Annotated in this window: 45 protein-coding genes and 1 pseudogene; 13 read left to right on the plus strand and 33 right to left on the minus strand. The window is 48.3% G+C overall.

Annotation, left to right across the window (positions count from 1 at the left end):
* The 5 genes from bioD to bioB form a co-directional block, all read right to left on the minus strand.
* The coding region (gene bioD, locus A3750_RS10190; protein WP_068548236.1) for a dethiobiotin synthase at positions 1–464 on the minus strand (464 nt) is incomplete at its 3' end.
* Positions 461–1,312, minus strand: a complete 852-nt coding sequence (gene bioC, locus A3750_RS10195) for a malonyl-ACP O-methyltransferase BioC (protein WP_068452249.1) — start codon at positions 1,310–1,312, stop codon at positions 461–463. The genes bioC and bioD, both read right to left, overlap by 4 nt.
* Complete coding sequence (locus A3750_RS10200) at positions 1,302–2,087, minus strand: alpha/beta fold hydrolase (RefSeq protein WP_068452246.1); 786 nt, start codon at positions 2,085–2,087, stop codon at positions 1,302–1,304. Before A3750_RS10200 ends, bioC begins: the two co-directional genes overlap by 11 nt.
* On the minus strand, positions 2,080–3,306 hold the full coding sequence (bioF, locus tag A3750_RS10205) for an 8-amino-7-oxononanoate synthase (protein ID WP_068548237.1): 1,227 nt from the start codon (positions 3,304–3,306) through the stop codon (positions 2,080–2,082). Before bioF ends, A3750_RS10200 begins: the two co-directional genes overlap by 8 nt.
* 15 nt (positions 3,307–3,321) lie before the next feature.
* Positions 3,322–4,410, minus strand: a complete 1,089-nt coding sequence (gene bioB / locus A3750_RS10210) for a biotin synthase BioB (RefSeq protein ID WP_068548244.1) — start codon at positions 4,408–4,410, stop codon at positions 3,322–3,324.
* A 421-nt stretch (positions 4,411–4,831) separates the two neighbouring features.
* Here bioB and A3750_RS26075 point away from each other — a divergent pair, with 421 nt between their 5' ends.
* A complete protein-coding gene (locus A3750_RS26075; protein WP_068548238.1) occupies positions 4,832–5,326 on the plus strand; it encodes a ComF family protein in 495 nt (164 codons plus the stop codon).
* 39 nt (positions 5,327–5,365) lie between these two features.
* Here A3750_RS26075 and A3750_RS10220 read toward each other — a convergent pair whose 3' ends face one another.
* The gene (locus A3750_RS10220) at positions 5,366–6,496 is read right to left on the minus strand and encodes an NAD(P)/FAD-dependent oxidoreductase (protein ID WP_068548239.1); all 1,131 of its coding nucleotides are present in this window, start codon (positions 6,494–6,496) and stop codon (positions 5,366–5,368) included.
* Between the two features lie 101 nt (positions 6,497–6,597).
* Here A3750_RS10220 and dinB point away from each other — a divergent pair, with 101 nt between their 5' ends.
* From dinB to cmoB, 5 genes are read left to right on the plus strand one after another with little or no spacing between them, the layout of a single operon-like run.
* The gene (gene dinB / locus A3750_RS10225; RefSeq protein ID WP_068548240.1) at positions 6,598–7,698 is read left to right on the plus strand and encodes a DNA polymerase IV; all 1,101 of its coding nucleotides are present in this window, start codon (positions 6,598–6,600) and stop codon (positions 7,696–7,698) included.
* 32 nt (positions 7,699–7,730) lie between these two features.
* On the plus strand, positions 7,731–8,708 hold the full coding sequence (locus A3750_RS10230; RefSeq protein ID WP_068548241.1) for a serine/threonine protein kinase: 978 nt from the start codon (positions 7,731–7,733) through the stop codon (positions 8,706–8,708).
* A 37-nt stretch (positions 8,709–8,745) separates the two neighbouring features.
* The gene (locus A3750_RS10235) at positions 8,746–9,132 is read left to right on the plus strand and encodes a hypothetical protein (protein WP_068454546.1); all 387 of its coding nucleotides are present in this window, start codon (positions 8,746–8,748) and stop codon (positions 9,130–9,132) included.
* Position 9,133: 1 nt separating this feature from the next.
* Complete coding sequence (gene cmoA / locus A3750_RS10240; protein WP_068454543.1) at positions 9,134–9,886, plus strand: carboxy-S-adenosyl-L-methionine synthase CmoA; 753 nt, start codon at positions 9,134–9,136, stop codon at positions 9,884–9,886.
* Positions 9,887–9,889: 3 nt separating this feature from the next.
* Positions 9,890–10,876 carry a tRNA 5-methoxyuridine(34)/uridine 5-oxyacetic acid(34) synthase CmoB gene (gene cmoB, locus A3750_RS10245; RefSeq protein WP_068454540.1) on the plus strand — a complete coding sequence of 329 codons (987 nt, stop codon included), beginning with the start codon at positions 9,890–9,892 and terminating at the stop codon, positions 10,874–10,876.
* Positions 10,877–10,940: 64 nt separating this feature from the next.
* On the opposite strand, the gene A3750_RS10250 is transcribed toward cmoB, so the two are convergent.
* The 11 genes from A3750_RS10250 to tsaE form a co-directional block, all read right to left on the minus strand.
* Positions 10,941–12,239, minus strand: coding sequence for an adenylosuccinate synthase (locus A3750_RS10250; RefSeq protein ID WP_068454537.1), 1,299 nt, complete (start codon positions 12,237–12,239; stop codon positions 10,941–10,943).
* A 55-nt stretch (positions 12,240–12,294) separates the two neighbouring features.
* A complete protein-coding gene (locus tag A3750_RS10255) occupies positions 12,295–13,482 on the minus strand; it encodes an ATP phosphoribosyltransferase regulatory subunit (RefSeq protein ID WP_068454532.1) in 1,188 nt (395 codons plus the stop codon).
* Between the two features lie 80 nt (positions 13,483–13,562).
* Positions 13,563–13,754, minus strand: coding sequence for a DUF2065 domain-containing protein (locus A3750_RS10260; RefSeq protein ID WP_068454529.1), 192 nt, complete (start codon positions 13,752–13,754; stop codon positions 13,563–13,565).
* A gap of 171 nt (positions 13,755–13,925) precedes the next feature.
* A complete protein-coding gene (hflC, locus tag A3750_RS10265; protein WP_068454527.1) occupies positions 13,926–14,798 on the minus strand; it encodes a protease modulator HflC in 873 nt (290 codons plus the stop codon).
* Complete coding sequence (gene hflK / locus A3750_RS10270) at positions 14,798–15,967, minus strand: FtsH protease activity modulator HflK (protein ID WP_068454524.1); 1,170 nt, start codon at positions 15,965–15,967, stop codon at positions 14,798–14,800. The genes hflC and hflK overlap by 1 nt, the downstream gene beginning before the upstream one ends.
* Before the next feature lie 182 nt (positions 15,968–16,149).
* Positions 16,150–17,442, minus strand: coding sequence for a ribosome rescue GTPase HflX (gene hflX / locus A3750_RS10275; RefSeq protein WP_068457073.1), 1,293 nt, complete (start codon positions 17,440–17,442; stop codon positions 16,150–16,152).
* 94 nt (positions 17,443–17,536) lie between these two features.
* Positions 17,537–17,776, minus strand: coding sequence for an RNA chaperone Hfq (hfq, locus tag A3750_RS10280; protein WP_068457070.1), 240 nt, complete (start codon positions 17,774–17,776; stop codon positions 17,537–17,539).
* Positions 17,777–17,838: 62 nt separating this feature from the next.
* Positions 17,839–18,861, minus strand: coding sequence for a tRNA (adenosine(37)-N6)-dimethylallyltransferase MiaA (gene miaA, locus A3750_RS10285; protein ID WP_068457075.1), 1,023 nt, complete (start codon positions 18,859–18,861; stop codon positions 17,839–17,841).
* 53 nt (positions 18,862–18,914) lie between these two features.
* Positions 18,915–20,855 carry a DNA mismatch repair endonuclease MutL gene (gene mutL / locus A3750_RS10290; protein ID WP_068457069.1) on the minus strand — a complete coding sequence of 647 codons (1,941 nt, stop codon included), beginning with the start codon at positions 20,853–20,855 and terminating at the stop codon, positions 18,915–18,917.
* A 123-nt stretch (positions 20,856–20,978) separates the two neighbouring features.
* Positions 20,979–22,307, minus strand: a complete 1,329-nt coding sequence (locus A3750_RS10295; RefSeq protein WP_068457066.1) for an N-acetylmuramoyl-L-alanine amidase — start codon at positions 22,305–22,307, stop codon at positions 20,979–20,981.
* Complete coding sequence (gene tsaE, locus A3750_RS10300; RefSeq protein WP_082863257.1) at positions 22,300–22,794, minus strand: tRNA (adenosine(37)-N6)-threonylcarbamoyltransferase complex ATPase subunit type 1 TsaE; 495 nt, start codon at positions 22,792–22,794, stop codon at positions 22,300–22,302. Before tsaE ends, A3750_RS10295 begins: the two co-directional genes overlap by 8 nt.
* A 147-nt stretch (positions 22,795–22,941) precedes the next feature.
* On the opposite strand from tsaE, the gene queG reads away from it, so the two are divergent.
* Positions 22,942–24,033, plus strand: a complete 1,092-nt coding sequence (gene queG, locus A3750_RS10305; protein WP_068456763.1) for a tRNA epoxyqueuosine(34) reductase QueG — start codon at positions 22,942–22,944, stop codon at positions 24,031–24,033.
* On the opposite strand, the gene A3750_RS10310 is transcribed toward queG, so the two are convergent.
* Positions 24,013–24,723 carry a hypothetical protein gene (locus A3750_RS10310; protein ID WP_156492441.1) on the minus strand — a complete coding sequence of 237 codons (711 nt, stop codon included), beginning with the start codon at positions 24,721–24,723 and terminating at the stop codon, positions 24,013–24,015. The two genes, queG and A3750_RS10310, sit on opposite strands and share 21 nt — an antisense overlap.
* A gap of 61 nt (positions 24,724–24,784) precedes the next feature.
* On the opposite strand from A3750_RS10310, the gene A3750_RS10315 reads away from it, so the two are divergent.
* On the plus strand, positions 24,785–25,378 hold the full coding sequence (locus A3750_RS10315) for a glutathione S-transferase family protein (RefSeq protein WP_068456759.1): 594 nt from the start codon (positions 24,785–24,787) through the stop codon (positions 25,376–25,378).
* A 199-nt stretch (positions 25,379–25,577) separates the two neighbouring features.
* On the opposite strand, the gene A3750_RS10320 is transcribed toward A3750_RS10315, so the two are convergent.
* The 7 genes from A3750_RS10320 to A3750_RS10350 form a co-directional block, all read right to left on the minus strand.
* Positions 25,578–26,468, minus strand: a complete 891-nt coding sequence (locus A3750_RS10320; RefSeq protein ID WP_068456756.1) for an MBL fold metallo-hydrolase — start codon at positions 26,466–26,468, stop codon at positions 25,578–25,580.
* A 225-nt stretch (positions 26,469–26,693) separates the two neighbouring features.
* Positions 26,694–28,742 carry an ATP-binding protein gene (locus A3750_RS10325; protein WP_068465941.1) on the minus strand — a complete coding sequence of 683 codons (2,049 nt, stop codon included), beginning with the start codon at positions 28,740–28,742 and terminating at the stop codon, positions 26,694–26,696.
* A 9-nt stretch (positions 28,743–28,751) separates the two neighbouring features.
* The gene (locus A3750_RS10330) at positions 28,752–29,618 is read right to left on the minus strand and encodes an ethylbenzene dehydrogenase-related protein (RefSeq protein WP_082863057.1); all 867 of its coding nucleotides are present in this window, start codon (positions 29,616–29,618) and stop codon (positions 28,752–28,754) included.
* 151 nt (positions 29,619–29,769) lie between these two features.
* Complete coding sequence (locus tag A3750_RS10335; protein WP_068452770.1) at positions 29,770–31,065, minus strand: NCS2 family permease; 1,296 nt, start codon at positions 31,063–31,065, stop codon at positions 29,770–29,772.
* A gap of 243 nt (positions 31,066–31,308) precedes the next feature.
* The gene (locus A3750_RS10340) at positions 31,309–31,620 is read right to left on the minus strand and encodes a helix-turn-helix transcriptional regulator (protein WP_068458764.1); all 312 of its coding nucleotides are present in this window, start codon (positions 31,618–31,620) and stop codon (positions 31,309–31,311) included.
* 5 nt (positions 31,621–31,625) lie between these two features.
* Entirely contained in the window at positions 31,626–32,057 is a 432-nt protein-coding gene (locus A3750_RS10345; protein ID WP_068458763.1) for a DUF6691 family protein, read from the minus strand.
* 10 nt (positions 32,058–32,067) lie between these two features.
* On the minus strand, positions 32,068–32,496 hold the full coding sequence (locus A3750_RS10350; RefSeq protein ID WP_068458157.1) for a YeeE/YedE family protein: 429 nt from the start codon (positions 32,494–32,496) through the stop codon (positions 32,068–32,070).
* Between the two features lie 187 nt (positions 32,497–32,683).
* Between A3750_RS10350 and A3750_RS10355 the strand changes: the two genes are divergently transcribed.
* From A3750_RS10355 to A3750_RS10365, 3 genes are all read left to right on the plus strand, one after another.
* A complete protein-coding gene (locus A3750_RS10355; protein ID WP_068457265.1) occupies positions 32,684–33,286 on the plus strand; it encodes an N-acetyltransferase in 603 nt (200 codons plus the stop codon).
* A 175-nt stretch (positions 33,287–33,461) separates the two neighbouring features.
* Positions 33,462–34,853, plus strand: coding sequence for a sodium:proline symporter (locus A3750_RS10360; RefSeq protein WP_068465942.1), 1,392 nt, complete (start codon positions 33,462–33,464; stop codon positions 34,851–34,853).
* 23 nt (positions 34,854–34,876) lie between these two features.
* On the plus strand, positions 34,877–35,692 hold the full coding sequence (locus A3750_RS10365) for a metallophosphoesterase (protein ID WP_231871785.1): 816 nt from the start codon (positions 34,877–34,879) through the stop codon (positions 35,690–35,692).
* Positions 35,693–36,084: 392 nt separating this feature from the next.
* Here A3750_RS10365 and A3750_RS10370 read toward each other — a convergent pair whose 3' ends face one another.
* The 4 genes and pseudogenes from A3750_RS10370 to A3750_RS10380 all read right to left on the minus strand — a co-directional run bounded on the left by A3750_RS10370 (position 36,085) and on the right by A3750_RS10380 (position 38,153).
* Positions 36,085–36,339 (minus strand): DUF4404 family protein, encoded by a 255-nt coding sequence (locus tag A3750_RS10370; protein WP_068456958.1) that lies wholly within the window; start codon positions 36,337–36,339, stop codon positions 36,085–36,087.
* Positions 36,340–36,367: 28 nt separating this feature from the next.
* Positions 36,368–37,276, minus strand: coding sequence for a 30S ribosomal protein S6--L-glutamate ligase (gene rimK / locus A3750_RS10375; protein WP_197474993.1), 909 nt, complete (start codon positions 37,274–37,276; stop codon positions 36,368–36,370).
* Positions 37,277–37,354: 78 nt separating this feature from the next.
* A pseudogene (locus A3750_RS26080) lies at positions 37,355–37,753 on the minus strand (ATP-dependent zinc protease); the annotation flags it as partial.
* A 94-nt stretch (positions 37,754–37,847) separates the two neighbouring features.
* Positions 37,848–38,153 (minus strand): DUF3081 family protein, encoded by a 306-nt coding sequence (locus tag A3750_RS10380; RefSeq protein WP_197474991.1) that lies wholly within the window; start codon positions 38,151–38,153, stop codon positions 37,848–37,850.
* Positions 38,154–38,345: 192 nt separating this feature from the next.
* Here A3750_RS10380 and A3750_RS10385 point away from each other — a divergent pair, with 192 nt between their 5' ends.
* Positions 38,346–39,701, plus strand: a complete 1,356-nt coding sequence (locus A3750_RS10385; RefSeq protein WP_068453517.1) for an alanine racemase — start codon at positions 38,346–38,348, stop codon at positions 39,699–39,701.
* Positions 39,698–40,891, plus strand: a complete 1,194-nt coding sequence (locus A3750_RS10390) for a DUF819 family protein (protein ID WP_068453515.1) — start codon at positions 39,698–39,700, stop codon at positions 40,889–40,891. Before A3750_RS10385 ends, A3750_RS10390 begins: the two co-directional genes overlap by 4 nt.
* On the opposite strand, the gene A3750_RS10395 is transcribed toward A3750_RS10390, so the two are convergent.
* From A3750_RS10395 to cobT, 4 genes are all read right to left on the minus strand, one after another.
* The gene (locus A3750_RS10395) at positions 40,863–41,909 is read right to left on the minus strand and encodes a sensor domain-containing diguanylate cyclase (protein ID WP_068453513.1); all 1,047 of its coding nucleotides are present in this window, start codon (positions 41,907–41,909) and stop codon (positions 40,863–40,865) included. The genes A3750_RS10390 and A3750_RS10395 overlap by 29 nt on opposite strands.
* A gap of 116 nt (positions 41,910–42,025) precedes the next feature.
* Positions 42,026–42,676: a 5,6-dimethylbenzimidazole synthase gene (gene bluB / locus A3750_RS10400; protein WP_068453511.1), complete on the minus strand. Its 651-nt coding sequence runs from the start codon at positions 42,674–42,676 to the stop codon at positions 42,026–42,028.
* A 3-nt stretch (positions 42,677–42,679) separates the two neighbouring features.
* Positions 42,680–43,459, minus strand: a complete 780-nt coding sequence (cobS, locus tag A3750_RS10405) for an adenosylcobinamide-GDP ribazoletransferase (protein WP_082863093.1) — start codon at positions 43,457–43,459, stop codon at positions 42,680–42,682.
* 15 nt (positions 43,460–43,474) lie between these two features.
* Positions 43,475–44,391: nicotinate-nucleotide--dimethylbenzimidazole phosphoribosyltransferase (cobT, locus tag A3750_RS10410; protein WP_068548243.1), on the minus strand; the 917-nt coding region annotated here is incomplete at its 5' end.

The raw sequence follows: 44,391 nt of genomic DNA on the forward strand, positions 1-44,391 counted from the left end.
TGATTTATGCATCCGAGTCGCAACCCAACAACAAGTACAACAGGATAATCCAATTCCACTGCCAAGCTTGCCATCGTTTCTCGCGGACTAATCGGAACGCGCCATCCTCCCGCACCCTCTACCAGCGCAAAGTCAACCTTTTGCAATAATGCGCCCCGGCAATAACCCGCGAGTCTTGACGCATTCAAGCTTTTTCCCGCGCGAGTGGCTGCTATGTGCGGTGAGCAAGGATCAGGCAATGCCACAGGGTTAACTTGGGCATAGGGCAACTTGATTGACGAACTATGCATCAAAGCAATTGCATCTTCATTCTTTAGCTCAGCACCATCTAGCTCGCAGCCAGCAGCAACGGGCTTGAGCCCCAAACTACTCATGCCTTGATGGTGAGCGAGCTCGAGTAAACGACAACTAACATAGGTCTTGCCAACTTCCGTATCGGTACCTGCAACGAAAAACTTTCTCATACGTTTTTTGTCTTCCTTAAAATAAAATACCCGACACGGTATGTGGCGGGCACAGAACCATCATCCCTTCTATAGCCTTCGTATGCAGCGAGCACTGAGCTAAGCTTTGACTTACCCATTAAAGACTTTGGGCGCGCGCTTGAAATATTATGGGCACCAATGGCTTTTAAATCCTTCATCAACTGAATTGGCTTATCATACGAGAGGATTACGTCGCTACATTCAGCATTCTCCACTGAATAACCCAGCATATCCGCTATTTGAAGATGATCATCAAACCGCAAAAACTCATTAACGTGGCGCCGATGATCAACAGACGCCCAAGACGTCTTTAGCTCAACCAAAGTCCCATCGAGCAAGGTTGAAAAAGCGAGCACACCATTATCACTCAGTGCACTCATTATTTGCTGGAGTGCACCCTCTAAATCCTGAGCCCACTGTAATGCCAAGCTGGAAAACACCAAATCTACGGAGTTTGGAGCCAGGCTAAGCTTCTCGGCATCAAGCTGAACCCCTGTAACACGCGAGCCAACACTATCCGATTCGAGACCCCAGCCTTGAACTCTAGACAGCGCGCACTGGAGCATCGCTGCGGAAATATCCCCAAAAACGAATTGCTTTGGATTGAATTCCGAAAACAAGCGCTCACCAAAAAAGCCTGTACCACAACCAAGGTCAAGCAGAACTGAGGGGGGGCGCAATCGTACATCCCCCCAAGAGCTGCACACCTTGTCGCACAGTTCTTGGCCAACGATCTTTTGCATATGCGCTGAACGATCATAGCTCTGCGCCGCCCGACCAAAGGAACTTGCTAGATGTACCTTACTATCGACGTTGCTAGCGCTCACAAGTCACCGCCGCACTCGTCCCTAGAGACAAACCTAATAAGGTACTAACCAACTTTAAAATAGGAGCGTTCAACAAATGCCCCTCTCCCTCAACGAGATGGACATGATGGTGAGGATATAGCTGTTCGACTACCTGCGCGGTCATGTTAGGTACAAGCAAATCATCCTCAGCAAACAACAGAATAGCTTGCTGCTGAAGTGCTGAGAGCTCTTTCCTTAGATCGAGCTGCTCCAATAAAGCTAATGTGGCAATTCGATTCTCAGAGCTTTGTAGGGAGCCCCGATAGCGCTGTCTTATCTCAGACAGCAAAGTTCGATTAGCGAGTAGAGTTGTTTCTGATGTCCCGACAACCGATTGTTTAGGACCAAGCATCAGGTACGGAAACGTTTTTACGACAAGCTGATCCGACTCCGCCGCCATTTTAAACTGCGCAAAATCGGACTCGCTCATACCACAACTCCAGCCCTCTCTATTGATAAACGACGGCGAAGCCATCAGCGTCACTAATTTCCGGTAGTCTCGTTGATTCTTTTCTAAAAATGCGGCGAGTCGTATTGCGAGCATGCCGCCAAGCGACCACCCCATAATCACTGTATCTTGATCAATCAAGCTCACTAAGCTGGAAGGCCACGAATCTTCAAAAAATCGTGCATCGACATCAAGAACTTGGTAAGTCACTCCCTCTCCCAGAGCTTGCAGAAGGGGCTCAACAAACGAAGAGTCCAAAGACCAGCCATTCAGAAATAACACCTTGACGGCTCGTGGATCACTCACTCAAGCACCCCAAATCTCTCGCCTTACGCAGCGCTGTCACCAAGCAATCAAGATCGTCCATGGTATGTGTCGCCGTTAAGGTAATACGGAGGCGCGAACTACCTGGTGAGACGGTAGGCGGTCGGATTGCCCCAACTAATAAGCCAGACTCTTCAAGAAACCGTGCGGTTCTCATCACCGATTCGTTTGCGCCAATTACAACGCCTTGTATAGCGGTTCTTGATTGAAGCAACTCAAAACCATCTCCTGCTAACTCTTTATGGAATGCTTCTATAAGGCTTTGGAGATGCGCACGTTGCTCTCCGGCTTGCTCTACAAGGTGCAAACTCGCATTTGTAGCCGCAGCAATAGCGGGCGGCAAGGCTGTCGTATAAATATGGGAGCGCGCTCGTTGCTCAAAAACTTCCATCAACGCTTTTGGTCCTGCCACAAAAGCGCCAAAGGTCCCAAAAGCTTTCCCAAACGTACCGATTAATAACGGGCATTGCTCTTGCGATAACCCGGCCTCGGCCACTGAACCACGCCCTCCCTCGCCTAGAACGCCCAAGCCATGAGCATCGTCGACGGCTAACAAGGCCGAAAATTGATCCGCTAACTTAGCCAATTCACCTAAAGGCGCGACATCGCCATCCATACTAAAGACGCCGTCTGTGATAATCAGCTTTTGACCATAAGTTCCGTTTGTAGAGAACTTCGTTAGATAGGAATCCAAGCTTTCGATGGAAGAATGAAGATAGCGCTGACTTCTCGCGCCAGAAAGCTTTGCGCCATCAATTAACGAAGCATGATTTAGTTTATCCTGAAGGATCAAGCTCTTGGGGTCGCAAAGTGCATCAGAAACAGCTAGATTCGCCATATAGCCTGACGAGAACAACAATGCCTTATCCCTTCCTGTAAACTTGGCGAGCGCTTGCTCAAGCTGGTCGTGAGGCTCAAAATGGCCACAGACAACATCAGAAGATCCACTCCCCAAACCAAACTTATTCAAAGCATCAAGGGCAGCTTCTTTAATCTGCGGATGATCCGCAAACCCTAGGTAATCATTACTTGCAAAATTACGAAAACGTGAGTGGGACGGGGTACGAGCGCCCCGCCCTAGAAAGCCAGATAAACTAACACTCGGGCCTTGAGAAGATGCAATCGTTCTTCGAGATCTTAGCAGGCCCGCGTTCTCAATATCAGAAAGCTTCGACTCCCATTCCAAACGCTCATAGGCCATAAACCAATACTTACCTTAGTGCTTTGCACTCGCCTCGGCTGCGCTACCCGAAGCTTCATAGAACATAGGATTCTTCGCTTCCTGATCCTTAGCAATGGCATTTTCCAAGACTGCTTCTTGGGTTTCATCAGACTCTTCGATACGCTGCTCTGGGCGTAAACCAAGCCGCTTGAACAACTGCATATCTTTGTGTGTTTCCGGGTTTGGCGTCGTGAGCAGGCATTCGCCATAAAAAATAGAGTTCGCGCCAGCCATAAACGTGAGCGCTTGCATTTCATCACTCATCGACTCGCGCCCCGCAGAAAGTCGAACATGACTCTCGGGCATTAAGATGCGCGCAACCGCAATACAGCGAATGAAATCAAAATTATCGATATCTTCGACATTCTCTAAAGGCGTACCCTTTACTTTCACCAGCATGTTGATTGGGACGCTCTCAGGCTGCTGCGGCAGATTTGCTAATTGCACCAAAAGGCCAATACGATCTGAGGCCCGCTCGCCCATGCCAATAATACCACCACTACAAATTTTCATGCCGGCATCACGAACATGTTGAAGCGTATCCAGCCTGTCCTGATAGCTGCGCGTGGTGATGATCTTGTCGTAAAAATCCGGAGAGGTATCAAGGTTGTGGTTATAGTAATCTAAGCCGGCCTCTGAAAGCTCTTGCGCTTGATCATCACGCAACATCCCTAGCGTCATACAGGTTTCTAAACCTAGCTTTTTGACACCTTTCACCATTTCGACGACGTAAGGCATGTCTTTATCGCTGGGGTGCTTCCATGCAGCGCCCATGCAGAACCGACTACTGCCTTTTTCTTTTGCCTGTTTTGCCTTGTCCAAAACAGCCTGTACTTGCATCAATTTTTCTTTCTCGAGGCCGGTGTTGTAATGACCACTTTGAGGGCAATATTTACAATCCTCAGGGCAGGCCCCTGTTTTTATCGACAACAAAGTACTTACTTGAACTTCGTTCGGATCAAAATTTTGTCGGTGCACGGATTGCGCTTGAAACAGCAAATCATTAAACGGCAGATCAAATAACGCCTGCACTTCTTGCTTGGTCCAATCGTGTCGAACGACACCAAGTGACGAATTACTCATTTGTGCTTCAAGCCTCTTTTCTAGAACTGTTATAAAAATGGTATCATGAAGCGGATCGGGTAAAGGGATACCCAACTGCAACACAAGGATAGTGTGCATGATATTCTTCCCCAAAAAGTTGTCAACCCTTGTTGTATTTTTGGTTAACAAGTCAGAAATAATACTACATGCGCTGCAAACCCTCATATCGCTCCGCGCACTCGCAACATTTACAAACGCATACTTCTATTCCACATGCTGCCTTTGTAATGCTAAGGGCACACTCCAGCTGTTAATATGCAATGCTTGCAAAGCGGATTTACTCGTTTCGCTCGACAAACAAAAATGCGTGCAATGCTCCCTCCCCCTGTCGAGCATCAACAGTCACACTCACTGCATAGAGTGCAGAGCTACGCCACCACAGTTTGACAAGGCGTATATCGTGACAAGGTATGAATTCCCCTCCTCAACTCTCGTGCATCGTCTCAAGTATCAAAATCGACGCTTTATTGCGAGATTACTTGGTCAATTGCTTGCAGAGCAAAGAGTTAACGATCGCGAGCCTTTTCCGGATCTTGTTTGTTGTGTACCCATGCATCCCGACAAACTTCGCGACAAGAACTACAATCATGCCCGCGAAATAGCCGCTCAGTGCGCCATGGAACTTTCACTCGTGTTCAACCCGACGTTACTCATAAAAACACAGACAACCGAGTCACAAAGCTCGCTAGGACGAACAGAGCGATTGAAAAACTTAAAGAATAGCATTGTGGTTAGTCCTGGGACGAACTTAAAAGGAAAGCATGTTGCGGTCGTCGATGATGTAATGACGACCGGCGCAACATTTGATTTAGTTGCTGGGCTTCTAAAGGCTCGCGGCGCAGGCAAAGTTGAAGTATGGGCTTTTGCTCGAACAACCAAACAATCGTTTAAATAAATGAATGGCGGTGATGCTAGACGAATAAACCTTGATGCGCTACAACAAGTCTTCTACGAACTCTCCAATGGCCAAAGAAGCCGTTAAACCCGGCGACTCTATTCCAAATAGGTTCACCAAGCCGCTGATACCATGCTCGCTCTCAGACTGAATGCAGAAATCCGGATAGAGTTCACCGTTAAAGCGGATTTTTGGCCGCAAACCGGAATAGTCCGCGTGCAGCTTGCTTTCATCTAGGCTTGGCCAGTAGGACTTGATGCGATCGACAAATTGCGCCTTTTTTGCCTTATCAACCGAGTAATCAAATGCGTTGAGACCTGCATTACCATTAACCTTCAACCATTCAACGTCAGGCCCAAAACGCGCTGCACCGGACAAATCGAGTGTCAAATGCACTCCAAGCCCGCCTTCCTCTGGAACTGGATAGATGAGCTGCTTGAAAGGTACGCGACCAGAGTAACTAAAATAGCTTCCTTTCGCGTATACCGGCTCTGGCAAGCAATGTTTTGGGAAGGTCTCCACCTGAGACAACAATGAACTTGAAAACAGACCCCCTGCATTTACCAGCTCTGAACATTCGAGTAACGCGTTCTGGCCAAGCAACTCCAACTCAAACTTATTAGGTGAGACACTTCGAACCTCGATCTCGGTATTGGGCAAGAAAGTCGCCCCCGACATTTCGGCATCATGAAGCAAAGACTGCATGTAAGCATGGCTATCTACTATGCCAGTAGATGGCGAAAGCAACGCTGAGGTCGCGTTTATTTCAGGCACCTGAGCACGAATCTGAACCATGCCCAACTGCTCTAAGTCTTCCACTTGATTCGCTTTAGCTTGGAGCTTGATCTGAGCCAAACGATCAGCTTGTGAATCATTTGTCGCAACAATGAGCTTTCCGCACCGCGCGAAAGGTAATGAATTATCTTCGAGGTACTGGTAAATCAGATGCTTACCACGTACACATAACCTCGCCTTCAAGGAATCGAGTTGATAGTAAATTCCCGCATGAATGACTTCACTGTTCCGAGAGGAAGTTTGCCTTCCAAAACCCTCTTCTTTATCCAAAATCCAAACACTACGCCCGGACATCGCCAATGCGCGCGCAACAGCCAATCCCACCACGCCGGCACCTATAACAACTGTATCCAGCGTATAACGCTCCTGAGACATCTCTACTGCTTCCTTCTAAAACCGCGAACACATATTAATTTTTAATCACATAGAGCGCCCAAAACAGACGCCCAATCGATATTTCCTTAAACTAACACGCCATGCGCAAAATTATCCACATCGACGCAGATGCGTTCTACGCCTCAGTTGAAGAGCGGGACAATCCCGAGCTCAAACAGCATCCGATTGCGGTCGGAGGCAACCCAAACGGTCGCGGTGTCGTCGCAACGTGCAACTATATTGCTCGAGGTTTCGGTGTGCGCTCGGCGATGGCCTCATCGAAAGCCTTAACGCTTTGCCCATCCCTCATCTTTATTAAGCCAAGATTTGCGGCGTATAGAGAAGCCTCTCAGAAAATGCATGCAATATTTCATCAGTACACAGAACTAGTCGAACCCTTATCGCTTGATGAAGCCTACCTTGATGTTACGGATTCACCGCAATACCAAGGCAGTGCAACGCTGATTGCTAAAGCCATTCAAGCTGAAATTAAAGCGCAACTCAACCTCACGGTGTCGGCCGGCGTCGCGCCAAATAAGTTTCTTGCCAAGATAGCGAGTGACTGGCGAAAGCCTGCCGGGGTATTTGTTATAGAACCAAGCCATGTGGATGCGTTCGTGCAAGCTTTGCCAGTCAAAAAGATTAATGGTGTTGGTCGCGTAACCGCTGAAAAAATGCGAGTTCTTGGTATCGAGACATGCAACGACCTTCGGCAGAGGTCAGAATCCGAGCTGATCTTGCATTTTGGTAAATACGGCTCTCGCTTGGCAACCCTCGCCCATGGAGTCGATGACCGACCTGTAAATACTCAGCGGCAGCGAAAGTCTTTGTCTGTCGAGACAACCATTGACGAGGATCTTGTTTTATCCAACGAGCTGGATTCCCTCCTAAAGAAGCTATTTTTAGAACTGAAAAAACGAAGTGAAAAACTGAAACCGACAGAAAACGTAAGCGGTCGATTCGTGAAGATCAAGTTCAAAGACTTCTCCCAAACTACTTTGGAAGAAGCTATACAGAGCGGCACCGAGCCGTGGGCAGATCAAGATGCGTTTAGAGGTATGATGCGCAAGGCGTGGCAGCGCAAGCAACTTCCCGTTCGTCTCGTTGGGCTTGGGTTACGCATAGGCAACAACAAAAAAGACGAACTTCAGTTAGACTTGTTCTCTGACCCACCATCCGGAAGTATTCAACCCGATACATAAGCCGGTAATTAATCAGCAGCAAGGCGGATATTTTGGAACACCCATACGAACGACTTTTACCGGATATGGTGATCGACGCGGTCGAATCGCTCGATCTACTCAGTGACCAACGAATATTTCCGCTCAATAGCTACGAAAACAGAGTTTATCGAGTTGGACTCGAAGAGAGCGCACCTTGCATTGCAAAATTCTACCGACCTCAACGATGGGACAAAGAGGCTATCCTTGAAGAACATGCCTTCTCTTTTGAGCTTCAGGAGAACGACATCAACGTGGTCGCACCATTGATCATTAACGGGAAGTCTCTTCACGAGTTTGAGGGCTTTCAATTCGCTCTATTTCCTATGCAGGGCGGCTATGCGCCGGAATTAGAGCTACCGGATACGATGTATCGAATAGGTCTAAATATCGGACGCATGCATCAGGTTGGGTCAAGCAAACAGTTCGAGCATCGTCAAACCATGTCGCTTGAACAATGGGCAATAAATAGCAGAGCCTTCTTGCTGGAAAATGACTTCCTCCCAATGAGCTTACAAACCGCATACGATACGCTCACAGACGATCTAGTAAAAACGATGAAGTCGATATTGGCGCACCACAAAGCGAGAGATCAGCGCATTCACGGCGATTGCCACATGGGCAATATCCTTTGGCGTGAAGATCAGGCTTTTTTTGTAGACCTTGATGATTGCGTTATGGGCCCCGCAGTGCAAGACATTTGGTTATTATTATCAGGCGATCGACTTCAGCAAACCAGCCTCTTGAGCGAGTTCCTTGAAGGGTATGAAGAGTTTGCGAGCTTTGACCTAAAAGAGTTAAACCTTATTGAAACACTACGCACCATGCGCATCATGAACTACTCGGCATGGCTGGCAAAACGCTGGAAAGATCCGGCGTTTCCAATGCACTTCCCTTGGTTCAATACCGAGCGCTATTGGTCGGAGCACATCTTGGAGTTAAGAGAACAATTAAGCGCTTTAAACGAACCGCCCTTGCAACTTATGCCCTAAACTCTACAATCAGCACCTTTTAGAACGAGCTTTCATAATGAGACAAGATTCGAGCCAAAAAAGCGCAGACACAGTCAGTGTTCGCGCGCTGGTACTGGCCATCTTCCTGAGTATTGCCGGCACAGTTGGCGTTCTGGAGTGGCAGAATAAAATTCACCATCCCGAGAGCAAAGACCAGTTCGATCTAGCGAGCTATAAGGTCGTATTTGTGCCAACTGAAGACGAAGGCCAATATCGGCTTTCCCCAAAACCCTCATATCAAACTTCGTTTTGCCAAGAAGGCTATCTGTTTATTCGAAATGACAAAGATCATGCAATGCAAGGCCTATTGGTCGATTATAAAAACCGCGGAATTAAGTGCGAGCCACGAGATGTCGACAGCCAGAGCGTAAACGCAAATTCGGAAACCTTAGCGGAGCAATAAAGTGTCGGACAAAACGCCCGAACAAGAAGCAGACCAACTGTACTCATCCCCCCTTGATCAGCAAAACGATTTTAGGTTCGATGAGGCCGTTGCGCGTGTGTTTCCAGACATGATTCAACGCTCCGTGCCTGGATACAAAACGATTATCCCAATGATTAGTCTCATCACCGAGCGTTATGTTCAGAGTGATACTGCCTGCTATGATTTAGGCTGTTCGCTTGGAGCATCAACGCTCGCTATGCGCCACGGAGCCAAAAATAAGGCTACTCGCATCATCGGCATAGACAGCTCTCCCTCAATGATTGAGCGGTGCAAGCACTATATCGAGCTAGATAATGACAGGACGCCGGTTGAGCTGCGTTGCGCTGACATTTTAGACACCCAATTTGAGCCATGTTCTGTCGTCACCATGAACTTTACACTTCAATTTCTGCCGCTAGATAACCGGGCCGCTTTAATACAGAAAATATACCGGGCGCTCGTGCCTGGCGGCGTGCTTATATTGTCGGAAAAGCTCCAGTTTCAATCTATCAAAGAGCAAAACGAGCAACAGGAATTACATTGGTTATTTAAAAAAGCAAACGGGTATAGCGACCTTGAAATCAGTCAAAAGCGTAACGCAATCGAGCAAGTGCTGCTGCCGGAAAGCGAGCATGTCCATATTGCCCGCCTAAAAAATGCCGGTTTTCAAGACGCCTTTTCTTGGTATCAATGCTTTAACTTTTTTTCTTTCTTAGCGATTAAAGCGTCTTAACCCATGAACTATGACGACGTATTTGGCGATCTTGTCGCCTACATGCAATCCGATACACGACTTAAGCGCTGGCTTCCGTCTCTTGAACGTTTACTACACCAGAAACTATACGAAAAACCTCATGGTGATATGCAACGATGGATTGATGCATTAGACGCACTCCCAACGCTTCCTGTGGAAAAAGTCTCTCTTGACACCTCTAAAGTGGGAGCCTCTGGGTCAATCAGCCCCGCCCAGCAAGCGCAACTCGATGATGCACTGAGGAAGCTGATTCCATGGCGCAAAGGACCTTTTGAGCTATTTGACACGCACATTGACACCGAATGGCGATCAGATTGGAAGTGGGATAGAGTCGAACCCCATATCAGCCCACTCAATGGCCGCGCCATCCTCGACGTAGGCTGCGGTTCCGGCTACCACTGCTGGCGAATGCTCGGCGCCGGAGCGCGTCGCGTAATTGGCGTCGACCCCAGCTATCTTTTCTTAATGCAGTTCAATGCCATCAAAAAGTACTGCGGTCTAGGCGAGCCGATTCATTTGCTTCCCATTCGGATGGAAGATCTTGAGCCGCAACTTGAGTACTTCGATACCGCTTTCTCAATGGGCGTTTTGTATCACCGAAAGTCACCGATAGACCATCTCTACGAACTTAAGGGCGCATTGCGAAAAGGCGGAGAGCTTGTGTTAGAAACGCTGGTTGTTGACGGGCCTTTAGGTTATTCACTAATGCCTGAAGACCGCTACGCAATGATGCGAAACGTTTGGTATTTGCCTAGCGTATCCACACTGGAGCTTTGGTTACGACGCGCTGGCTTTAAAGACATACACTGTGTGGACCTCAATCGAACGAGCTGCGATGAACAACGAGTGACCAAATGGATGGAGTTCCAATCCCTCTCGGACTTTCTTAACCCGAATGATCAAAGCAAAACAGTAGAGGGCTACCCGGCTCCACTTCGTGCAACCCTTGTCGCTCGCAAACCAAATTAAAACGTGTTTAATATAAAAAAGGGCCGGGTAGAAATTCTACCAGGCCCTTTTAAACGTAACGCTCTTACGCGTCAAATGGGTGCCGTAACACGATCGTTTCAATACGATCTGGCCCGGTCGATATAATATCGATTGGCGCTTGAACCTTTTGCTCTAAATACTTGATATACGCTCTTGCATTCTCAGGTAACTCATCCAGAGTTTTAGCACCGAGAGTGCTCTCTGACCAACCAGGAAGCTCTTCATAAATCGGCTCAAGGTCATCATAGCCCTCTCCGTCCAGAGGAGGACGCGAAATATTCTCACCCGCTTTCGTCTTATAAGCGACACAAACCTTGATCGTATCGAGGCCATCTAGAACATCTAACTTAGTGAGACAAATGCCTGAAACGCTGTTGATTTGAATAGCATGTCGAAGGCCGACAGCATCAAACCAACCACAACGGCGAGGGCGGCCCGTAGTCGCACCGAACTCATGCCCCTTCTCTGCTAAATGGCGACCGTTATCGTCAAAAAGCTCTGTTGGAAACGGACCTGAGCCAACACGTGTCGTATAGGCCTTAGTAATACCAAGCACGTAATCGAGGTACATCGGACCGAAACCGCTACCCGTTGCTGTCCCGCCGGCTGTGGTATTTGAAGACGTAACAAAAGGATAGGTACCATGATCGATGTCCAACAAAGAACCTTGAGCGCCCTCAAACATGATGTTGTCGCCGCGCTCACGATAGGCATGCAGTTCGTCGGTTACATCTACAGCCAACGGCAACAATTCTTCACCCATTTTCAATGTTTCTTCCAATGTCTTTTCATAAGAAATTGGCTCAACCTTGTAGAAATTCTCTAATACAAAGTTGTGGTAAGTCATGATCTCTTTTAGCTTCTCGGCGAAAGACGCGGGATTCGCTAGGTCGCCAAGACGCAATCCACGACGCGATACTTTATCCTCATAAGCAGGACCAATGCCTCGCCCTGTCGTGCCTATCTTATTTGCACCTTTTGCGATCTCACGCGCTTGGTCAAGCGCTACGTGGTACGGAAGAATCAATGGACAAGCAAGGCTTAACTTCAGGCGTTCACGAACAGGAACGCCTCGACCTTCGAGTTCGCCCATTTCTTTTAGCAAGGCATCAGGTGCGAGCACAACACCATTGCCAATAAGGCAGGTGACGTTGTCACGAAGAATACCTGAAGGGATCAAGTGCAATACCGTTTTTTCACCGTCAATAACCAACGTGTGACCAGCATTGTGTCCACCTTGAAAACGCGCAACCGCGGTAACTTGCTCTGTAAGCAAATCAACGATCTTGCCCTTGCCCTCATCACCCCATTGAGTGCCTAAAATGACAACATTCTTACCCATAAATCTCTTTCTCTAGCGATAATGCTTCAGACTCGGTAACAAAACACCAAGCCACTTAAATTTTAACTTCTACCCACCGGCCATCGACCAACTTAAGCTCACTTGAGCAGCCATGATCATCAATATCGGAATCAGACAAGCGCTGGATAACCCGTTTCTCTTTTCTTAGCAAAGCGATAGCGCTCAACAAGTCGCTATCGTCGCCTGCAGGCGCTAAAACGGAATTTGACGGCGAATTCTGCTCGCCACAACGTGCTTGCAAACGAACGAGTGTCTTCAAGTCGGCGCTGAAGCCGGTTGCGGGTCGCGATGCACCGAAGTCTTCGCCGATGGCATCATAACGACCACCTTTTGCCAAGGCATAACCAAAGTTAGGCGTATACGCGCTGAACATTACTCCCGTATGATAGTCATACCCGCGGAGCTCACAAAAATCATATCCTAGTTCAATATTAGGAAAACGCGCGCTCAACTGAGCCGCAAACACTTTCAGCGCATCAACCGCTCCTAAGGTCTGCTCATCGGCCAATGCATCGATGGCAGATATGCTCTCTCGAACGGCATCCAACGCATCAATACTGCCACTGAGCAGTGCAATTTCGCGCACAATTTTAATCACCGGCTCTTCTGAATCGGCGAACAATGCATCTAGCTCGGGGATAGACTTACGGCTAAGGGCGTCGAAAACGGCTTCTTCCAAACTCGATTCAAGCTGCGCTGAACGCATAAGGCCACGATAGATACCTACATGCGCAAGATCGATATGTACCTTATCGACGTCCGCTAATCGCAGCGTTTCTAGCATCAAAGAGACCACTTCGAGATCCGCACTCGCACCATGCTCACCAAACAACTCACAACCAATCTGGATCGGGCTACGATTCGTCATCATGTGCTCAGGCTTGGTATGCACGACGCTATCTACATAGCAAAGACGTGAGATGGCTTGGTTCTTTAAAACATGCGCATCGATACGAGCAGCTTGTGGCGTGATATCCGATCGAACTCCGAGCAATCTACCAGACAATTGATCTGTTACTTTAAAGGTCTGCAGCTCAAGTTTGCGGCCAGTGCCAGTCAACAGACTTTCAATGAATTCAACTAGCGGAGGCGCCACAAGATCGTAGCCGTAACTTGAGTAGACATCCAGCATCGACCGTCTCATTTTCTCAAGCGCCCATGCATCAGGCGGAAGCAACTCATCGACGCCTTCAGGCAATAACCAACGTTCTGTCAAACTCATAAAGACTTAACTCTTACTCTCGTTATCATCAATCGTTCGCTCTCAAAGATCATTCTAACAAAGCGACAATGAGATGATCTTTAGGCTCTCACCAGCAACAAGCCCAATAGCCCGGCCAACATACATACCAGCGCTAAACTGCGAATGCTGCGATCATCTAATTCTGAAATTTTAGCTAGTGTAGCTTTCCATCCCTTGGGATTTAAGAAAGGCATCATACCCTCGATAACAAGTACGAGACACAATGCGGTCAAAAGGTCATGCCATGCCATACATTTTACCACGCAAGACAAACTTGCCTGTAGACAAAGGGTCGCGATTTTAACGCTTAATGCGAACTAACAAAACCCAAATACGAGAGATGATGACTTTTTAATAGTAAAAAACCAAAAAAAGCACCCAAACGACACGCTTGGATGCTTTTCTTTAGTTAAAAAACGAACTTATTTGCCGCTTTCGCTCTTCTTCATATATTTGAAGAAATCACTATCAGGCTTGAGCAAAAGAACATCTTCTTCATTTGCAAACGTATCTTTGTAAGCCTGCAAGCTTCGAGTGAACGCGTAGAATTCGGGATTCTTGTTGAAGGCTTTGGCATAGGTCGCTGCAGCAATCGCATCACCCTCACCACGAACAACCTCAGATTCACGATAGGCATCCGATTCGATGACGATCTTTTCACGATCCGCATCTGCTTTGATACCCTCAGCAAGCTCTTTACCCTGCGAACGCGTTTCACGAGCTTCTCGCTCACGCTCTGTCGCCATACGGCGGTAGACGTTTTTAGATAAATCTTCTGGAAGATCGATGCCTTTGACGCGCACATCTAAGACTCGAATTCCAAATTCGCTGAGTGTTTGCTCATTCAGCTTAGCGGTAATCTGCTCCATTAACTCGTCACGCTCACCGGAAACTACTTCGGCAAGACTTCGAGCCGCAAACTCATCTCGCAAACCTTTGTTGGTTGAATTAGACAGCAATGTGGTCGCCTGCCAACGATTACCTGCAGTCGCCTTGTAGTAAAGCTTCACATCTTCGATCTTCCACTTCAGGAACGAATCAACAATAAGGAACTTTTTGCCTACGGTTAAGAAACGCTCTGGACGCGAATCCAATGTCAAAACCCGTGCATCAAACTTACGGACGTTTTGAACAAAAGGCATCTTAAAGTGCAGCCCAGGACCAATGTCCGACTCAACAATCTCACCAAACTGCAATTTAATAGCGACTTGTCGCTCATCAACAACATATAGCGAAGAAGATACAAGTGCGATCAATACCAAGACCGCAATTAATGGTAATAGCGACTTAGACATTAGCGTACCTCCCTACCTGTTCGCGCATTTCTAGATCTAATCTCCTCGATCACACGATCCGCCAAGTCAGAGATCTCCGACGAGCTTGCGTCTGAACGAGTACCTGTTACAGAGCTAGCGCTTCGCTCTGAGACAATCTTATCCAAAGGCAAGTACATCATGTTATTGCCACCTTCAACGTCGATTAGAACCTTACTGCTATTTGAGTAAACTTCCGAAATCGCATCAAGGTATAAACGTTCACGTGTTACTTCAGGGGCCTTGGTATATTCAACCAGTAGCGCTTCAAAGCGCTCAGCCTCACCCGTTGCTTTCGCTACAACCTGATCTTTATAAGCGCTTGCCTCTTGCAACATACGTTGCGCCTTACCACGCGCTTCTGGGATGACCGTGTTTTTGTATGCCTCAGCTTCATTAACAAAACGCTCTTTGTCTAGCTTAGCTTTTTGAACATCATCAAAGGCAGCCTGAACCGCAGACGGCGCTCTCGCCTCTTTGATGTTCACGATACTAACGTTGATTCCTGTTTGATAAGCGTCCATGTAGTCCTGCAATCGCTCACGAGTCGAATCTGCAAGTATTGCACGCCCTACACCCAAAATAGGGTCTAGGTTGGTGCTACCCACTTCGTGACGCAAAGCTGACTCGACCGAATGCTGCAAGGAGGCCTCGGGATCTTCAACACGCAAAGCAAACTCCACCGGATCGCTCACGGTGTATTGCACGTTTAGATCAATTTCAACCACGTTCTCATCCTGAGTCAACATCTCTTGTTTTAACTCAGCATTTCGTACATTGGTGACGTTAACTGGAATCACTTGCTCTATCAGCGGGATGACAATGCGCAAACCTGGATCGAGTGTGCGGTTATACTCACCTAGCATCAGCACAACACCTCTCTGCTGCTCATCGATGGTATAAATCGACTTCCAACCTAAAAACAAGACTGCAATAACACCCAAGATCAGAAAAATGCCGCCCAAGCCCGAGGAGTTGTTACTGTTACCGTCTCCGCCGTTACTGCCTTTGCCACCACCAAACAAGCCGTTTAGCTTATCCGTCAGCTGCTTTAGCGCCTCATCAAGATCTGGCGGCCCTTGATTGCCACCGCGATTGTTATTGCCCCATGGGTCTTTACCGTTTGAATTACCCGGCTCATTCCAGGCCATACCTTACCCCGTTTGTTAGTAGGTTTTAGTTAGTTTGAATAGTACGCAATCCTAAAACGCGAAGCACACCTGAGCAAGCGCTAGCGGACAATCAACTATGAAATCTTTTTCAGAAAGCCTATGAGGCTCTTAAAGCTATAAATAATTAACCTTGCTGCAACTTATACGCTTCTCGCGATTTGCTAGATTCGCTTGATCAGTAGTTCAGCATGCGAGACACCACAACGCTTAAGCATTCGTTCAAAATCACTCGCCTGCAAGCGAACCTCAACGACGCACTGCCCTTCATCGTTATAATGCTCATTCAAAACGGCTTTTTCTTCATAGAAAAGCGCCCTAAGTCGAGACTGTTCGTGTCGCAAAGCAATGACAGCATGCACAACTTCTTCAGTAAGTAGCTCAGCTACAGCCTCATGTAGCAGATCGATTCCCGCACCAGTATTCGCAGACACCCAAACACGAACCGGCCTTCCTTCTTCATCCCGATCAATGCGGGGCGATGCATCATCTAGCAAATCAAGTTTGTTATACACCTTGAGCGTTGGAACCTCATCAGCGCCAATTTCGTCGAGCACAGTTTCAACCGCCTCAACATTCTCAAGCCGACGATCATCAGCACAATCGATGACATGTAACAATAGCGTCGCAGCGATGGTTTCCTCAAGCGTCGCTCTAAATGCATCTACAAGCTTGTGCGGCAGGTGCCGAATAAAGCCCACCGTATCTACGAGAATCGCCCGACCAACATCCGGAAAATCAATCTTCCTTAACGTTGGGTCAAGGGTAGCGAAAAGCTGATCAGCAGAATAAACCTCTGATTGGGTTACCCGATTAAATAGCGTCGACTTTCCAGCATTGGTATAGCCCACGAGAGAAATGGTCGGAATTTCTGCTCTAGTTCGAGCCCGCCTACCCTGATCACGCTGCTTTCTAACCTTACCTAATCGCCCCTGCAAAGCCTTGATACGAGCTCGCAAAAGACGCCTATCTGTCTCAAGTTGCGTCTCACCTGGACCACGAAGACCAATACCACCCTTCTGCCGTTCAAGGTGAGTCCAGCCTCGGATCAAGCGAGTAGACATATACTCCAACTGAGCGAGTTCAACCTGCAACTTCCCCTCATGAGTACGCGCGCGCTGGGCAAAAATATCGAGAATGACGCCCGTGCGATCAATCACTCGGCACTCTAGCACACCCTCAAGGTTGCGTTGCTGACTGGGCGATAATGCGTGGTTGAACAGCACAACGTCCGCCTCGCTGGCTTCAAGCTCGGCCTGAAGCTCCTCTAACTTTCCTGAACCAACGAAATAACGGGCGCTCGGCTGGGTGCGCGACCCGGAGACAATCGCTACCGGCTCCACTCCTGCAGAACGAACCAACTCCTTGAATTCGTTTACATCTTCGCGGTCATTTTCATTAGGGAAATCAATATGAACTAAGATTGCGCGTTCACCCGCGTCTGGACGATCAAACACGGTGGCGCTTATGAGCCTTCAAAACGAAAGCGGCTGCGACCAAAAAGGATCGCAGCTCAAAAGAAATTATTGGGAAGAATTGCAAGATACTTACTTATGCTCCAGCTTCTTCATCGCCAGTAGGCATGCGAACATTGCGCGCAGGAACTACTGTTGAGATAGCGTGCTTGTAAACCATTTGGCTAACCGTATTCTTTAAAAGGATCACGAACTGGTCAAACGACTCAATCTGGCCTTGCAATTTAATACCGTTAACAAGAAAAATTGATACGGGAATACGCTCTTTTCGAAGCGCATTGAGGTATGGATCTTGAAGTGAGTGTCCCTTCGACATTCTATTATTCTCCCGACTTTTTTGAGTTATGTTTTCTAAATTATAGTTTGCTTTTCTGCTTGTTACTTAAATGCGGCCACATCAAAACAATTCAATACTGTCGCCAGATTATTTTGATCCCCTGTTTCCAGCCATGTAAGCTCGTCCCAAGAGCGCAACCAAGTTAGCTGACGCTTTGCCAACTGCCTCGTCGCAATGATACCCCTTTCGACCATGAAGTCGTAATCATATTTTCCATCAAGGTATTCCCACATTTGACGGTAACCGACACAGCGCATCGATGGCATCTGTAGCGTCAGATCTCCCCGAGCTCTCAACCGAGCAACCTCGTCCTCAAACCCAGATTCAAGCATTGTACGAAAGCGGGTCGCTATTCGATCATGCAAATCTTTGCGCTCCGCAGGCGCAATCGCAAAGGACTTCAAACGAAAGGGCACAGGTGGTATCGAATCGTCAATGATAGTGTAATCCGCTTCACCCTTATTTCCAGTTCTAACAGAATTATTTTTTATCTCCTGCAGACCTGCGCCAAGCGCATTCGCCTCACCTGAGTTATGAGACCGTTGCATCCGCCAATAATCTGTCAAAGTCCTACCACTTACACGGTAAACTTCGAACGCGCGTTGCAATCGCTGAGTATCTGAAGGCTTAATTCGCTCTGCCGACTCCGGATCAATATCTTTTAGCAAGCTGTGGATGTGCGCCCACCCCTTTTCCTCAGCAAGCCGATTAATCTCTTTTCGAACACCTTCATCCGCTGACGGCATCGCTGCAATTCCGTCACGTAGCACGCGAAAGTACATCATCGTGCCGCCAACCAACAACGGTATCCTGCCTTTTTCGCTGATCTTGCGCATCTCACTCAACGCATCTTCATAAAACCGCGCTACAGAATATGACTCAATTGGGTCGAGAATATCAATCAGCCTGTGTGGCGCCTCAAGCAATTCCTCAGCGGTTGGCTTGGCAGTACCAATATTCATGTCACGATAGATCAGCGCAGAGTCCACACTAACAATATCAACCGGCAAATGTTTGCAAAGCGAAATGGCTAAATCGGTCTTACCAGATGCAGTCGGCCCCATCAGACAAATCGCAGGAGGTAACGATTCTAACGCTACGCCATTGCCAACCAACGCTATCGACCTCGCAAAAAGAGCTTATCAAGCTCAGGCATTGATAACGCAGTCCAAGTAGGTCGTCCGTGATTACACTGCCCGCTTCGCTCTGTCTCCTCCATGTCTCTCAGCAAGGCATTCATCTCAGCTTGCGTCAGCACTCGATTTGCTCTTACCGAACCATGACATGCCATGGTTCCCATCAACTCGTTCGCTTTTGCTTCAAGCTGATCTGAATAGCCACTACCCAACATATCACTGAGCACATCTCTCACCAGCTGGACAACGTCCACCTTTTGCAGAATAACTGGCACCTCTCGAACTATCAGTGCCTCTGGGCCGCTCCGCTCGACTAACAAGCCAAACTTGCGAAGCTCATCTGAGCACTCTTCAGCCACATCAGCCTCCCTAGAGCTCACCGCCAAAGAAATAGGTACTAACAGCGGTTGAGCCTGAATACCGGCACCGTAAAAGTCGGCTTTCATTTGCTCGTAAGTAATACGCTCATGCGCTGCGTGCATATCTACGATGATCAGACCAGAGGCATTTTGCGCAAGGATATAGATACCGTGCAGCTGAGCTACGGCAAACCCCAAAGGATATTCCTCAGCGCCGCCCTGACTTGCCCCGTCCTGCAGAGTATTCTGACCCACAACGGATTGACGGAAGGCGCTACTCTGCGCAACGCCAGAATCTGCATAACCGGCTTCTGCCACCGAATTCGAAGCGGCACTTGCACCACCATAAAGACTTTGCATACCCTGCAACGTTGCGCCCACTTCGGAAGACTGCTGCGAGCCGAATCCATACGGACGAGTGCCGGAAACAGAGTTTACCGGCAATGCCATGCTTGCCTGGCTGTTAAATCCCGGCTGGGCTGCAAGACCAGATTCAGCATGTATCGCCTCACTCTCTGCGACACGCGATTCACTTTGCTCATCTCGCATATACTCATCTGGCCGAACGTCCGCTAGCGCCCGATGCAGACTCCGAAAGATAAAGTCATGCACCAATCGACCATCTCGGAAACGCACCTCATGCTTAGTTGGATGAACATTCACATCAACTAATGCGGGGTCTAGCTCCAAATACAAAACGAAAGCGGGATGACGACCGTGATAAAGAACGTCTCGATATGCCTGCTTAACCGCATGACTAACCAATCGATCGCGTATCACACGACCATTAACAAAAAAATACTGAAGATCGGCCTGACTTCGTGAGAACGTAGGGAGCGCGACCCAGCCCCAAAGCTTTAAGCCCGTTGCTTCAACATCGATCTCTACCGCATTTTCCATGAACGGCTTGCCACATAGACTTGCAACACGCTGCTCTCGGTCCCGCAAGGTCACTGCTGGGCGTAAGCTATGCACCGGCTTACCGTTATGATTAAGGTCAAACCCGACATCAAACCGTCCAAGCGCTTGTCGCTTAACCACCTCTTCAAGATGATTAAACTCGGTCTTCTCAGTACGCATGAATTTTCTGCGCGCAGGCGTATTGAAGAATAAATCTCTAACCTCAACCGTTGTGCCTCGATTGTGGGAGGTAGGGCTAAGTGTTGCATCCATATCTCGACCTTCGGTCTCCACTACCCAGGCCTCTTGCGAACCCTCAGCTTTGGAACTTAGCTGAAGTCGCGATACAGAACTAATACTTGCCAGAGCCTCGCCACGAAACCCAAGCGTCGCGACTGCCTCAAGATCATCGAGAGAGATAATTTTACTCGTAGCGTGACGGCTCAATGCTAGCGGCAAATCATCCTTATCAATACCGTAGCCGTTATCACGTATTGAAATACGCTTGATGCCTCCACCTTCAATACTAATCTGAACGCGGTCACAACCGGCATCTAATGCGTTTTCAAGCAGCTCCTTTACAACAGACGCCGGTCTCTCAACCACTTCACCTGCAGCAATCTGATTCGCCAAACGGGCGGAAAGTTTGTGTATTTTAGACATGACTATTGGGAGAATTGAATGTGCACAAAGTGTAACACGCGCACCAATGTTTTCTAAGCGCCAAGCACCCCAATAAAGCAGCGTATATAGGGTTATTTCAAGCCAAAAAAACGAAAAAACACTCTAAGAGCGCGGTAAAACCAACTGCTGTCCAACCTTAAGAACATCTGAACGTAGCTTATTTAATTGACGCAACTGACTGACACTCACCGCATAGCTTGCGGCGATGTGCGACAGGGTATCGCCACGCTTGACGGTATAAGATGCCGCCCTAGATGAAGCCTGACTTGACGCAAGCCAAGATCCTAAGGGCGGAGTTTCGCGAAAATAACGCTTCACTCCGGTGGAAATCGAAGTCGCGATCTTACGCTGATATTTTTGTGTCTTAAGACGACGAGACTCAGCAGGATTCGAAATAAAACCCGTCTCCACCAAAATAGACGGGATATCAGGCGACTTAAGAACAGCAAAACCCGCCTGCTGCACCTGTGACTTGTGCAATCGCGCGACACCGCCAAGCGAGCTAAGTACCTTGTCGCCGACCGAAAGACTAGCCTTCAGGCTCGCAGTAGAGCTTAGATCAAGCAGCACTGAGGCAAGCATATCGTCATGATCACCTAGCTTTACACCACTACCACCAATTAAATCAGACGCATTCTCTTTCTTTGCTAGCCAGCGAGCCGTCTCACTCGAAGCCCCTCGCAAAGACAAGGCGTAAACAGAGGCACCATTAGCCTGAGCGCGCGTAAATGCATCCGCATGTACAGATACAAACAAATCTGCGTTGCGCTTTCGCGCAATTTCTGTGCGTTTACGAAGCCCAATGTAATAATCGGTCTCCCGTGTTAGGTACGCTTTATACCCTTGTACCGCATTAATCTGGCGCACCAACTCTTTTGAAATCGCCAAAACTACGTCTTTCTCACGCACTTTGCCTGGCCCAATAGCACCCGGATCTTCGCCACCATGCCCTGGATCAACGACCACAACGACATCCCGTCTGCCGTCTACGATATCCAGTTTTTTCACAGGTTTAGACGCGCTCTTTGCACTCTTTGGATACAAATCGATCACCAAACGATTTCCGTACTGGTCGTTGGGTGCTAAAAGAAAACTCTTTGGCTTCACCTGCTGCTTCATGTCCAGAACGATACGAAGATCTGAACCATTACGCACCGCACTGCGAATTGACTTAACCGGAGATGCCGCAAGATCAAGCGTATCAAAACGCGTTTTCTTTTTAGCGCCTTTCAGATCAATCACCACACGCTCTGGATTTTGCAAAGTCATTAGTTTGTGACTGACAGATGACCCAAGATCTAAAACCAAGCGCGAATGATCCGGCGCGTTCCACAGCCGAATTTCCTTTACATCAACCGGCTTTGCCGCAACGGACGAGACCGAAACCAACAATATTGAACATGCAGCGATGAATCTCAGAACACTAGACATGAAACACCTCGTTCTCAAACTCCACAACATCAACACAACTAGAAGCCGCGACCTTGCCATCACAAACGCGCCCTTCACCATCGACAGTCAAACCCAACTCTAGATCGGGTTGTGGCAACAAACCGCGCCCCTTTTCTGGCCACTCAACGAAGCATACAATCCCGTCTAAGGCTTCAAGCTCTGGATTAAGAAAATCACGCATTCCCATAAATTCAAGCTCTTCCGGATCTGCGAGTCGGTACAAATCAAAATGGTAGATTTTTCTACCTAACACTTCATATTCCTCAACCAAGGTATAGGTCGGTGATTTAACGCTGCCTTGATACCCAAAGCCCCGAAGTACCGAGCGCACAAGCGTCGTCTTTCCAGCCCCGAGTTCACCCTGAAGATAGATGACAATCAACGGCAGCGCCTGCGCCGAAAGTGCTTTTGCCAATCTCGCCCCAAATTCCGCGGTGGCGTGTTCGTTTACCAAGGATATTTGCATGTCAAAACAGGCCCGGCGACACATTAATTGCTTCAGTTTGCTAAACTAACGCAAGTTTGTAGAAAACAAATCTAGAAACAGCCTTAACTTAAGCAAGTACTTATTTGTTAAGCTTAGCAAAGCACCCCGGATTCTTCACTTAACATCATGTCACGATCAACAAATAACCTTGCACCTGTTTCACCCGCTCTGTGGAGCGCTATTCAAAACCGAGCAAAAGAGCTTGGCTTCCAACAGTTAGGCGTTACCTCAACCGATTTGGGCCAACATGTTGAGCGCTATAAACAATGGCTTCAAAAAGGTTATCACGCCGATCTTGACTACATGCACACCCATGGCAGCAAGCGCTGGACACCCGATGAATTGATTGAAGGCACGCTTCGAGTCATCTCGGTGCGCATGGACTATTTACCTGAAGAAATGGAAAGCGCAAATCGACAGCTTGCCGACCCTGAAGCGGCGTATGTTAGTCGATACACACTGGGCCGCGACTACCACAAGCTCATACGAAACCGACTCAAGCACCTGATTGGTTTTATCCGAGAGCAAAGCGAAGCTGAATTAGATTTCCGCGCCTTTGTTGACAGCGCGCCCGTCCTCGAACGCGCAATCGCGCAACAGGCGGGCCTCGGCTGGTTCGGCAAGAATACGATGATCATAAACCGCGAGGCCGGCTCGTGGTTTTTTTTGGGCGAGATATACACCAACCTGGAACTACCGTTAACAGGTTCCTATGAGCAAGAGCATTGCGGTCGCTGCACAGCGTGTCTTGATGTATGCCCAACCAATGCGTTCAACGGCCCCTATTCGCTGGACACCCGCAAGTGCATTTCTTACTTGACCATCGAAAACAAAAACGCAATTCCCTTAGAACTCCGAAAACCAATAGGTAATCGTATTTTTGGTTGCGACGATTGCCAACTTGTCTGCCCGTGGAATAAATTTGCAGAACACAGCTCCGAAGATGACTTTTCACCCAGAAACAAACTCGACGAAGCAAAACTCACCGAGCTTTTTTCTTGGACTGAGGAAGAGTTCTTAAAAAACACGGAAGGCTCAGCAATTCGACGCGCCGGCTATGAGGGTTGGCTTAGAAACATCGCCGTTGCATTGGGCAACGCACCAAGCAAGCCGGATGTTATTCAAGCACTTCAAACTCAAGCAGACGCAAGCTCAGCACTCGTGAGAGAGCATGTAGCCTGGGCGCTTGAGCAGCATTCACAAACGATCATCGATTAGCGCCTGCAGCTGGTTCGACAATTGCTCGCTGAGCAATGGCTCACCATGCGATGGCAATAATATACTAGGCGGATGCTCCGCAATAAATTTTGTACACCAGCTTTTGAACGCGGTTCTATCCGACATCAACAAGTATTTAATGACACGACTAAGCTTCAAGCCGGGCGCAGCACCCATTACTCTCTGAATAATGCGCGCAACGGGCTGGTTAGACATCCTCGGATAGTGCAAGAAGCTATCGCACGTCACCCATAACCAGCCATCCCCAGCCGGCATACAGAGCCACGCATCACCACCTCGATGCCCTGGCGGAATCGCCCAAAATGCCCGCCCATCCATATGAGGAATGCCGCGCTGAAGCTCAGAAATATCGAAAAGGCCTTTTTTGTTTAGACGCTTAATGGCTTTTTTTGAAGCAAAAAGCTGTGCATTCGGATAGCGAGATTTCCATGCTTCAACCCCCATGTAATGAAAACTATTGGGCATAACCAAGCGCAACCGTCGACCTTGATCAATATCATGCTCAGGATGCTTCTGGGCAAAACTCTCAAGCAGACTTTCTCCCGGGCTGATCACAGTCATCACCCCCTCCTTTCCTGCCACGCTGATCGTGTTAGAGGCAAAATTCGGAACGATATAACGCGCATATTCGACGCCAGAACAAGTTTCAATTGGATACCACTTAGCCATATATTTCCTTAAACCATCGGTCTTGCTACACTGCCGCTGCTGCGACAACGAAGGATCGAGCATGAAAATATACGGAGATCGTCAATCAGGCAACTGCTATAAATTAATTCTTGCAGGGAGCCTTCTAAATATTCGCTATCAATGGATAGAGATCGACATACTCAAGGGCGACACTCAAGAGCCAGACTTTCTAGCGAAAAATCCAAACGGAAAGATCCCCCTACTCGAACTTGAAAACGGAGACACCCTCAGCGAATCAAATGCAATCCTCAACTACCTCTGCGAAGGCAGCATGTACTACCCTGCAGATATTTGGATAAGAGCAAAAATTCATCAATGGCAGTTCTTTGAGCAATACAGTCACGAGCCCTATATCGCAGTAGCACGCTTTATTAACAAATATCTGGGGCTACCCGATGACCGAAAGCAAGACTACCTCGACAAACAAGAAGGCGGCAACAGAGCATTAGCCGTAATGGAAGAGCAGCTCAATCACACGGTTTTTCTAACTGGCGACTATCCGACAACAGCGGATATAAGCCTATTCGCATATACCCACGTTGCAGAAGAAGGCGGCTTTAACCTCAATAATTACCCGAGCGTCAAAGCGTGGATCAATAAAATGAAAGGCCTTCGTAACTTCGAAGCGATGTGATTACAGCTTTGAAAATAGATCGCTCTCAACCATCGATCGGATACTAGGATTCAGCATCCTACGACACGTTGCCAAACCTGAATTTATGAATGGATCGAGAAACATACACGACGCGCAGAGCAAAACACTCACGCCTCATTCAAAAGGCACAATATCAGAGAGCGCGAATAAAATGGATCTCCGCATCAAGCTCTAAACCTCAGCCAGAAGGAAAAAATACTGGGAATGCAGGCAGGGACTCAAGCACGCGCTCATCATGCGCAGGAACGATAACGATATCGGGCTGATCGACGCTTAATTGATGCACCTTTTCAACCACGCCTGCATTCTGTTCAAAATCCGCATCAACGCCGACGATTGTTTTCACTAGCCAAGGCCTTGAGCTGTTATTGGTCACACCCTCTAATACCCAGGTAGTATCTCCAATAAAGAAATAACGCGCACCACCTTCAAGGTTTAGGAACATCCCCAAATGTCCATGCGCATGTCCCGAGGTATCAACTAGCACAACACTTGAATCACCAAACACGTCCATACTCTGGGCAAATCCCTCATAAGCACCATCCTCTAAAGAAATAAAAGACCAATTAATGCTCGGATCATCGAATTGCGATGCGACGAAGCCAGGAGGCTCACCCTCTTGCGCCTCTTTAAAACTTACCTCTTGAACCCATACCGGAACCGGAGAAAAATCTTCCAAACCACTCACATGATCCCAGTGCATATGACTTGGAATCACCATATCGATCAAAGATAAGTCGAAACCAGCCTCACGCAATTGCTCAACGGCTGGTTTATGGTCAACCACTTTGAACAGCTGCTGATCAAACCAAGAGAATGAGGCCATTTGGTCTTCAAGCTGAGTGCCAAGACCTGTATCCCAAAGCAAAACGCCTTTTGGATGACGCACCAGAACAGCAGGATGCGCTAGCGTGCGCACTTCAAACACATCACCACCTTCGACGACCATCGCCTCGAGCGTTCCTGCAGAGTAACCTGTTGTTATAACACTAAACTGCGGAGCATCGACGCTTTTAAAATCAGAGGCGTTGCTGTCGGAGCGCTTCGTCTCCCCTTCGCTGGAGTGCACACTAACGCTATAAAAAATGAATATTAAGAGAAGGAATAAAATGCGCATCGGCTTGCCCTAGGACTTTGTTTGGTGACCAATACTGTCACTCAAACCAAGAAGACTAGCAAGACGTGTTATTGCAACGCTGTGTTGCACACGCGCCTTCAGCCACGCACTTCTTATTACCAGCTCCTCGACGTAAACCTTACAAAGCCCATTAAAGCACCATTACTTCTATGGAGGCTAACGCTCGCTCCATTCTGATAATTTCGCAGATAGTACCTCTACGTCTATTGGCTTACTGATATAGTCATCCATACCCGCATCAAGGCATTTTTCACGATCACCTTGCATGGCGTTTGCGGTCATAGCGATCACCGGGACCGCCTTATAACTCTCACCGCCCTCTCCGCGACGAATCGCGCCCGCCGCAGTATACCCATCCATGACCGGCATCTGACAATCCATAAAGACCACAACAAACTCTTCTGGGTTGGCGTTAAGAAGATCCAGCGCCTCTTGCCCATCATTTGCTATCTCAACATCAAACCCTTCGGCCTCAATGAGCGCTTGCGCGACCACCTGATTAACCGCATTATCCTCGACCAGAAGCACTCGGCGTTTGGTGCTCTCTGAAGAGGAGATCTCTGGTTTTACATACGGCTCAACAGGGTTTTCCTCCAACCACATTTCAGGAGGATGCTCAGGAACGGTGGTCGGAAACTCAAACCAAAAGCAGCTTCCCTTGCCCTGCTCGCTCTCAACATGTAATCCATCAGCGCCCATCAACACGGCCAACTGATTGCTAATGGTTAAGCCCAAACCCGTTCCACCGTACTTGCGCGTTGTGGAAGCATCTACTTGCGTGAACGAATCAAACAAGCTGGCAAGCTTATCTTGAGGAATGCCGATGCCCGTGTCTCTCACCTCAACACGCACCCAACTTTGTTGGTCGTGCTCAGACAAAACCACCAATAAATCGACTCGCCCTTCGTGGGTGAACTTTAATGCATTGCCAACCAGGTTGGTAAATATCTGCCTTAAGCGAGCAGGGTCGCCATTCACCCAGCCATGCCTATCCATGCCTCTGGCCTCGAAATGCATCGACAAACCGCTTTCTTTCGCGGTGTGGGACATTACGTCTACAAACTCAGTGACAAGCTCAACGATGTCGAAATCGACCTTTTCTAGCGCGAGTTTCCCAGACTCGATCTTAGAGAAATCCAGAATATCATTGATGAGGCTCAAAAGTGATTTAGCAGAAGATTGGGCAAGCTTTAGATAATGTTTTTGCTGGCCCTCCAACTTACTGGTACTCAAAATATCAAGTAGACCAATCACACCATTCATAGGCGTTCGAATCTCGTGGCTCATGCTCGCCAGAAACTCAGACTTCGCTTTTGAAGATTCTTGTGCACGATCCGCCAAATGCTCACTTTCTTGAATTAAATCCACTAAGCGCCATGACATCGACTCTAAAGAACGAGCCAACTCACCGGTAGCATCATTTGAGACCAGCTCTATCGTTTCCTGATAATTACCGGCCTCTACCTGCTGGGCAAATGCCTTGAGAACTGCTAGCCGCCGATGCGTCTCTCTCGAGAAGACTAAAAACAGCGCGATAATAAATCCGAAAAGCAAAATGCATAAGAGTACGAACAAAGTCAGTCCTTTTTGTATATTCTGCTGCTGTTCCTCCCCCTCCCGTTTACTTTGCTCAACCACCAAGTAACCTTGCGCAGCAAGCTTTTCCAAATGGCCTGTTACCGCAGCTAAGACGACCTCAGTATCGGTCAATACCTGCTCGATGATACCTACACTTTCTTCGTAAAGTTGATAGGTATAGTTGGGGTTACGAAGCTCCAACACCTCAAAAGAGATCGCCTCGGAAACAATCAAGTTAGAAATAATTCTTTCTTGCAGATTTGTATCTAAAAGACCTTCAGGCCAATTTTCGCTTAGCACGGTTCTTAGCAATCCTAAACGCTGCGCCAAAATATCAAGATCATCAAACGGCCGCTCGGGATCTAGCGCCAATAACGCCAGCTCTGATGAAAACGAACTCAAGACACTTTGAATCTCAACCAACTCTTTGTTGATTGGGATAAGCGACTGATCAATCTCTCGGGATATATCTAGCGCAGCCTCCGTCTGAGAGATCGTCTTTTCACTGTACCCCTCAAAAAACATATTGAACTGGAGCGCAGCCAACATAATCACGGCAAGCACAACAAAACAGCCGGAGAGCAAAAATAACGAAAGCCTAGATAAGGAAATCCTGTCTAGTTTCATGCGCTCAAACTACCTCTCAAGCCGAAACAAAAGATTATTGCTAATCACGTGGTTCGAATCTCCGCTACGATTAAAAACAGCAATACCACCAGGTATATCATCAGCAAACTGAAACAGAACATCGTCATCGTGATGCGTATTAAGCTTGCGAGTCAGCTCCACGGTCCAAGCACCGTCACGCCATCGCTGCGCGGCCTTTACATCAGCGATGCTGCCAGACGCATTCGCGTTCAGCAGATACTTTGGCATTTGCTTGCTTTCCTTAAGAACATATCGCTTATGTGAATATAATTTGTCGCCGGAATCACTAATCCGGCGAATATAAACTGGCTCTCCATCTACGCCCTCCGCCTTAAATGAACGGATTACTTTTTCTCGGCCTACGATCGTCATTTTGTCATGGGCCAAACCGATAGGCGCAGAACGTGAGGATTTCCAATGCCACATGTCAGCCTTGAATGAGTTTCCGGAAAGCCAATTCACATCGTATTCACCCTCTATTTGAAATTGAATGGCTAAGCGATCTTCTCTCTGCGGACCAACTGTGTAACGTTCTTTTTCGTCACTCCAGATATAGGGTTTGTGTTGGCGGTCCGGGTGTGCGTCGGCCCAACGAAATGCAAAGTAGATAGAGTCATCAAAATGTCCAGCCCACATAGTGAGCTCCGACAGCGCGACGGAGACCCCTGGGTGCGCCTTGTGCAGACGTATGATTTGTGGCTCGATCAGCCAGTCGCCGAGCTGGCCATCAAGTTTGGGAGGCTGGTCGAGTGACGACACCGTGACGACAACAGATTCGGCGTGCACACTCAGCGTCCAAATCAACATGCTGCATAGTGCAACGCCCTTAACCAAATGTGACACACACAAACTCATGAACACTCCCAATCAACGTATGATTGAAGTGTAGCCAAGAAACGAAATATCGGACATAAAAAAACCGCAGTCATGCGTACACATGCTGCGGCCAAACACTCAAGGAGTTAACGAAATATATTGAAGGGCGCCATGGCACGCCCGCTGCGCCTCAGAGAACGCCGAATACGATTCCCGCCACATAAAGCACAGAAACAAGCGCAACAGCCGGACGAATCTCAGCTGTTTTTCCAGTAAGTAACTGCAAGACCGTATGCGCTAAAAAGCCAAGGCCGATACCGTGCGAAATCGAAAAACCAAAAGGCATCATGATTGCACAAATCCAAGCCGGCGCAGCACTGGTCATATCATCCCAGTTGATGTTGCGCATGTCTGCAGTCATCATCAAGCCGACATAGATCAATGCCGGTGCGGTCGCGAACGCTGGAACAAAGTCCAACAACGGCGTAAAGAACAACGCCACAAGAAACAAAGCGCCAACCGTCACCGCGGTTAAACCGGTTTTTCCGCCTGCGGCAATACCCGCACCAGATTCTACGTACGTTGTCACAGACGACACACCTAAAGCTGCACCCGCCGTCGTTGCTGTTGAGTCTGCGAGCATCGCTTTGCCCATGGCGTCAAACTTCCCGTCTTTGTCGGTCAAACCTGCTTTAGACGCCGTCGCCATCAACGTGCCAGAGGTGTCGAACAAGTCGACAAACACAAACGCCAGAACGACGGAGATCATCGTTGCCTCAAGAATACGACTGAAATCCATCGCCAAGAACAGCTCGCTCATTGAGTGAGGCTCCCCCACCAAACCATGGAACTGTGTAATGCCAAGAATCGCGGCGATCACTGAAATAGCAATCATCCCGATAACTATGGAACCTGGCACCTTTCGGTAATCAAACGCGATAATAAGCAACAATCCCAAACCGGCAAGCATTGGGCCCGGAGAAGCGAGGTCACCGAGGGTGAGTAATGTAGCAGGATGATCCGCAATAATTCCGGCATTCTTCAATCCGATAATCGTCAGGAACAGACCAATACCAACGGTAATACCATGGCGAAGACATCCCGGGATTGAGTGTAAAATCCACTCTCGAATTTTGAACGCGGAAAGAAGAAAGAAAATAATACCTGAAACAAAGACCGCGGCGAGCGCCTGCCCCCACGTATAGCCCATTCCGCCAACCACAGCGAAAGCGAAAAAGGCATTCAAGCCCATTCCCGGCGCGAGACCTGCCGGAAAATTAGCCCATAAGCCCATCAAGATACAACCAAGGGCGGCCGCAACCGCAGTCGCGGTAAATACTGCCTCTTTAGGCATGCCGGCTGCCGACATGATGTCGGGGTTTGCAAATAAGATGTACGCCATCGTCAAGAAAGTAGTCAGACCAGCTACTAACTCAACCTTGACGGTCGTTTGGTGCTCTTTAAGCTTAAACAGCTTTTCTAGCATGATGGGATCCTCGTTCGGCGGTATAAAATCGCCCCTCAAAAATAGTCCAAAGAACTAAAACGGGCGAGCTCTTAATAAAACGAGGCTGAAAGCTACAGATATTTAGTCTCGACTTCCATATTAAAAAACCAATAACTTGACCGATTAGTCATTTTTGATACATTTTGTAACAAGCTTACTTTGATACGTCAAATATAATAATGAAGAAGCCATACAATCAAAGCTGACCGGATGGACAGCTATTTACTGACAAAACGTTTGATATAACGCATCCAAAAGACTACTTACCTTATCATCAACAACACGATAGTAAACAACCTGCGCCTCCTTGCGCGTCGCGAGAAACCCAAGTTCACGCATCACAGCGAGATGCTGAGAGAGCGCAGACTGCGACAAATCGATCTGCGCATTGATCTCACCAACAGAGAGCTCTCGATCCATCAAAACACATAGGATCATTAAACGCTTATGATTGCCGATGCCCTTGAGATAACGCTCCGCCTCTAGGGCATTCGCGCGTACCTGTTCCATTTCAGATTGCGGATTCGGTGTCATGTCCGCTAACCCGCATTTTTAACGAGCTTTGGCGACGTTAAGACATTTGCCACCAACATGCCAACCGACATCGCCCCAACAAAGAACAAAGTTGACGCGTCACCATATGCGATTGAAGAAATCGCAGGCCCAGGGCAGTAACCATACAACCCCCATCCGATACCGAACAATACCGCGCCACCAATCAATTTTTGATCGATCAGACTTGTACCTGGGAGATGAAACTCACTATCAAACAATGGCCGCGACTTGTTCTTATAAAATTGATACACGGGCACAGTCACCAACAGACCGCCCCCCATGACAAACATTAAAGTAATATCCCAATCGCCAAACAAATCCAGAAAACCAATCACTTTTTGCGTGTCTGTCATACCCGACAACGCCAACCCTGCGCCAAACAACAATCCGACCACTAAACCAACAAATCCAGCCATTGTAGAACTCCTATGCAAAAACATGACGAACAACAAACACGGTAACGAAACCCGCCGCCATAAAAGTTACGGTTGCGAGGATAGACCTCGGAGAGAATCGCGCCATGCCGCAGATACCATGCCCACTCGTGCAACCAGACCCCATTTTAGTGCCAAAACCAACCAGCAACCCTGAGACAATCGCGAGCGCTGTGCTCCCCTCAGGCGCATTCGGCACCGGCAGACCAAAAAACTGATGCACAATGATCGGCCCGATCATCAAACCAAGCACAAAGGTAATGCGCCACATGTTGGGAGCCACATCGAGCTTAGCGATTGAAGACAATGCAGACCAAAAAATACCGGAGATACCCGCTACGCGACCCAAAGCCACTAAAAGCAGCGCGGCAGCGCCACCAATCAATACGCCGCCAGCAATGGCGGGAATAAAAGCGTCCATTTAGCAATCCTCATAAAGGTTAAACACGAGACAGTATATTAGAACTTTCTTTATTAGTAAATTCTAATTATAACTGTACAAAAATAGCAGCCGAAAACACGCGCTTTGGGCCGAAAATGACAGTGTCTGCTAACTGGTTTTAGGTTAGCTTGTGACGATAAGAAACTCGATATTAGCGTTGCTACGTATGATAAAGCTTGATCAACTACACCCCGGTGAGCGCGAGCGCGTAACCGAAATAATGAACGATGTCTTTGGCGATGACCCGATTCAACGATGGATATTTGGCCCAACGATGGATGTCGGTCTATTCTTCGGACAGTCGGCTCATGCGCTCTACCTACACCAGGATTGCAGCTTCGCGTCGGCTGATAATCAAGCCGCTGTTTTAATGCTCAAGCCAAATACCAAAAAGAAAATCTCGATATTTAAAATGCTGCCTCTACTCAAGCCAATGCTTAAGCATGGCGGGCTCAAGGCCCTGAAGCGCGGAATCGTGGCTGATGAGATTGCCAGCAAAAAGGCGCCGAAGTTTCCTTTTTATTACATTTTTGCGATTGGCGCCTGCAAAACGGCGCGCGGCAAGGGTTATGGGTCTGCTCTAATGAATCATTGCATTAAAATCGCTGAAGCTGACCAAATGCCCATCTACCTTGAAAACAGCAAGCAAGAAAACCTCCGGTTTTATCAAGGCCACGGCTTTGAAGTCATCGAAAAAATCAGCATCGGGAAAAGCAGCCCTCCCATGTGGCTAATGGTACGCCAACCACATTTTGCAGAATCGCGATAGCCTGTTTAATCACGGATTCGCTGTGCAAATAACAAAATTGTACGCATAATATTGATCCTTTGTCGGAACTTTCGGGCAAAGGATTAGTCTACGAGTCATGTTTTTCCAAAACTGTCTGACACTTTCCTAAATAACGAATGGCGCGACATGAAATCGCCAAATTCTCGGAGTATCCATGAGTTACGTTCTCCCTCTAGTGGTCGCCCTGCTTGCTGCAATCTCTTTTGCTTTGTCGCCTCGCGCAAAAACCAACGAAAGCTTCTTTGGCGGACTCTCTCCCTCTGGCAAAAGCCCAACACTCTTCACCTTAGTGCTTAGCCAAGTAACCACCTGGATCTTTGCTCGATCTTTGCTCAATGCCGCCATTCTGGGTTACTACTATGGAGTTTGGGGAACCCTAGCCTATGCGGCGTATTACTTGTCATTTTTAACCGGCGCAGCAATTATTGACTCACTGCGGTTTAAACATGGCTTCAATAGCGTTCAGCAGTTTCTATTTGCTCGCTTCGGGACGGTGGGTACAAGCTGCTTCAACTTCGTGATTGGTTTAAGACTGATCAGCGAAGTGTTCGCCAACATTTTGGTCATCGGCATATTGTTCGGTGCCGCGGGCAGCGGCAGCTATACGATCGCAGTACTCGCTTTTGCTCTGATCGCTCTAGGCTATTCGATGATGGGTGGCTTGCACGCATCGCTGCGCACAGATGTGATGCAAATGGTTTTGTTTATTGGCGTCTTGCTTGTCCTGTTATTAAATACCGCATCACAAGGTCTGTTTACGATCGAGTCTCTAGGATTTGTCGCATTCGACATCAGCGAGCCTGGTCCTATTTTGCTTATAGTTGCCTTACTTCAGGTCTGGAGCTACCCAATGCATGACCCAGTCATGATGGACCGCGGATTCCTCGCCGACAGAAATACAACCCGCCGCAGCTTTTTACAAGCCGCTTGGATCAGCATCATTTGCATCATCGCGTTCGGTATACTCGGCGTTGTCGCTGGTGCAAATGCAATAGATGGTGAGTCCATGAACGCAGCGCTGGAGCGCTTGCTTGGCGCGCTACCGATGCTCTTGTTTAATATCGCGCTTATCATCTCTGCCATGTCAACACTCGACAGTACACTTTCCAGTTCTGCAAAGCTGGTCGCCATTGATATGAAGGCCACCGCAGCTACAGTACGAAATGGTCGCCTGATCATGCTCGGCTTCATGTTGCTTGGTTTACTCATGGTCTTTATCGGCAACAAAGATTTGTTCAGCGCGGTCGCCGTTAGCGGTACAGCGTCTATGTACCTTGCGCCAGTGATTTTCTTTTCACTTTGGGGAAATTTTCGAAACATTCCGGTGTGGTCTTACTTGGCGGCATTTGTATTCGCATTTAGCGGCGCGCTGCTCTACTTCCTCGAATCTTCCGGCCACACCGCGCTGCTTGGCGAGACCCATAAGTATACAAAGCTGCTATGGATCTCACTGTCAGTGCTGCTGAGCGGATGCGCGACATTTGCTTTGGGCGCACTACTGTCTAGACCGACAGAGCAAGCCTTACCCTACTCAGGTCTAGATTAAGCATGCACATAGATATAGGCACAATGACAAGTCCTGTAATCGTCTTTGGTGGACCGTACAGCAACCTCGCGGCATTGACAGCGATGAAGCAAAAGTCGGCAGAACTGCAGGTACCCGCCACAAATATAATATGTACAGGAGATGTTGTGGCTTACTGCGCGCAAGCACAAGAAACGATAGACCTTATTCGCGATTGGGGAATTCACGTTGTGCAAGGCAATTGCGAGGACTCTTTAGCGAACGACAAGGAAGACTGCGGTTGCGGATTCGATGAAGAGAGTGTTTGCGATATCGCTTCGAAACAATGGTTTGCGTTTGCTCGTAAAGCAGTGAACAAAGAGTCAAAAAACTGGATGGCGACCTTACCAACGTCGATTAGTTTTTCCTATAACCACACAGCAATGCATGTCATTCATGGTGGACTTGAACAACAGAACCAGTTTATTTTCGCGTCTAGCAGCACCAAAGAGAAACAAAAGCAGTTAGAGACCGCGCACGCCAATGTCATGATAGGTGGACATTGCGGAATCCCTTTTGGCCAGCAACTTGATGCTAATCACTACTGGCTGAACGCGGGCGTCATTGGCATGCCAGCAAATGATGGTGAAGCAAGCACGTGGTATATGACATTATCTAAGTCGGCAAGTCACATCGAAGTGGCATGGCATCGCCTTCGCTATACAGTGAGCGACACCGTGTCAGCGATGCAAACGCATCAGCTCTGCCCAGGTTATGCAGAAGCATTAGAGAGCGGACTTTGGCCCTCTCTCGACATTCTCCCAGATCCGGAGCGAAAGCAAGTAGGCGAAAAAATGCACTTAGCGACAATTAAAATATAGAGCTTAGGTAAAGAAGAAACCTTGTAGGTTTGGGCGCTGGGCTTGGACAAGCGAGGTGTGGCGCGAAACAGTCCCAAAGCCATGCAGACTTTCTCTCTGTGCTCTAGCTAGCTCGAGCTAGCCAAAGCCTTCCCTTTCAGAACCAGGCTAGCTTAAAGTCAACGCTTAAAACACGCCTAGTCACAATTAAACAAAAAAATGTAAATCCATAACGAAAATAGTCACCCGCCGAACTTGATCGGAAGATTCCATCATGTGTCACTACCCGAAGATACGTGGCGCAGCGACTCTGGTGACGCGCGTTTAGAGACCGAAAGAACGCAAAGGCGCGCATACGAAACAGTATTCTCGCTCTTCTATTCGAGTAGAGCGTCAAGAACATTAATGACGCCCTACACCCCCATGTTTTTCAAGGTTTCAACCAGATTACGCAGTATTCCTGAGGCGGTTGGATGCTCCACCTCAAGATCTGTTACCAAGACCTCCAGCGCATCAACAAAATCGGGCTCTGGAGCCTCACTTTCGCCTAGATCATGGACGTGCTGTTGCACATCTCTCAAAAGCTGAGCCTGCTCTTCGCTCACCGCGTCATCCGCGAAGCGCTCGTGCAAATCACTAATTAATCCAATGGCCTTTTGTTTTGGCATGGTGTACTCCTTTTTATTGCGTTTGTGTTTACTCAACAGGGCTCGCTAGCTCTCGCTTCCAGCGCAGCGCACGCTCGATCGAAGCGATCATCATTCCTGCTATGTCCTTGCCTGTTGCAGTCTCTATACCTTCTAAACCCGGAGAGGAATTTACTTCGAGCAATAGAGGACCATTTTTAGAACGAATGATATCCACACCAGCAATGTGTAAACCGAGTACCTTGGCTGCTGTTACAGCTAACTTGCGCTCTTCAGGGGTAATTTTAACAATCGAAGCCGTACCACCCTGATGAATATTTGCTCTAAATTCGCCGGGCGCGGCCGTTCTCTGAATCGACGCAACGACCTTGCCATCAATCACAAAACAGCGAAGATCCTTTCCCTCGGCTTCTTTTACAAACTCTTGAACCAAAAGGTTCGCACGCAAGGACTTAAATGCATTGATAACAGACTCTGCCGCTTTGCGCGTTTCAGCTAAAACGACGCCTCTACCCTGCGTGCCTTCTAAAAGCTTCACAATGAGTGGCGCGCCGCCTACCATTTCAATTAAATCGCCCGTATCCATGGGCGAGTTTGCAAAACCGGTTGTCGGTATATTGATACCGCTTTTCAACATCAATTGTAATGAGAAGAGTTTGTCTCTCGACTTGGTGACCGAGTCAGAAGTGTTTGTTGTATGCACCCCCATGCTCTCGAACTGCCTCGCCAAAGCGCAACCATAAAATGTGACCGATGGCTTGATGCGAGTGATCACCGCATCAAGGTTCTTCAGTATCCGTCCACCGCGATAATGCGCCTCTGGATTATTCGCATCAAGCTTCATATAGCACTGTTTTATATCAAGAAAGGTGAGCTTGTGTCCTCGCTGCTCTGCCGCTTCAACTAGGCGCTGATTGCTATAAAGATCGGGGTTGCTCGCCAACAACGCGATATTCAAACCACCAATTTCCGGCGTACTTTGATTATAAAGTTTCTCAACCTGTTTTTTAGTATGACCGCCCAATAAAAAGCTTTCGTTTGGGTCAATAAGTACACGACCTTTCATTGCTTCTCGGCCGAGCAACATGCGATACCCCATCGAATCTCGGTTGGCCAGCGTGAGCTCTACATCCCAAGTCTCATCACCGAGCGTCATTGGGGTTAAAATGACATAACGGGTTTCGGCAACTCCGGATGAACTTTTAACCGCGCGTCGGTCAACAATCGGTCGTTCGCAACGAATCACAGTCCGCCGACTATTCTGGATAGGATGGATCTCGAAGCTCACCCATTTCTCATTATCGCGTCGAAATGTATGAATATTAAAGGCGTGAATCGAGGAGGTTTTGGCGCCAGAATCAACGCGCGCTTTAACGGCGGGAAGCCCTAGCTCTGAAAAGGCGCACCATTCTTCACTTCCAATGTTTTGTTTCAATGTTATTCTCTATTGAGCATGATTAAGAAATAAATTTATTCCAAAGCTCAAGGTCATAGCAAGCTATTTATGGCGCTGTTTCAGGAAGACCCGCTTATACCGCCTCGTAATGCTCAATCAAAGCATCAAGCTTGCCGATAAATGCGTCGAGCGCGCTTTTTGAATCGAAGTCGCATTCAAATTTGTTATGAAAGAAGATATGTAATTTCACACGCGCATCTTTTAGTAAAAGATTATAACCATCAAAGTCTGAGCTGGCGCTTACGCCATACAGACGATACTCATCACCCTCTTGCTCGCCAAACTGGCGAATCAATTCAAATGCTTTTAGCGCCTTGCGTACTTCAATTTTCTGCTTCAGATCATCCATCATGTATTTGCTCAAATCTACCATTATCATGCATCGCTGCGTTCTCATTGTTTCTACGTGATCGTAACGATGATGGACTATGCGTAGAGCCCCTTAACTCTAATCGTACTTGTGAAGCATCGCCTACCATCTTGGCCATCTTGGATATTGCCCAAAGCCTTGCGTAGCAGTAACCTTCGATCAATCTTCTCAAAATCAATAACAAAAAGAGCCGCGCGCCCTATGCACTCCAACAACCCTGTGCCCTCTGAGACCTCTGCACCCCTGCAGGATTCGATTCTGCAATATCACGCCTTGAGTAAACTCCTAGCCGAAGCGGGTATTAGTCAGCCAACACTCGTTATTGATCAGGCCGCTTTAAATCGCAACATTGCGCAGCTAAAGCAAATACTAAACGAGGGTTTTGTGCATCGCTTAGTGGTAAAGTCCTTGCCTTGCATGCAGCTGATTGACCACATCAGCGCTCAAACGCAATCCGAAACGCAACGCTTTATGTGTTTTCATGCTCCCTTCATTCAGCAAATTGCGTCACGCTATGCATTGAGCGACATATTGTTAGGAAAACCACTTCCCGCAGCGGCTTTCGAACAATTGCTTGTTTGGTTTATGCAGCAACCAAAGAGCAAATCGGCACCGAAGTTGTCACAAGTTCAGTGGCTGATCGATAGCCACGCGCGTCTTGAGCAGTATCAAGCAATCGCTAAAAAGCACCACGCAAGCTTGCGGATAAATCTTGAAATAAATATCGGCTTACATCGAGGTGGTTTCAGCCTTAATGCAGAATTCGAAGATACGATCACGCTTCTCGAAAAAAGTAATAATCTAAGGTTTGCGGGATTAATGGGGTATGAAGCACATGCGGCGAAGATCCCCTCTATTTTAGGTGGGCTGAAGGGTGCGCTAGATGCCAGCTGGCATAGCTACGAAGCGTTTAAAGAGCGTGTCGAGCATCTCAGTGTGCCTGGCACCTGCTTTAACTCCGGAGGCAGTACTACGTTCACCGAGTACACCGCGAAAGCGCCTTGCAATGAGCTCTCGGTAGGCTCAGCTCTGCTTAAGCCATGCGACTTTGACCTGCCGCATCTCACGCAATTTGAGTCCGCGGTTTTCATCGCAACCCCTCTTTTAAAGCGCGTTGATCGCATCTCAGTTCCGGGCCCCGCAGCACTGTCTTCCTTGTTGAGAAAAGCAAAACAGTTGCCGCTTTGTTCGGGGTATATCTACGGCGGCAATTGGCTTGCAGAACCCTGCTACCCTTCAAGCGCAAAACTAGTGCCTATATTTGGTCGATCAAGTAATCAGGAGTTGTATGCTTTTGACGATAATTGCGCCATTCAAGCCGATGATTTAATGCTTTTTCGACCAAAGCAAAGTGAATCTGTATTACTTCAGTTTGGCGATGTCGCAGTGCTGAACCATGGGCAAATAGACACATGGTGGCCCGCGTTGACGCAGGGAACGCGTTTTGACCTAGGGTCATCGCCCTCCTCAACACCCTCCTCAACACCCTCATCGACAAGCTCGTCTGCGAAGCAGAGTGGCGTACATGACGCGACAACTGAGGGTAAACAACAATGATCATGCTTGTTGTGCTGCTATGCCTTTTGTTTCCCGCACTACTGGTCTGGCTTGGGCATAATCTGAGCTGGGTTGATAAGCTCGGCCTTGTCTTGCTCTGCTTTGCCTCCGGAATCCTACTCAACACCGCTGTGCATGCGTTGGATTGGCATGCGATCACGTCATTAGATGGCCTGTCTGGTGCACAAACCCAACTCACGGAAATCAGTATCGCGCTTGCCATCCCTCTATTAGTCATGTCGATCAATTTAAAGGTTGCACTAGCACATGCCGGCCTCACAGCCAAAGCGATGATCGCCGCCTTCGCCTCTATTTTGTGCTGCACCTTTGCACTGAGCTTTGCGTTCAACGGCCATATAGAGGCCTTATGGCAGGTCGCCGGACTCGCAGTCGGGGCGTATACTGGAGGTGGCCCAAATATGGCTGCGATTAACGCTGCGATAGAGGGCGACCAAACCATATTCGTGCGCATGACCAGTTACGACATCATGCTGTCTGCGTTATTTCTATTGTTTGTCCTGAGCGTTGCCAAACCCATCTTCAAATATTTTCTACCTGCCTTTAAGAAAGAAGATCAAGGCCAGAATACAGACGCCATTCACTTTGCACATCTTGGCGACGAACGTTCTGCAAGCTACGCTGAACTAGTACGTGTTAACAACCTGGGCGCCTTATTCAAAACAATGCTCGTTGCAGCCGTCATTGTTGGCTTAAGTTTGGGGGTGAGCGGCTTGCTGCCTAGCTCAATGCAATCCTCAGCTACGATTATTCTCATCACGACACTGGGAATGGCGTCGTCGTTCATTCCTCCGGTTCAGCACTTGAAGATCAGCTTTCGGCTTGGAATGTATCTCGTGCTGGTATTTTGCTTCACGATGGGAAGTATGACGAATCTGGCGATTCTGGCAGACATCGATGCAGCGCTCTTTAGCTATATTGGGCTTATGCTTATTTGTGCCTTGCTTGTGCATGCGACAATTTGTCGCTGGCTAAAAGTAGACGTCGATACGTTTTTAGTGACCGCGTCAGCAGCAATCATGTCCGTACCTTTTATTCCTGTCATTGTCGGCGCATTGCGCAACCAAGCCCTGCTCGTCCCTGGCTTCTGTGCAGCGATTATCGGATATGTGCTCGGGAACTATTTTGGGATTGCCGTCGCGTTTAGTTTGAAGGCGCTGCTCGGTACGTAACTCGACCGAGCCCTTCTTGTTTGGATTCGTACATGGCTTCGTCCGCAGCTTCGAATACCGAAGTCCAATCACGGTGCTCCGGCACCTCAAAAACACTGTAACCAATCGACAGCGAAATATTGATTTGTTGATCATCAAAAGAGATCGCTTGTTCGCAGATACGCGACGCGAAACGTTCTAGCAACTGGTGCACTTTTTCTGCCTGCACACAATCTAATATCACAATAAATTCGTCACCACCCCAGCGCGCGAGAATGTCACCATCTCGCAATTCTGCAATAGCTCTGCGACTCAACTCGGTCAGTACCTCATCACCACCTGAGTGACCATACTGATCATTAATCGCTTTAAAGCTATCAATATCAATTACAGCAATCGCAAAACCATCACCCTGATCGTTGCTGCGACTTGCGAGCTGCTCTAACGCGTCCTCTGCTGCGCGGCGGTTCCACAAACGCGTCAGATGATCAATTTTAGTTTGCCGATCAAGCAAGCTCACTTGATCTAGTAATGAACGATAGACCTTTCTACCCGCAACCACCTGAGTGGCGAGTTCCGCCAAAAGCGCCAACTGCCGCAATCCATTTAGCTGACCAGGCGCAAACATACGCGGCACTCGATCGATAATACAGATCGTACCGAGCTTGTATCCGTTCGCTGAAACAATCGGGCAGCCGGCATAGAAACGAATATGCGGCTCGCCAGTGACTAGGGGATTATCTGCGAATACCGGATCGCGCAGCGTGTCCGGAATGTAGAGCAAGTCGTCTTGCAATATCGCATGACCGCAAAAACTCTCGTCACGCCCCGTTTCATGAACTTCAAGCCCTTGAATAGATTTGAACCACTGCCGGTTTTCATCTACCAGGCTAACGGCAACAATCGGCACGTTGAAGAGCTGCTTCGCGACGCCGGTAATCGCCTCGAACCACTTGTCGGCTGGTGTGTCCAAAATGTTAAGGCTATGCAGGTCTGCAATGCGATCACGCTCATTTTCAGGTTTTGCTGGTTTTTGCATGACGAGTCTTAAGACGATGTGAATTATTATGGATGCACCTAGCTTAGACGAGAAAAGCGCTTAGGCAAACTTACCCAGCCTAAACCCAAGGTCGAGCAGCGGTTTAGCTTTGGCAGTTAGTGCGTATCCCACTTGTTTTCAAACAAAAACTCGGCCAAAGGCGTCTCTTGCGCCCATTCCTCTTGGACGAGCATGGGCTTATCATAGAACTGATCGACATGGCCTAGACACAATATAGCGACTGGATGACTGTCTTCGGGCATATTCAAAACCGCTTTAAGTGCCTGTGGATCAAACAGCGAGACCCACCCCATACCCAAGCCTTCTGCACGCGCCGCCAACCAAATATTTTGGATAGCACAGGATAGCGATGCAAGATCCATTTCTGGTAACGTCCGTCGACCAAAAACATGTTGCTCTCGCCCATCCGGCAAAGCCGCGATCACCAACTCGGAGCATTGCCTTACACCCTCGACCTTTAGCTTTAAAAACTCAGCCTTTCTTTCTCCTAACGCAATGGCCGTTTGTTTGCGCTCATCGTCAACCAAACCATAGATACGCTCCCTGAGCGCCAAGTCCGTAATACGAACAAACCGCCAAGGCTGCATCAGCCCAACACTTGGCGCCATATGCGCGGCCTTGAATAATCTTATTAACACGTCTTCGCTGACCGGTTTGCCATTGAAATGTCGCATGTCTCGACGCTCAGCCATGACGCGATAAATGGCAGACTTATCGTCCTCGTTGTAAGTGAAAGGGTTACTCATACGCTACCACGTCAATATCGCCGCTAAAGAAAGATAGAACCCTATTTCGCTCACCTGCTGCACGGCCCCTAAGGTATCTCCGGTATATCCACCAAGCCATTTTCTAAGCTTCAAGCAGAGGTACAGCACGGGAAGCCCCATGGTTAGGGTTGCAAGCCAAATATCACCAACTAGCAAAAAGCAAAACGCCGGCAAGGTGATGCAGGTCGCTATCAGAAAGTCTTTGTTTGCAAAATGCTTGGTGATCGGTTTGGCTTTGCTCAACGCGTCCATTCGCACATAGCGCATGAGGCGCATCACCAAAACGCTGTACCAACGCGAGACCACATTCGCGACAAGCAGTGCAAGCGCAACATATTCGATAGGCAATTGAGCAAGCAAAGTAACTTTCAACATAAGTGCAAAGCCGAGTCCAACCAACCCGTATGTGCCGACACGGCTGTCTTTCATAATATCGAGAATTTGCGCCTTATCCCAACCACCTCCTAGACCGTCACACGTGTCCGCTAAACCATCTTCATGGAAAGCACCCGTGGTGTAGATGCCGATGAGCACCGCTAAGACAACAGAGACCTCTTGGGTAAACAGCATATTCAAACCCAGAAACGATCCCGCACAGGTTGCGCCAACAAGCCAACCGATCAAAGGAAAATAGCGGCTAGCATGGTCTTGGATATTCTGATCCGTACTGTCGAGCGATGGCAAAGGAATGCGCGTGTAGAACATCAGCGCATAGTGAACCAAACGCAATTGGTGCCTGATGATTGACGCAACTTCTATCACGATAAAAAACCTTGGTTAGTCTGCTTCAGAGACGCCAGCTTGTTCAAAGCTCGCCATGTCATTCATAAAGCGCACCGCCGACTCAACTAAAGGGAACGCCAACGCACAGCCTGTTCCCTCACCTAAACGCAGATCGAGCTTTAGTAAGGGTTCAACATTCAAGTCACGCAATAGTGCCTGATGGCCAGCCTCATGAGACTGGTGACAGAACACCGCATGCCTCGCCATCCGCGTATCCATTTTGCTTGCCACAAGGTAGGCGGCAGAAGCAATAAAACCGTCTACCAGTATCACCATATCCCGCTGCACCGCTTCAAGCATTGCGCCAACCATCTGGGCGATCTCAAAACCGCCAAAGGTTTGTAAAACGCGCTCTGGCTCTTCGATACGACCATGATGGGAAAATGCGCTTTGCAGCACCTTGAGTTTGTGATTCAACTGCTCGTCGTCTAGCCCTGTTCCGCGTCCAGTCATGGACTCCAAAGACATACCGCTCAACTGACAAATCAGTGCCGTCGCAGCGGTCGTGTTCGCAATGCCCATCTCACCAAAACCAAGCACATTACAACCTGCTTCTGCCAGATCAGAAACTAACTCCCTTCCATAGTCCAATGCTTGTTTCAGCTGATCGTGGCTCATCGCCGCTTGCCTTAAAAAGCTCTTCGTCCCTTTCGCAATTTTTTTCGGAACGACACCCAAGCCCTCTGGAAAGTCATAATTAACGCCTGCATCAACCACACAAAGATCCATAGCATGCTGCTTAGTAAACACGTTGATCGCAGCGCCTCCTGAAACAAAATTCATCACCATTTGCCAAGTCACTTCTTGCGGATAGGCGCTCACCCCTTCGTGCGCAATACCATGATCACCAGCAAAAACAACGATCGTAGGCTTGATCAGCGTTGGCTCTAGCGTTTTTTGAACTAAACAAA

The sequence above is a fragment of the Oleiphilus sp. HI0079 genome (assembly GCF_001635105.1).

Bases quoted from the DNA above. Each gene is read 5' to 3' on its own strand.
- bioF (WP_068548237.1), bottom strand. From the start codon at position 3,306: ATGGCCTATGAGCGTTTGGAATGGGAGTCGAAGCTTTCTGATATTGAG.
- bioB (WP_068548244.1), bottom strand. From the start codon at position 4,410: ATGAGTAATTCGTCACTTGGTGTCGTTCGACACGATTGGACCAAGCAA.
- A3750_RS10220 (WP_068548239.1), bottom strand. From the start codon at position 6,496: ATGTCTCAGGAGCGTTATACGCTGGATACAGTTGTTATAGGTGCCGGC.
- dinB (WP_068548240.1), top strand. From the start codon at position 6,598: ATGCGCAAAATTATCCACATCGACGCAGATGCGTTCTACGCCTCAGTT.
- A3750_RS10235 (WP_068454546.1), top strand. From the start codon at position 8,746: ATGAGACAAGATTCGAGCCAAAAAAGCGCAGACACAGTCAGTGTTCGC.
- cmoB (WP_068454540.1), top strand. From the start codon at position 9,890: ATGAACTATGACGACGTATTTGGCGATCTTGTCGCCTACATGCAATCC.
- A3750_RS10250 (WP_068454537.1), bottom strand. From the start codon at position 12,239: ATGGGTAAGAATGTTGTCATTTTAGGCACTCAATGGGGTGATGAGGGC.
- A3750_RS10255 (WP_068454532.1), bottom strand. From the start codon at position 13,482: ATGAGTTTGACAGAACGTTGGTTATTGCCTGAAGGCGTCGATGAGTTG.
- A3750_RS10260 (WP_068454529.1), bottom strand. From the start codon at position 13,754: ATGGCATGGCATGACCTTTTGACCGCATTGTGTCTCGTACTTGTTATC.
- hflC (WP_068454527.1), bottom strand. From the start codon at position 14,798: ATGTCTAAGTCGCTATTACCATTAATTGCGGTCTTGGTATTGATCGCA.
- hflK (WP_068454524.1), bottom strand. From the start codon at position 15,967: ATGGCCTGGAATGAGCCGGGTAATTCAAACGGTAAAGACCCATGGGGC.
- hfq (WP_068457070.1), bottom strand. From the start codon at position 17,776: ATGTCGAAGGGACACTCACTTCAAGATCCATACCTCAATGCGCTTCGA.
- miaA (WP_068457075.1), bottom strand. From the start codon at position 18,861: ATGGGGCCGACTGCATCTGGTAAGACCGATTTAGCCATTTCGCTTTGC.
- mutL (WP_068457069.1), bottom strand. From the start codon at position 20,855: ATGTCTAAAATACACAAACTTTCCGCCCGTTTGGCGAATCAGATTGCT.
- A3750_RS10295 (WP_068457066.1), bottom strand. From the start codon at position 22,307: ATGTCTAGTGTTCTGAGATTCATCGCTGCATGTTCAATATTGTTGGTT.
- tsaE (WP_082863257.1), bottom strand. From the start codon at position 22,794: ATGCAAATATCCTTGGTAAACGAACACGCCACCGCGGAATTTGGGGCG.
- queG (WP_068456763.1), top strand. From the start codon at position 22,942: ATGTCACGATCAACAAATAACCTTGCACCTGTTTCACCCGCTCTGTGG.
- A3750_RS10310 (WP_156492441.1), bottom strand. From the start codon at position 24,723: ATGGCTAAGTGGTATCCAATTGAAACTTGTTCTGGCGTCGAATATGCG.
- A3750_RS10315 (WP_068456759.1), top strand. From the start codon at position 24,785: ATGAAAATATACGGAGATCGTCAATCAGGCAACTGCTATAAATTAATT.
- A3750_RS10325 (WP_068465941.1), bottom strand. From the start codon at position 28,742: ATGAAACTAGACAGGATTTCCTTATCTAGGCTTTCGTTATTTTTGCTC.
- A3750_RS10330 (WP_082863057.1), bottom strand. From the start codon at position 29,618: ATGAGTTTGTGTGTGTCACATTTGGTTAAGGGCGTTGCACTATGCAGC.
- A3750_RS10335 (WP_068452770.1), bottom strand. From the start codon at position 31,065: ATGCTAGAAAAGCTGTTTAAGCTTAAAGAGCACCAAACGACCGTCAAG.
- A3750_RS10340 (WP_068458764.1), bottom strand. From the start codon at position 31,620: ATGACACCGAATCCGCAATCTGAAATGGAACAGGTACGCGCGAATGCC.
- A3750_RS10345 (WP_068458763.1), bottom strand. From the start codon at position 32,057: ATGGCTGGATTTGTTGGTTTAGTGGTCGGATTGTTGTTTGGCGCAGGG.
- A3750_RS10350 (WP_068458157.1), bottom strand. From the start codon at position 32,496: ATGGACGCTTTTATTCCCGCCATTGCTGGCGGCGTATTGATTGGTGGC.
- A3750_RS10355 (WP_068457265.1), top strand. From the start codon at position 32,684: ATGATAAAGCTTGATCAACTACACCCCGGTGAGCGCGAGCGCGTAACC.
- A3750_RS10360 (WP_068465942.1), top strand. From the start codon at position 33,462: ATGAGTTACGTTCTCCCTCTAGTGGTCGCCCTGCTTGCTGCAATCTCT.
- A3750_RS10365 (WP_231871785.1), top strand. From the start codon at position 34,877: ATGACAAGTCCTGTAATCGTCTTTGGTGGACCGTACAGCAACCTCGCG.
- A3750_RS10370 (WP_068456958.1), bottom strand. From the start codon at position 36,339: ATGCCAAAACAAAAGGCCATTGGATTAATTAGTGATTTGCACGAGCGC.
- A3750_RS10380 (WP_197474991.1), bottom strand. From the start codon at position 38,153: ATGATAATGGTAGATTTGAGCAAATACATGATGGATGATCTGAAGCAG.
- A3750_RS10385 (WP_068453517.1), top strand. From the start codon at position 38,346: ATGCACTCCAACAACCCTGTGCCCTCTGAGACCTCTGCACCCCTGCAG.
- A3750_RS10390 (WP_068453515.1), top strand. From the start codon at position 39,698: ATGATCATGCTTGTTGTGCTGCTATGCCTTTTGTTTCCCGCACTACTG.
- A3750_RS10395 (WP_068453513.1), bottom strand. From the start codon at position 41,909: ATGCAAAAACCAGCAAAACCTGAAAATGAGCGTGATCGCATTGCAGAC.
- bluB (WP_068453511.1), bottom strand. From the start codon at position 42,676: ATGAGTAACCCTTTCACTTACAACGAGGACGATAAGTCTGCCATTTAT.